Annotated in this window: 50 protein-coding genes, 6 tRNA genes and 1 other RNA gene; 29 read left to right on the forward strand and 28 right to left on the reverse strand. The window is 40.3% G+C overall.

The genetic code is table 11. The annotated features are described in order from the left end of the window. The 3 genes from FTU38_RS08385 to FTU38_RS08395 form a co-directional block, all read left to right on the forward strand. Positions 1-330, forward strand: a 330-nt coding sequence (locus FTU38_RS08385; RefSeq protein WP_180012241.1) for an integrase core domain-containing protein, incomplete at its 5' end; no start/stop codon positions are given. Between the two features lie 229 nt (positions 331-559). Then, positions 560-1,759 carry a YncE family protein gene (locus FTU38_RS08390; RefSeq protein WP_257225699.1) on the forward strand — a complete coding sequence of 400 codons (1,200 nt, stop codon included), beginning with the start codon at positions 560-562 and terminating at the stop codon, positions 1,757-1,759. Positions 1,760-1,844: 85 nt separating this feature from the next. Further along, positions 1,845-2,312: a hypothetical protein gene (locus FTU38_RS08395; protein ID WP_180110971.1), complete on the forward strand. Its 468-nt coding sequence runs from the start codon at positions 1,845-1,847 to the stop codon at positions 2,310-2,312. Positions 2,313-2,467: 155 nt separating this feature from the next. Here FTU38_RS08395 and ssrS read toward each other — a convergent pair. The 3 genes from ssrS to FTU38_RS08410 form a co-directional block, all read right to left on the reverse strand. Beyond that, a non-coding RNA gene (gene ssrS, locus FTU38_RS08400) (6S RNA) lies at positions 2,468-2,650 on the reverse strand. Positions 2,651-2,749: 99 nt separating this feature from the next. After that, on the reverse strand, positions 2,750-3,037 hold the full coding sequence (locus FTU38_RS08405; RefSeq protein ID WP_168378082.1) for a cell division protein ZapA: 288 nt from the start codon (positions 3,035-3,037) through the stop codon (positions 2,750-2,752). 2 nt (positions 3,038-3,039) lie between these two features. Further along, positions 3,040-3,591 carry a hypothetical protein gene (locus FTU38_RS08410; protein WP_180110972.1) on the reverse strand — a complete coding sequence of 184 codons (552 nt, stop codon included), beginning with the start codon at positions 3,589-3,591 and terminating at the stop codon, positions 3,040-3,042. 64 nt (positions 3,592-3,655) lie between these two features. On the opposite strand from FTU38_RS08410, the gene FTU38_RS08415 reads away from it, so the two are divergent. The 6 genes from FTU38_RS08415 (at position 3,656) to FTU38_RS08440 (ending at position 10,348) form a co-directional block, all read left to right on the forward strand. Then, positions 3,656-4,273, forward strand: coding sequence for a UPF0149 family protein (locus FTU38_RS08415; RefSeq protein ID WP_180012160.1), 618 nt, complete (start codon positions 3,656-3,658; stop codon positions 4,271-4,273). A gap of 102 nt (positions 4,274-4,375) precedes the next feature. Next, entirely contained in the window at positions 4,376-5,710 is a 1,335-nt protein-coding gene (gene pepP / locus FTU38_RS08420) for a Xaa-Pro aminopeptidase (RefSeq protein WP_180110973.1), read from the forward strand. A gap of 207 nt (positions 5,711-5,917) precedes the next feature. Continuing rightward, positions 5,918-7,093: a tetratricopeptide repeat protein gene (locus FTU38_RS08425; protein WP_180110974.1), complete on the forward strand. Its 1,176-nt coding sequence runs from the start codon at positions 5,918-5,920 to the stop codon at positions 7,091-7,093. 382 nt (positions 7,094-7,475) lie between these two features. Further along, a complete protein-coding gene (gene ubiH, locus FTU38_RS08430) occupies positions 7,476-8,684 on the forward strand; it encodes a 2-octaprenyl-6-methoxyphenyl hydroxylase (RefSeq protein WP_180040714.1) in 1,209 nt (402 codons plus the stop codon). After that, positions 8,681-9,925 (forward strand): FAD-dependent monooxygenase, encoded by a 1,245-nt coding sequence (locus tag FTU38_RS08435; protein ID WP_180110975.1) that lies wholly within the window; start codon positions 8,681-8,683, stop codon positions 9,923-9,925. The genes ubiH and FTU38_RS08435 overlap by 4 nt, the downstream gene beginning before the upstream one ends. A gap of 174 nt (positions 9,926-10,099) precedes the next feature. Continuing rightward, positions 10,100-10,348, forward strand: coding sequence for a hypothetical protein (locus FTU38_RS08440; protein WP_078189169.1), 249 nt, complete (start codon positions 10,100-10,102; stop codon positions 10,346-10,348). 134 nt (positions 10,349-10,482) lie between these two features. Here FTU38_RS08440 and FTU38_RS08445 read toward each other — a convergent pair whose 3' ends face one another. Then, positions 10,483-10,905, reverse strand: a complete 423-nt coding sequence (locus FTU38_RS08445) for a hypothetical protein (protein ID WP_180008940.1) — start codon at positions 10,903-10,905, stop codon at positions 10,483-10,485. A 104-nt stretch (positions 10,906-11,009) separates the two neighbouring features. Then, on the reverse strand, positions 11,010-11,852 hold the full coding sequence (rsmI, locus tag FTU38_RS08450) for a 16S rRNA (cytidine(1402)-2'-O)-methyltransferase (protein ID WP_078189168.1): 843 nt from the start codon (positions 11,850-11,852) through the stop codon (positions 11,010-11,012). Positions 11,853-11,862: 10 nt separating this feature from the next. On the opposite strand from rsmI, the gene FTU38_RS08455 reads away from it, so the two are divergent. The 4 genes from FTU38_RS08455 to FTU38_RS08470 are packed head-to-tail and all read left to right on the forward strand — an operon-like array spanning position 11,863 to position 14,918. Then, the gene (locus FTU38_RS08455) at positions 11,863-12,807 is read left to right on the forward strand and encodes a penicillin-binding protein activator (RefSeq protein WP_180110976.1); all 945 of its coding nucleotides are present in this window, start codon (positions 11,863-11,865) and stop codon (positions 12,805-12,807) included. A 46-nt stretch (positions 12,808-12,853) separates the two neighbouring features. Beyond that, positions 12,854-13,261 (forward strand): YraN family protein, encoded by a 408-nt coding sequence (locus FTU38_RS08460; RefSeq protein ID WP_180110996.1) that lies wholly within the window; start codon positions 12,854-12,856, stop codon positions 13,259-13,261. Positions 13,262-13,321: 60 nt separating this feature from the next. Continuing rightward, positions 13,322-14,020: a BON domain-containing protein gene (locus FTU38_RS08465; RefSeq protein ID WP_078192932.1), complete on the forward strand. Its 699-nt coding sequence runs from the start codon at positions 13,322-13,324 to the stop codon at positions 14,018-14,020. A 25-nt stretch (positions 14,021-14,045) separates the two neighbouring features. After that, the gene (locus FTU38_RS08470; RefSeq protein ID WP_180106271.1) at positions 14,046-14,918 is read left to right on the forward strand and encodes an alpha/beta hydrolase; all 873 of its coding nucleotides are present in this window, start codon (positions 14,046-14,048) and stop codon (positions 14,916-14,918) included. Between the two features lie 85 nt (positions 14,919-15,003). Here FTU38_RS08470 and nudC read toward each other — a convergent pair whose 3' ends face one another. The 3 genes from nudC to dnaQ form a co-directional block, all read right to left on the reverse strand. Further along, the gene (nudC, locus tag FTU38_RS08475) at positions 15,004-15,777 is read right to left on the reverse strand and encodes an NAD(+) diphosphatase (RefSeq protein ID WP_180085800.1); all 774 of its coding nucleotides are present in this window, start codon (positions 15,775-15,777) and stop codon (positions 15,004-15,006) included. Next, a complete protein-coding gene (locus FTU38_RS08480; RefSeq protein ID WP_168379368.1) occupies positions 15,777-17,423 on the reverse strand; it encodes a chemotaxis protein in 1,647 nt (548 codons plus the stop codon). The genes nudC and FTU38_RS08480 overlap by 1 nt, the downstream gene beginning before the upstream one ends. A gap of 128 nt (positions 17,424-17,551) precedes the next feature. Then, positions 17,552-19,051, reverse strand: a complete 1,500-nt coding sequence (gene dnaQ / locus FTU38_RS08485; RefSeq protein ID WP_180110977.1) for a DNA polymerase III subunit epsilon — start codon at positions 19,049-19,051, stop codon at positions 17,552-17,554. A gap of 206 nt (positions 19,052-19,257) precedes the next feature. Here dnaQ and FTU38_RS08490 point away from each other — a divergent pair, with 206 nt between their 5' ends. The 7 genes from FTU38_RS08490 to FTU38_RS08520 all read left to right on the forward strand — a co-directional run bounded on the left by FTU38_RS08490 (position 19,258) and on the right by FTU38_RS08520 (position 30,190). After that, on the forward strand, positions 19,258-22,584 hold the full coding sequence (locus FTU38_RS08490; RefSeq protein ID WP_180110978.1) for a LysM peptidoglycan-binding domain-containing protein: 3,327 nt from the start codon (positions 19,258-19,260) through the stop codon (positions 22,582-22,584). 26 nt (positions 22,585-22,610) lie between these two features. Beyond that, positions 22,611-24,455 (forward strand): extracellular solute-binding protein, encoded by a 1,845-nt coding sequence (locus FTU38_RS08495; RefSeq protein ID WP_180110979.1) that lies wholly within the window; start codon positions 22,611-22,613, stop codon positions 24,453-24,455. Between the two features lie 33 nt (positions 24,456-24,488). Beyond that, positions 24,489-25,556 carry a microcin C ABC transporter permease YejB gene (locus FTU38_RS08500; RefSeq protein ID WP_180004177.1) on the forward strand — a complete coding sequence of 356 codons (1,068 nt, stop codon included), beginning with the start codon at positions 24,489-24,491 and terminating at the stop codon, positions 25,554-25,556. Beyond that, entirely contained in the window at positions 25,556-26,569 is a 1,014-nt protein-coding gene (locus tag FTU38_RS08505) for an ABC transporter permease (protein ID WP_180110980.1), read from the forward strand. Before FTU38_RS08500 ends, FTU38_RS08505 begins: the two co-directional genes overlap by 1 nt. Then, complete coding sequence (locus tag FTU38_RS08510) at positions 26,544-28,145, forward strand: ABC transporter ATP-binding protein (RefSeq protein WP_180110997.1); 1,602 nt, start codon at positions 26,544-26,546, stop codon at positions 28,143-28,145. Before FTU38_RS08505 ends, FTU38_RS08510 begins: the two co-directional genes overlap by 26 nt. A gap of 112 nt (positions 28,146-28,257) precedes the next feature. After that, positions 28,258-29,502, forward strand: a complete 1,245-nt coding sequence (locus tag FTU38_RS08515) for an NADH:flavin oxidoreductase/NADH oxidase family protein (RefSeq protein ID WP_180102967.1) — start codon at positions 28,258-28,260, stop codon at positions 29,500-29,502. Positions 29,503-29,590: 88 nt separating this feature from the next. After that, entirely contained in the window at positions 29,591-30,190 is a 600-nt protein-coding gene (locus FTU38_RS08520; protein WP_180008285.1) for a YiiX family permuted papain-like enzyme, read from the forward strand. Positions 30,191-30,256: 66 nt separating this feature from the next. Here the strand turns inward: FTU38_RS08520 and FTU38_RS08525 are convergent. From FTU38_RS08525 to FTU38_RS08550, 6 genes are all read right to left on the reverse strand, one after another. Next, positions 30,257-30,332 (reverse strand) — tRNA-Glu (locus tag FTU38_RS08525). A gap of 58 nt (positions 30,333-30,390) precedes the next feature. After that, positions 30,391-30,466: transfer RNA gene (locus tag FTU38_RS08530), tRNA-Glu, on the reverse strand. A gap of 24 nt (positions 30,467-30,490) precedes the next feature. Next, positions 30,491-30,566: transfer RNA gene (locus FTU38_RS08535), tRNA-Glu, on the reverse strand. A 132-nt stretch (positions 30,567-30,698) separates the two neighbouring features. Then, entirely contained in the window at positions 30,699-31,604 is a 906-nt protein-coding gene (locus FTU38_RS08540; RefSeq protein WP_180074167.1) for an alpha/beta fold hydrolase, read from the reverse strand. Positions 31,605-31,713: 109 nt separating this feature from the next. After that, positions 31,714-33,132 carry an amino acid permease gene (locus FTU38_RS08545; RefSeq protein WP_078189154.1) on the reverse strand — a complete coding sequence of 473 codons (1,419 nt, stop codon included), beginning with the start codon at positions 33,130-33,132 and terminating at the stop codon, positions 31,714-31,716. 123 nt (positions 33,133-33,255) lie between these two features. Beyond that, positions 33,256-33,331: transfer RNA gene (locus tag FTU38_RS08550), tRNA-Glu, on the reverse strand. 107 nt (positions 33,332-33,438) lie between these two features. Between FTU38_RS08550 and FTU38_RS08555 the strand changes: the two genes are divergently transcribed. Beyond that, a complete protein-coding gene (locus FTU38_RS08555) occupies positions 33,439-34,131 on the forward strand; it encodes a hypothetical protein (RefSeq protein ID WP_180108778.1) in 693 nt (230 codons plus the stop codon). A gap of 156 nt (positions 34,132-34,287) precedes the next feature. Here FTU38_RS08555 and FTU38_RS08560 read toward each other — a convergent pair whose 3' ends face one another. The 9 genes from FTU38_RS08560 to pyrC all read right to left on the reverse strand — a co-directional run bounded on the left by FTU38_RS08560 (position 34,288) and on the right by pyrC (position 42,238). Next, entirely contained in the window at positions 34,288-35,715 is a 1,428-nt protein-coding gene (locus tag FTU38_RS08560) for an amino acid permease (RefSeq protein ID WP_078192919.1), read from the reverse strand. Between the two features lie 128 nt (positions 35,716-35,843). Further along, positions 35,844-35,996, reverse strand: a complete 153-nt coding sequence (locus FTU38_RS08565) for a hypothetical protein (RefSeq protein WP_180004134.1) — start codon at positions 35,994-35,996, stop codon at positions 35,844-35,846. A 65-nt stretch (positions 35,997-36,061) separates the two neighbouring features. Next, entirely contained in the window at positions 36,062-36,574 is a 513-nt protein-coding gene (locus FTU38_RS08570) for a hypothetical protein (protein ID WP_180110981.1), read from the reverse strand. Then, positions 36,523-36,828, reverse strand: a complete 306-nt coding sequence (locus FTU38_RS08575) for a hypothetical protein (RefSeq protein WP_180110982.1) — start codon at positions 36,826-36,828, stop codon at positions 36,523-36,525. The genes FTU38_RS08570 and FTU38_RS08575 overlap by 52 nt, the downstream gene beginning before the upstream one ends. Further along, positions 36,825-37,661 carry a hypothetical protein gene (locus tag FTU38_RS08580; RefSeq protein WP_180110983.1) on the reverse strand — a complete coding sequence of 279 codons (837 nt, stop codon included), beginning with the start codon at positions 37,659-37,661 and terminating at the stop codon, positions 36,825-36,827. Before FTU38_RS08580 ends, FTU38_RS08575 begins: the two co-directional genes overlap by 4 nt. 59 nt (positions 37,662-37,720) lie before the next feature. Next, on the reverse strand, positions 37,721-40,258 hold the full coding sequence (locus tag FTU38_RS08585) for a TonB-dependent receptor plug domain-containing protein (protein ID WP_180110984.1): 2,538 nt from the start codon (positions 40,256-40,258) through the stop codon (positions 37,721-37,723). A gap of 205 nt (positions 40,259-40,463) precedes the next feature. Next, a tRNA-Glu gene (locus tag FTU38_RS08590) sits at positions 40,464-40,539 on the reverse strand. A gap of 20 nt (positions 40,540-40,559) precedes the next feature. Continuing rightward, the gene (gene rnt, locus FTU38_RS08595) at positions 40,560-41,219 is read right to left on the reverse strand and encodes a ribonuclease T (RefSeq protein WP_078192915.1); all 660 of its coding nucleotides are present in this window, start codon (positions 41,217-41,219) and stop codon (positions 40,560-40,562) included. Continuing rightward, positions 41,204-42,238 (reverse strand): dihydroorotase, encoded by a 1,035-nt coding sequence (gene pyrC, locus FTU38_RS08600; protein ID WP_111885770.1) that lies wholly within the window; start codon positions 42,236-42,238, stop codon positions 41,204-41,206. Before pyrC ends, rnt begins: the two co-directional genes overlap by 16 nt. A 151-nt stretch (positions 42,239-42,389) precedes the next feature. Between pyrC and FTU38_RS08605 the strand changes: the two genes are divergently transcribed. Continuing rightward, on the forward strand, positions 42,390-43,646 hold the full coding sequence (locus FTU38_RS08605; protein ID WP_180110985.1) for a diguanylate cyclase: 1,257 nt from the start codon (positions 42,390-42,392) through the stop codon (positions 43,644-43,646). Positions 43,647-43,728: 82 nt separating this feature from the next. Here the strand turns inward: FTU38_RS08605 and argG are convergent, their stop codons facing one another. Further along, the gene (gene argG / locus FTU38_RS08610) at positions 43,729-45,072 is read right to left on the reverse strand and encodes an argininosuccinate synthase (RefSeq protein ID WP_180110986.1); all 1,344 of its coding nucleotides are present in this window, start codon (positions 45,070-45,072) and stop codon (positions 43,729-43,731) included. Between the two features lie 618 nt (positions 45,073-45,690). On the opposite strand from argG, the gene lldP reads away from it, so the two are divergent. The 7 genes from lldP (at position 45,691) to FTU38_RS08645 (ending at position 54,611) form a co-directional block, all read left to right on the forward strand. After that, complete coding sequence (gene lldP / locus FTU38_RS08615; RefSeq protein WP_180004194.1) at positions 45,691-47,358, forward strand: L-lactate permease; 1,668 nt, start codon at positions 45,691-45,693, stop codon at positions 47,356-47,358. Positions 47,359-47,390: 32 nt separating this feature from the next. Beyond that, positions 47,391-48,134 carry a transcriptional regulator LldR gene (gene lldR / locus FTU38_RS08620; RefSeq protein ID WP_180004196.1) on the forward strand — a complete coding sequence of 248 codons (744 nt, stop codon included), beginning with the start codon at positions 47,391-47,393 and terminating at the stop codon, positions 48,132-48,134. Positions 48,135-48,136: 2 nt separating this feature from the next. After that, positions 48,137-49,291 carry an FMN-dependent L-lactate dehydrogenase LldD gene (lldD, locus tag FTU38_RS08625; protein ID WP_078192909.1) on the forward strand — a complete coding sequence of 385 codons (1,155 nt, stop codon included), beginning with the start codon at positions 48,137-48,139 and terminating at the stop codon, positions 49,289-49,291. 318 nt (positions 49,292-49,609) lie between these two features. After that, entirely contained in the window at positions 49,610-51,301 is a 1,692-nt protein-coding gene (dld, locus tag FTU38_RS08630; RefSeq protein ID WP_180110998.1) for a D-lactate dehydrogenase, read from the forward strand. A gap of 182 nt (positions 51,302-51,483) precedes the next feature. Continuing rightward, positions 51,484-53,520, forward strand: a complete 2,037-nt coding sequence (locus FTU38_RS08635) for an NADPH-dependent 2,4-dienoyl-CoA reductase (protein WP_180110987.1) — start codon at positions 51,484-51,486, stop codon at positions 53,518-53,520. A gap of 87 nt (positions 53,521-53,607) precedes the next feature. Continuing rightward, a tRNA-Ser gene (locus FTU38_RS08640) sits at positions 53,608-53,697 on the forward strand. A gap of 701 nt (positions 53,698-54,398) precedes the next feature. Next, on the forward strand, positions 54,399-54,611 hold the full coding sequence (locus FTU38_RS08645; protein ID WP_111885766.1) for a hypothetical protein: 213 nt from the start codon (positions 54,399-54,401) through the stop codon (positions 54,609-54,611). A 57-nt stretch (positions 54,612-54,668) separates the two neighbouring features. On the opposite strand, the gene FTU38_RS08650 is transcribed toward FTU38_RS08645, so the two are convergent. From FTU38_RS08650 to FTU38_RS08665, 4 genes are all read right to left on the reverse strand, one after another. Continuing rightward, a complete protein-coding gene (locus FTU38_RS08650; RefSeq protein WP_111885765.1) occupies positions 54,669-54,962 on the reverse strand; it encodes a hypothetical protein in 294 nt (97 codons plus the stop codon). A 165-nt stretch (positions 54,963-55,127) separates the two neighbouring features. After that, positions 55,128-55,484, reverse strand: coding sequence for a hypothetical protein (locus FTU38_RS08655; protein ID WP_180110988.1), 357 nt, complete (start codon positions 55,482-55,484; stop codon positions 55,128-55,130). Between the two features lie 217 nt (positions 55,485-55,701). Next, positions 55,702-56,421, reverse strand: coding sequence for a hypothetical protein (locus tag FTU38_RS08660; protein WP_180110989.1), 720 nt, complete (start codon positions 56,419-56,421; stop codon positions 55,702-55,704). 88 nt (positions 56,422-56,509) lie between these two features. Then, a complete protein-coding gene (locus FTU38_RS08665) occupies positions 56,510-57,208 on the reverse strand; it encodes a 3'-5' exonuclease (RefSeq protein ID WP_180008265.1) in 699 nt (232 codons plus the stop codon). Positions 57,209-57,671 lie beyond the last annotated feature (463 nt).

Below are 57,671 nucleotides of genomic sequence, written 5' to 3' on the forward strand. Positions count from 1 at the left end.
GTGATTCATCATAGTGACAGAGGCGTGCAATATCTTTCCATTCGTTATACCAATCGTTTAGAAGCAGCAAATTTACGAGCATCAGTCGGTACGACCGGTGATTCATACGATAATGCTTTGGCTGAAATGGTGAATGGCTTATACAAAACAGAGGTGATTGAATATTTAAAAGCGGATTGGCAAGGTTTAGCGGATGTACAACTTGCGACACTAAACTGGGTAGATTGGTTCAATAAAGAGCGTGTACACAGTGCACTGGGTTATGTATCACCTTTTGAGTTTGAAGCAATGTACTATGATAAGATTAACCCGTTAGGTCAGGTGGCCTAACTTAAATAAAAAAGTCTCCGACAAACCCGGTACGGTTCAACTTGGTTTTAATCAACAACTCATCGGAATTAAAACAAATACGCTATATCTACACTTGTATATTGAATAAGCTTTCTTTGCGCTTAAAAAGCGACACTTATCTGATGACGTAGCTCAAAAGGTATGCATAAAAACAAATTAATGGACAATAAAAATGAAAAAGAATCTCTGGATCAGGACACTTCTTTGTATGACGGTTGCGGTGTCGCCACTTACTTTCGCAGCGACAACCACTGCACCCGTTCCACCCAATAGCCAGCAAGTCTTTTTTGTCGGCAATAACTGGGATGGTACGGTAACAGTGATCAATCCTGCAAAAAACTATCAGAAAGTTGGTGTCATCAATATGGTGCCCGACAAAAAGGAACGGCTCACTGAAATTTACCTCAACCCAGTAAAATTGATTGCCTATAGCTATATTCGTAATACGGCAGGAGAGGGAAATGATCAATTGGTCGATGACATGTATTCCACACCAGATGGTAAATCGGTAGTTGCATCACGCCCAAGCTATGCAGATGTAGTCTCGATTAGCATAGCAACAGGAAAAATCAATTGGCGCACACCCGTTGAGGGATTTCGAGCAGACCATATGGCAGTATCCCCTGATGGGCAACAGGTTGCAGTATCAGCGTCTTCAGGAAATGTCGTACATATACTCGATATCAACACAGGCAAGGAGCTCGGGCGCTTTGCCACAGGAGATAAGCCACATGAAAATATTTACTTTGATGGTGGCACAAAAATTCTTAACTCAGCCATAGGTAATGTGGAAACCTCAATGGATGCAGCGTGGCAGGATTTCACTAAAGGCAAACGCTATATCACCATTGCCGATGCTAATAATTTTAAAGTCTTGAAGAAAATTGATTTTCGTCCTGCATTGGATGCCTTTGGCCGTAAAGACCTATCGAACGCTGTGCGTCCAATTGTGTTTAGTAAAGACGAATCCAAAATCTATGCACAAGTCTCATTTTTTAATGGCTTGGTCGAATATGATCTCAATCAAGGCAAAGTCACACGCATTGCACAGCTTCCGGGAAGTACAACTATTCCCTCTGATCGCACGAAATGGGTAAATGACTCACGTCATCATGGGCTTTCGATCAGTGGAGATGGTGAAAAACTATGTGTCGCAGGAACGATGGATGATTATGCCACCATCGTCGATCGTAAAACTTTGACCGCGGCGAAATTGATTGCTGCAGGCAAACCGTATTGGGCAACGCAAAGTCCAGATGGTAAACGTTGTGTCATTTCTGAAAGTGCCACAGATGCAGTAACCGTGATTGATTTTGCAACAGGTGAAAAAGTCATCACAGTTCCAGTTGGCAATCACCCACAGCGTGTTCGTTTAGGTTATGCACCAGCAGGATGGGGCAGTCAGTAAAACAGTTTAAATCAAAAGAAAATGGAAAAATCAGAGTCAAATCGGCTCTGAATTTTTTAATTGAAGAATATTTAGAGATTGAATCATGTATAAGAAATGGATTGTTATCGGGTTAGTGGTTGGCTTGATTTTATTGTTTATGATTCAGTTTTTAAAACCACGGCAACAGCACATAAAGCAGGAGCAGACTCAACTAGATAAACAAAAAGTTCTTAACCCGCTTACAGTGCAAACCACTAATAATGCGTTAAATGATCAAAGTTCAAAACAAAAACAAGAAAGACAAGATAAGGAAATGCACACCCAGTTATTACAACAACGTGAGCAGGTATTTCAACAATTTCAGCAAATAAACACTCAGATGGGTCAGGGGCAGCAGCCGAATCAAAATCAAGTACTCGCTTTACTCGAGCAACAATATAGATTGGTTGAAAAAGGCGTCGTACAAGTAGATGAAGCCATTTCATCTATTCAATATTTACGCCAAATACTCCCTGAAATGGATCGATTTTTAGATGGGCAGCAAGCCAAACTGGAACAACTCAAAGATTGAATAAGACGAATTAAATAAGCATTTGAAAGCGAATAAAATTGAATGAAATATTTGAAGCGAAGAACAGAAGTCAAATAGAACAGAAATAGAATAATAATTTTTAGAATAACGCTTGGAATTGAATGCTGAAAATTTTAATAATGACTTGAAAAACAAACACTCCGAAGATGCCGCTGCAAATGTCGTGACCCTGAACCCGATGAGTTCAAGGTGGACGCGACGTACACTCGCTGGGTTTCCCACTCGAGGAGGGCATACGCTCAGAATATACAGAACACATCCATAAGTTTAAGTATCGGCAGGGGATTAGACCTAGCTGGCGAACACCTCAGAGATGTGCTTAGTATAACGAATTCAGCGTTATTGGCAAATCACCAAACGCGGACAAAGTGTTTAAAATGAAGCAATCGGGCAAAGTATAATCACTAAACCACCGATTAATCAGTCAATTCTTCCACTTGTTCCAAAATATTTTGCAACAAAAGTTCGCAGTTTGCATATTCTTGCAAACTCTTATTCATCGATAGGACTTCTTGCATTAACTCAAGTGCGACCATAATGATCAGCTTACTCGGTTCCATACGTGGCGCTTTACGACGAAATTCATCGTATTTGTCATTCAGCAGTTGCGCTGCGCGTTCTAAATCTGCTTGTTGGTCAGAGGTCGTCGCTAAACGGAAACTATGACCTAGAACTTTTAAATCAACTGCAATTTGTTCACTCATGATTAAACTTCCTCATTGCTTTCAGTCGGATGCGCCAATTGTTGAATTTCTTGTTCATGTTGATCTTGAGCAGTACCTAAAATGGCTAAACGTTGAATAATCGCTTCAACTTTGGCTTTGGCATGTTCATTTTTTTGAAGCAGACGTTCACGTTCTTGCTTTAAACCTTGAATTTCTTGCTGAGCATGACGTTGTTCATTTTGCATTTTTTCTTTGACGATACGTAACTCATTACGCTCTGCCAAAATTTCCTGAAAACGATTTTTTAGATCAGTACAGCTTTTTTCGAGGCGGCTGTATCGGTCAGCCAAAGCAGTTGCATCAGTATTGAGCTGTTGAAGTTGAGCACGTGAATCAGTTAATTGCTCATTCAGTGTTTCAATTTCTTCTTGTTTCGAGGTGATAATGCCGTTCTTATGTACAATTTGAGCATGATGCTGCTCATTAGATGAGTTTTTCTCATCTTGTAAGGCACCATTTTCGCTTTCAAATTGCGCCAGTCGCGTTTTTAAAACGCTAATATGCGCTTGGAGACGCTGTAATTCTTCTAACATAACGTAGTCGCACAGTCTTGCAAACAAAGGTAATATATACGAAGTATAGAGATTGGATAAGCGAATGCAAGACGATATTTCAGGTTGGTCAGATTGGTCCCAGAATTTTTCTAAAATTGAAGAAATTTCAAGCCCAAGTGAGTTACACGGTCTACTCACTGGTATAGTTTGTGTGTCACAACCCCCGAGTCGTGAAGAGTGGCAACAAATTTTAGCAACGCTTGATGTAGCTGAATTAGACGAAGATGCGGTGGCATTGTTGACTGAAGAAGCAGAAGATGTAGCTCATTCACTTTCAGATGATGAACTCGACTATCTTCCTTTATTACCAGATGATGATCACTTGCTAGGTGAGCGTGTGCAAGCCTTGGCAGATTGGTGTGCAGGTGTTGTTCTTGGTTTTGGTTTAGCGGCAGGTCATCTGCGCACCAATGAACAAGAATTGATTGAGCATTTACAGGATGTCGCTTCAGTAGAATTTGAAGATTCAGATGATGATGAAGAAGGTGAAGAAAGCTATCAGGAATTATACGAATTTGTTCGTTTAATCCCAGTGAGTCTGTCGATGGGACGTACCAAAGTTGATGTTTCAGAAACACCGTTGCTACAACTGAGCGCTAAAAATTCATTGGCTCAAGCGGGCAATGTGGTTGAAATGTTCACCCCACACCGTCCAAGTTAAGGCATTCTTTTTGCATTAATAATTAATAGATGATGGGCTCTATCTAAGGAGTTCATCATCCTATTAAATCAATCATAGTCCAAGCGTATAAGAAGCATATCAATGAAGAAATTAACTCAAGCAGATTTTCAGGAACGTCGTGACATCCTTGCAGGTGAAATGGGCTTACGCAGTATCGCAATTATTGCCACGAGCAAAGAAGCCATGCGAAACCGTGATGCCGACTATAAATTCCGTGCTGATAGTAGTTTCTTTTATTTAACAGGTTTTGCTGAACCTGAAGCGGTTGCAGTGATTGAAACCTTTGATAGCGAAGAAGAAGGTTATAGCTATAGTTTGTTCTGCCGTGAACGTGACCGTGAAATGGAAATTTGGAATGGCTACCGTGCGGGTGTAGATGGGGCAGTAGATGATTATGAAGCCGATGAAGCTTATGCAATTGATTTGCTTGATGAAGAAATTTTAGAAAAATTACAAAATAAAGATAAATTATTCTACCGTATTGGGCAGCAACCAGATTTTGATGCTCGTGTGGCGCAGTGGATTTCGGCAGCAAGTGGTGAATCACGTAAGGGTGCAAGTGCGCCTGCTCAAGTCATTCAACTAGATCGCATCATTGATGAAATGCGTTTGCATAAGTCTGATGATGAACTTGAATTGATGCAGATTGCTTCGGATATTTCAGCAGAAGCGCATACTCGTGCCATGCAAACGGTTAAACCGGGCATGATGGAATATGCACTAGAAGCAGAACTGAATTATGTCTTTGGTAAAAATGGCTGTGTGCCTTCCTATAACAGCATTGTCGGCGGCGGTGAAAATGGCTGTATTTTGCACTATGTGGAAAATAACAAAGAACTCAAAGATGGTGATTTGGTACTGATTGATGCAGCATGTGAATATCAGCTGTATGCCTCAGACATTACCCGTACTTTCCCAGTCAACGGTAAATTCAGCCCTGAACAAAAAGCACTTTATAATATCGTACTCGATGCACAAATTGCGGCGATTGATGCTGTGCGTATCGGCAACTCTTATAAAGAACCACATAATGTTGCTGTACGTATTTTAGTTCAAGGTTTATTGGATCTTGGCATTATGCAAGGAGATATTGACGAAATCATCGCAAAAGAAAGTTACCGCCAATTCTATATGCATGGTACGGGTCATTGGCTTGGTATGGATGTGCATGACGTCGGTTCATACAAGCAAGACGGTGAATGGCGTGCCTATGAGGAAGGTATGGTTGTGACTGTTGAGCCTGGTCTTTATATTGCGCCAGATGATGAAACGGTTGATGAAAAATGGCGTGGGATTGGCATCCGTATTGAAGACGATGTTGTAGCGACTCAAAATGGTCCACGTGTATTAACCGCTGCAGTGGTGAAATCTGTAGAAGAGATTGAAGCGCTGATGGCGAAAGCGAAAGCTGCTTAAGTTAATACACTGATGTTACGCAGTAACATCAGTAAAAAAGCCGGTCAGATGATCGGCTTTTTTTATCTATAAGCAGTCATATAAATACTAATCATACAGACAAGGGTAATTAACAATGTAGTTGATTTTCTGATGTTAAGTTTTTACAAAAATTAGATATAAGTCTTTTAAAATTAATCGTATAAATTTTTTATTTTAATCATAATTATGGGCGTTAGAAAAGCTGGGGTGGTTATTCCCTTTAATGGCAATCAACAGGATATAGAAAGACTGGTAAATGATTGGCTGGTTTATTTTGAAGAAAACTCAAAATCTGCATTAGATATAGAGTGGCTGACGGATCATGTTGTTTGTATCAATAGTGCTGGATTAGCGCATTTTGCTTTTACTGAACCTGAAAAATGGAGCAGCTTGCTGAGCAGTGGGTTACCGATTAAATGGATGATATTCTTTGATTTTGCAGACACAAATTCAAGCTATAGCTATGCGCTTTATAAAGAGGGTGCAGAAATTAGATGTGTCATTCAAGCGGAAGAAGATGAACTTTACATGGATGGGCAAATACAAGATTTTGAAAAAGAATGGTTAAACTTTTCAACAAGATATTTATACGAATATGTTGAAAATGGCAAAATTCAAAAAAAATGGATGACTGATTTAAACAGTTTAAAAGAAGAGATCAATGAAGATTTGGAAAGCTATTATCAATATTATTATTTTAGCGAAAAGGATCATTTAATTTATCATACTCAATTGGTTCGGCTGTTATTGATTGAACTCTTTAAAATCTATGTCGGTTTTGAAATCTTTGATAGTGATTATAATCCAGTAAAGAAAATAAAGTTTAAGTATAACAATCAGCGTACTTATGATGATTATTTAAGTTTAGCATCAAGAGGGGATATTGCAGCCCAAATTAAATTGGGTGAAATGTATGAAATGGGATGCGGCGTCGAAAAAAATGATTTAACAGCACAAGGATGGTATCAAAAAGCGGTTGATCAAGGGGATGATGCGGCGATGCTGAAGTTAGCAGCGCTGTTGTTCAAAAAACCATGTAAAACAGAGGTTCATATTGCTTTAGATCTACTGAATCAGTCAGTGGAAAAGGGAAATATAAACGCAAGAACGGCCCTTGCTGAAATATATGAAAAGGGCGAAATTCTTGATCAAGATTATAATCTAGCTATGAACTTGTACAAGCAATCGGCAAAACAAGGCTGTGCAATTGCCCCCTATAAAATTGGTTTAATGTATGAGCTGGGTAATGGTGTAAGTCTAGACTTAAAGATAGCAAAGCGCTGGTATCACCAAGCGGCGAATGCTTTTAATCAAGATGCAGAAATTCGATTACAGAAATTAATCCAGTATTTTAATGCTTAACTTCCTAAGCACCTTATTTAAATTACTGATGTTACTGCGTAACATCAGTTAGGCAGAATAACAAGGCACTTTTTATGAAGGGCGATGTGAATCATTTGAATGAGGAAGCTGATGCTTGAAATTAAAATGATCTGTGGTTGAGCCGGAAATTTAATCGGCTCAGTCATTTTTATTGTGATTTTAAGTGATTCGCTATTTTTTGAGATGAATATTTACGGCGAAAGATGATTTATTTTGTATTTATTCAGTGCAAATACCCGCAACAAATTTGTATTTCATTATAAAAAATCATGCCCTTGATGTAAGATAAAATCCATTACAGATTATATGTATTTCGAGTGAATTTCCTAAATTCGAATACTTGATAAAAAAGGAAACAAGCATGCAGCAAGAAGTCATCATTGTTGGTGGTGGTATGGTCGGTTTAAGTCTGGCACTCATGTTGGCCAAAGCCAAAATTGGCGTAAAACTTTTAGAAGCCATTAAATACCCAAATTATGATGATGCAAACCTTGAGCCTTATCACTCGAGTTTTGATGCACGAAACAGCGCCTTGTCACGCCGTACGGTGCAAATTTATCAAGAACTAGGCCTCTGGGATGCTTTGCAGGAACACGCCACACCTATTTTAGAAGTAAATATTACAGAGCAAGGTAGTTTTGGTAAGGCAAGACTCAAAGCAGAACAAGAAAAAGTCGAAAGCTTTGGACAAGTCATTGAAAATGCATGGTTAGGCCGTGTGCTGCTCACAGAAGTCAAAAAAGAACCGTTGATTGAATTAATTGATGGCGTACAAGTGACTTCACTGACGCAGGATGCAGACTTTGCATATTTAGAAGCACAGCGTGCTGAAGAACAGCTCAAACTACAATCTAAAATTGTGATTGCCGCAGATGGCCGTGACTCATTCTGCCGTAAAGCCCTAGGTGTCGGCGCATCAGAACATGATTATGATCAAGTGGCGATTGTAACGACGGTACAAACCTCTAAACCGCATGCTCATGTCGGCTTTGAGCGCTTTAGTCCACTTGGCCCGTTAGCGCTGTTGCCACTTCCGGGGGAATACCGCCGCTCAGTGGTTTGGCCTGTGCCGAAAGGAACTGAAGGCGAGTGGATGGGTGATGAAAATGATCAGCATTTCTTAGATGCCTTGCAAGAAACCTATGGCGACCGTGCAGGTAAATTCAAAAAAACAGGTAAACGTTTCAGCTTCCCATTGTCCCAAGTTCTTGCAGAAAAACAAGCTGTCGGCCGTGTGGTGCTGATGGGCAATGCTGCGCATACTATTCATCCTGTCGCGGGTCAGGGCTTTAACTTGTGTATGCGTGATGCCTATGTACTGCGCCGTTATTTAACAGAGCAAGTTGAAAAAAATGCCGATTTGGGTGATGCAGCTATGTTGCTGGATTATGAAAAATCGCGCCTGACCGATCAGCAGCGGGTGATTAAATTCTGTGATTCAGTTGTTCGTGGTTTTAGCAACCAAAACCCAATTTTAAAATTGATCCGCAATACTGGGTTAGTTGCCTTTGACACCATTCCGGGTATCAAGCCTTTGGTCGCGAATTATGCAATGGGGCTAAAAGCATGAGTTTAAATCAAACAGATGTATTGGATGCCGTAATTGTCGGCGGTGGTTTGGTTGGTGGTTTAACGGCATTGTTATTGGCGCAGGGAGGTGTGCAGGCTACGGTATTGGATGCGGCACCTATTTTGGATGCAGAAAAAACCAAAAGTATTGCGAATCCTCGGGTTTTGGCGCTTAGTCAGGCCACTATTCATTTACTCAAGACCGTGGGCGTTTGGGAAAAGCTTGCCCGTCAGCAGCCTTATACAGGCATGCAGGTGTGGAATAAAAATGGCTATGGCGAAATCAATTTTGGCCATGCTACAGAGCAAACGCCATCAGTTGAGCAAGCTTTAGGTTCAATGGTCGAACCAAGTGTTTTGAATTTAGCTATTCAAGAAAAAATGCTAGAACAACTCGAAGACTACCGAACCCAAGTTAAGGTCAGTCGAGTTGAGCGTGGCGTTGGTGTGTGGATCATTCACCTTGCAGATGGTACCCAGCTCAAAACAAAACTGGTGATTGGTGCAGATGGTGCAAACTCATTTGTCCGTGAGCAAGCTTTCATCGATCTAGATGTGCTGGACTATAAACAAGCCGGTGTGAGCTGTGCAATTAAAACCGCCCAACCGCATCAGCATGTAGCGCGTCAAATTTTCTTAGAAACTGGGCCTTTGGCATTTTTGCCGATGGCGAGTCTGAAAAAAGAAGAAAGCGGTTATTGGCAATCGATTGTGTGGACCTTGCCAGATGATTATGCCGATGAATATGTTGCTTTATCCGATGTGGAATTTACTGCGTTGCTCACTCGAGAAAGCCATCACATGCTCGGCGAGGTCTTAGAAGCAACACCGCGTGCTAAATTTCCATTGAAAGCGCGAGCAGCACAGCAATATGTGCATGATGGTCTGGCGTTGATTGGTGATGCGGCCCATGTGATTCATCCGCTTGCAGGACAAGGCGTGAATATTGGTTGTTTAGATGCAGCAGTGCTTTGCGATGTGCTTTTGACCGATAAAAAACGTGGTGTGTGGGCACATGAACAAAGTTTGAAGCGATATGAACACCGTCGTAAAGGGCAAAACGATGCCATGATGCATAGTATGTCCGCGATTGGTTGGTTAGAAACCACCACTTTTTCACCTGTGGTGTGGGCGCGAAACTTTGGTTTAAAACAAGTGGAAAATCAGACTGTTCTAAAAGATGCGTTTATGGCTCAAGCCAATGGTCTGAGTATTTTAAAAGATACAATCTACGCAGCTTAGGTCAAAGTCTGATATTTTTTAGACAGTCGTATAAACAAGGTTACGATTTTGATTAAAAAAGATACGATTTTTTGATTGTGGGTACTAGTCGAAATGCTCAGAGATTGCTAAATTTCTGTTAATTTAAAACCAGCCATTCGCTGGCAAACAGAAGTCATTCGCGGGGAGAACACAATGACTGATATGAACGATTATGATGATCCAGAAGATTCAGTAGTTGATGAAGATGAAGCACAAGCAGCTGAAAAAGGTGCAGGTGACGCAGCTGATTCTGCCTCTGATGGTGACACCTCTGAAGCTGAAACATTAACAGTGACTGCAAAACTAAAACAACGTCAGGCGCTTGAAGATGAAGTTGCTGCGTTCTTAGCGCGTGGTGGTCGTATTACCGAAGTCCCTCCAGACGAATCGGCAAAAGATTAAAAATGAAAAAACACCACGTCATGTGGTGTTTTTTTTTGCTTCATTCGCTTGTGCGAGGATGCATGTCATTCAGTTCTTAACTCTGTAGCATGTTTGCTCAAGAAGTTAAGTCGTTAATAAGATGTGAAGTCGCTTCAAGCCGTCTTTGGCTTCATATATTTACGACTGATCGCGTAAATAGGATAGAACACAAAATGCAGTAAAAGCAAAAACATACAATTAATAATAAATGCAGCAATATACGGCGGTGCATGCATGGCCGCCACAGCAGCGACAAAAGATTGAAAAAGTAATACCGCACTCAAAACGACATAAGCCCAATAGCGATGCCTATCCCAAAATTGGCTCAGTTTGAGTAAATTACCGACTACAAAATAGAGGGAACAATATCCACAGACCATCGCAATCGCGCTATGATCGGCCGTCATTTGCTCGCCACTAATATAGTGTGGATAGGGTTGAATGCCAGTAAAAATAATATGTACAAGGGCCGTGAGCCAAACCAGATTAAAGAGAATGAACACCAGCGGTTTTTTGACAGACAGATTTATGGACATGTTATAAGCAACTTTTTTCATTCTATTTAAATTATTGTATGGGATAGCTTATGGAACCCGTAGGTCCCATAAGCGGTTCAAATTAAAAATAAAAAAAATTAAGCTTAATCGTTCGCTTGGGTTAACTCTAAAGCACGTTGATAGGCCACTTTCTTTTTAATCCCAGTTAAATCTGCAGCCAACTGAGAGGCAGCTTTAACGGACAAATCTTGAAGTAAACGTGTCAGCAATTTGTCTAACTTTTCTTGCTCTAGGTCTTTTTCTTCGGTCGCACCACCAATCACCAAAACGATTTCGCCTTTTTGCTGATTATGATCAGATTCGACAAAATGAACCAATTCACCTAAAGACATTTTTTTAATGGTTTCAAATGTTTTGGTAATTTCACGTGCAAAGCCCACAGGACGATCTGCACCAAAGACATTCGACATATCTTTTAGGCAATCCACAATACGGTGCGGCGCTTCATAGATAATCATAGTTTGGGTTTCGTCTTTCAGTTTTTCCAGTGCTAGAAGACGTTGTGACTGTTTAGAAGGTAAAAAGCCTTCGAAACTAAAACGGTCACTGGGTAGGCCGACAGCACTGAGAGCTGCAATGGCAGCACATGCACCTGGCACAGGAATGACACGAATATTTTTTTCTTGTGCAGCTCGAACCAATTTAAAGCCAGGATCACTGATCAATGGCGTGCCTGCATCACTGATTAGCGCCATATTTTCACCCTTTTCGAGGCGTTCAATCAGCTGGTCTATTTTGTTACTTTCGTTATGGTCGTGGCAGGCGGTTAAAGGTGTATTGATACTAAAATGTTTAAGTAATTGTGCGGAAGTTCGTGTATCCTCGGCGGCAATAATTTTAACCGACTTCAATACCTCAATTGCACGATAACTAATATCATCTAAGTGCCCGATTGGAGTTGCAACAACAAATAACTGAGCACTCATAGGTTTCTCCATGTTGGATAATAAGAACAAAATTTTGGGTCTTTGCCTTTTAAGCAGTCTGTTTACTGCTGCACAGGCAGACGTCTTGGTCATTCTACCTGAATCTGGCCCTATGGCGCGAGCCGCATCCAGTATTAAGCAAGGTTTCAATAGCGCATATCAATCGTCAGACTACAAAGTGCCCATTAAGTTTGTAGATTCAAATCAAAAGCAAATTGCAGCGATATTGAAGCAACAGGTAAATAAAAAAACTCAATTGGTGATTGGCCCTTTAGCACGCCAAGATGTTGAAGCACTTGTAAAAGCAAAGCCTAAAGTCCGCGTGTTGGCTTTAAATGAAACGACAAGCCAAATTCCCAATGTCTGGCAGTACAGTTTATCGAAACGTGATGATGCCTTAGCACTCCAAAAAGTCTTCGAAAAAGACAAATTAGCGCAAGTGATAGTGTTACGTCAGCCCGCAACTGAGGCGGAACATGAATTACTGCTCATGTCCTTAATCAGCCAAAGTTCAGTGCCGATACAAGTGGTTGAACAACTCCCAACGAAGCTGGACAAAAATCAAGGGGTGCTGTTGCTAGGCAATAATGAATGGATAAACAGTCAAAAAAAACTGCCTAAAGCGAAACTATATAGCGTCGCCAATGCGATTGAAGCCACTAAGCCCATTCCTGTAGGGCTGAAATTTTGTGATGCACCTGCCTTGCATGACGCACGTTGGCCTGACCTGATCCGAGCTTATGAGGAAAATCCAGTAGATATGCCATATCAACGTCTTTTAGCTTTTGGTGGGGACACATGGCATATCGCAAAACAATATTTGCAAGAACCGAAATTAAAAAGCATTGAGTTTCAGGGGCGAACAGGGCTAATCAAAATTAGTCAAAACAATATTCAGCGTGTTCCTCACTGCTATGAGCGAAGTAAAAAAGGCATCGTGGCGATCTCACTTTAGGGATGAAACGATGCAGCTAAACTTAGAGCAGATGAATTTGGGACAGATGAATCTAGGGCAGTGGGCAGAACGGCAAGCGCTGCATTTGGTTGAGCAGCAAGGCTATGTACAGGTGCAACAAAATTATCATAGTCGTTATGGCGAAATTGATTTGATCGTTGTGCGTGGTCAAGAATTGGTGTTTATCGAAGTTAAAGCACGTTCGAATACCTGTTATGCTCAAGCCGTTGAAAGTATCTCCATTCACAAACAACGTAAGATGATGAAGACTGCGTTGCATTTTTTAAATGAACAGTCACATTTTCAAAATTATTATTGTCGCTTTGATGCAATTTGTTTTGATTTTTATCAACACTTTGCAAAAACACTACAGCAAGACTTTTCTAAATACCCGTATCATCAGCAATGGATTGAAAATGCTTTTACTTTTGATCAAGAGTTGATTAATCTTTGATAAAACAAACTGTGTAAACGCATAGAAAAATACGTGTGGAAATTTGAGGAGTCGTGCTGAGTGGTTAAGCGTATTGCAATAACGATGCTTTGTGTCGCAAGTTTATCTGGCTGTGCGAGTTTTATTTCGAATGGAACAGGATCAGCACCTGTAGGAACTGAAAGCGGCGCACGCTCATTGGGACAAGTTTTTATTGACTCTTCCATTGTTCGAACAGCAAAAATTAACTTATATAAATTAGATACTCGTTTTAAACAGTCACGTGTCAATATTGAAAGTTTTCATGGCAATGTCTTATTGACTGGGCAAGTGCCAGATAATCATTTAAAAGAATTGGCAGAAGAAAATGTCCGTTCAATGAGTGATGTCAAAACTGTACATAACTATATTACAGTGGGTAATCAGATCAGCTATAGCACCATCATGCAAGATACTGCGGTCACTGCGAATACCCGTGGTTTGATTATGAAAGCGCCTGTGGTATCTGACAGCAAAGTACACATTCATACTGAAGATGCTGTTCTTTATGTGATGGGCCGTTTAAACAGTGCGGAAATCACAGACTTAAATCAAATCTTGCAACAAGTGGGTAATGTAACGCGAATTGTCACTTTAATCGATAATATTGATCAGAACCCAAATCCACAGGCACGTTCAATTAACTCAAGTTACACCACACCTGCTGTAGGTAATGTGCAACCTGAAGTACAAACGCCTGTAGCGATAGATCCGGATGCTGTCGATCCAAATGCTCAATAAAATGTCGGAAATGATGCTGTAAAATATGAATCAATGGTCTCTGCGGCTTCAGCAAAAAATGGATTTGGCTAAATCTATATACCGAAATTTTCGGTTATATGATTTTGGCAGTTATGCATTAAATCGACTGACACCCAAACAAGGATATCATGTTCAAAACAATATCCCTTATGGTCTAAAAGCGCGCCATCGCCTAGATTTGTATCGCACGTCAGCACCTCGTCAGCAACGTCCACTCATCGTGTTTGTACATGGTGGAGCGTGGATGCATGGTGACAAAAAGGACTATGGATTCATTGGTGAAGCTTTTGCCAAAGAAGGCTTCGATGTTGCTGTCATTAATTACCATCTCGCACCTGAATATATTTTTCCGGCTTCAATTGATGATCTTAGCCTTGCATTAAACTATTTGACGCAGTCTCAGCATAAGTTGCAGATTGAAGTGGAAAATGTGGTGTTAATGGGACATTCGGCAGGGGCATTTAATGTCATGTCTGCACTGTATCATCCGACGCCTTATCAGCTACAAGTGAAAGAGAATATTCGTGCAATTGTGGGATTGGCAGGGCCATATCATTTTGATTATAAGGGTGATCCGATTTGTGCAGATGCCTTTGATCAAAATGTACCGTATCAACAAGTGATGCCGTATTATTTTGTTGAGCACAATCAAGTGAAGCATTATCTATTCACTGCGGATAAAGACAATATCGTTGGCCATAGCAATAGTGAAGATTTTGATCGTCGATTAAAAGCCTCAGGCAACCATAGTCAATTGATTCAAATCCCTCGTGTTGGGCACATCACGATGATTGGTTCAGTTTCGAGTCTATTTAGTCGCTTCTTTAAAACCAAAGCTGAAATCATGCGTGTACTCGATGAAATTAGTCCACCTTAATGTCTTTGGTTAAATGATTGAAAATAAAAAACCGCCAAGTATGGCGGTTTTTTTATTGCATGATTTATTTACTAAAAATAGCTACTTATAACCATGCTTCGGTGTCATCTGCAACAGCAGACCCATGGATGACATGCATAATCATCGAATGGGCGATACTTCCTTTGAACGGAATTTCAGGTAATGCATCAAATTTAAAGAAAGCCGCATCACTTATTTCTTCTTCTTGTAATTGAAGTTCACCTGAAGCATATTCTGCTTTAAATGCGATCATTAAATTACTTGGGAAGGGCCAAGGTTGGCTTGCCAGATATTGAATATTTTTGACCTTCAGCCCAACTTCTTCTTCAGTTTCACGACGAACCGCTTCTTCTAAAGTTTCACCGACTTCAACAAAACCTGCGATCAGCCCATACATTGCCCGGACATTTTTCGCATTTTTAGCCAATAAGATTTCATCTTCACCACGGGTAATGACGGTAATGACACAGGGGTTTACACGAGGGTATTGGTGATAACCGCAAGCAGGGCAAACCATGGCATATTCTGTGGCGTGGACTTGAGTTGCTGTACCACAGTGGCTACAAAATTTATGATTACGGCGCCATTCTAAGAGTTGAATAGCACGGCTGGCTTGTTCAAATTGCTGTACATTCCAAAGTTGTAGAAGCTGGCGAATAGGAATGAGTTGTAAGCCATCAGGAATTGGCTCATTTTCAAGTAGATCACGGGCAATCACTTGATCACCCGTGCCAATATTTAAATCACTTGCGAGTTGCTCAACTTCGGGAAGTTGAAAGTTTTCATCGACCAGCAATTGCTGTTGTTTGAAGATATACGCAAGTGACAATTTAGACATTAGGCTGCTGCTGATTTCAGTTTTTCGCTACTGTCCAATGCTACCTTAAACATGCCCTGTAAAACAGGTTGTTTGTTCTTTAAATTGTCAATCAACATATCTGCGCTTGCCAATGAATCTAATGCTTGATTCACTTCATTTGCTTCAATGGCTGTTGACGATTCAACTCGTTTCAAAATGAATTGAGCTGTTGAGTTCAGTGCATTTTGAGCCGCATCTGCATTGAGGAACAACATTGCACCACCAATTTCGCGGAATTGAGTTGCAGTCGCTTCAAGTTGTGTCAAATCTTGGTTTTGTAAATACTGAACCAAAGATTGGCTAGCAGCATCAATTAAAACCTTGGTCTCATTTAACAGAGCAGCGTGTGCTTCATCTAAACGGTCGAGTGAAATATTCATATTATTCACACGAAGTTGTAAGCGGCTAGAAGTGTGATGACGCTCAAGCACACCAATCGAGTTCATGGCAGACAAGATATTGTTCATCAACTGCTGGGCAAAGCTTTCATCTTGTAAAATCTCAGCATTACCTAATGACGCAGCTTGACGCGACAGGTCGTTATACGCTTCATTTAAGTTCAAGACTTTGAAAATATTTGCCAATTCGTTCAATTTCGCTTGAAGTTCTTGGGTTTTTTCAGGCGTCATATTTTGATAGTTAAATTCAATATCATTACGAATTTGCGTCATTTCAGTCGTAACCAATTCACCAATGGTATGCATGGTTTCGAAGTCAGGACCATATAAATGACGACTGAAAACTTGCAATTGGGTGTCGGTAAGAAGGTCTTCACCGATATTTAACTTGCCACGAATATGATGAGAAATGTCATCTTCTTGGCTAATACTTAGACTTAAGACATTGGCTAAATCAGAAATGGATGCTTTAAAGCGCTCAGTTCCTGCAAAATATTGAGCCATATTGCGTTCAATGCTTACCAAGGTACGTAAACGAGCATCGGTAATTAAGATTTGATCAATTTGATTAAACGCAACAAAAACCAAGTTCCAGTATTGTTTGCTTGGATGTTTGTCTGAAAGACCTGCTAAATACGTACCGACCAATTTAATCGCTTGCAAATCCAGCTCAGTTTCTTCTTGTTTAATCAATTTATTCAACGCCAACTTATACAGACGGTGAACGTATTTTGATTTTTCAAGTGCAGGAGCTTGAGGTAAGTCAAAGTCAGGAGTAATACAATCGAGTAGGGACTCAATGTGTTGGCCTTCCGACGTTAGAGGTTTACCCAAAGACAGTTCTAGACGATTAAGACTGTCCAGCAGGAACTGTGGAATTTTAACTTCACGCAAGCAGATAAATTCGATATAGCGTTTCAGCATGGTCGTGCCTTCGCTCAGTGCGATGACATCTTGAGTGTTAATTTGCGCAGGATTCCCCATGATCTTGCGCATTAACTCTGCTGAATATTGAGCGATTTTTGCCAAACTTGGCATATCAACTAAAGCTAGTACTTGAGCACATTGTTCAAATTGAATCAGTGCATCATCAATCCCGAAAGGTAAAGTTTGATCTTCAACTAAGGTGCTGACTGCTGATTCGACTAACTTGATTGAGTTATCAACCTCATTTTTTATTATCAGCAAAGCCGTTGGATCAAAATGGATAGAGGTTTGGTAAGACATGTATCTGCACCTTTCCTAGATGTTTTATCTTGTTTATTAACCGCCCCTTAAGGCGGTCCATGTTTATGGTTTTACTATAGCGTATGTAAGAATTGTTTATATACAAAAAGTAACACGAAATTTAGATTTTATTTCGCAAAAAGGCAAGGTGTACCATGTTTTTCTTCAAATTGTTTGACCCATGTCTCATGGGCTTCAAGTTCATCTGCGGAAGGTAAAATCACGGGTAATTCTATTTCAACAGCGGCGCGGGTTTGCGAACCATCTTCATTTTGCGAGTGGGTCAGGGCATCGATATCAAAGGAAACCTGACCGCCCGTCATTGCTAGGTATACGTCAGACAGAATTTCCGCATCGAGTAACGCACCATGGAAGGTACGGTCACGTTGTGGAATTTCGTAACGACGCACCAACGCATCGAGTGAATTTTTCTGACCCGGATGCTTGGCTTTGGCCATAGCCAAGGTATCGGTAACTTCGCAAACTTCCGATAAGGCCACAAAACCTGCACGTTTGAACTCCATATCAAGGAAGTTCATATCGAAGGTTGCGTTATGCGCAATGATTTCTGCGCCTTTTAGATAGTCAAATAAGACATCAGCAATTTCAGCATACAGTGGTTTGTCTTTTAAAAAGTCATCACTGATTCCGTGAATATTTTCAGATTCACCGACAGGTTTTTGCGGGTTGATATAAATATGGATTGAGCTGCCGGTTAGTTTGCGGTTAATCATTTCCACCGCACCGACTTCAATAATACGGTCGCCATCTTGGAAATAGAAACCTGTGGTTTCCGTATCCAAAATTAATTGTCGTGGGCCAGATACATCGACGGTTGCTGGTGTAATGACAATCATTGGATGGATTTCACCAGCTTGCTTAGACTGGATAGGGGCAGCTTCATTCAACGTTGAAGCAGTGTCAGTTGCTTGTTGTTCTATCGTAATGTCATCAATCTGCTCTGCATTGATCGCTGTGTCAGTAGTCATTTCACGTGACGGAGCAATTTCTAGCGGCTGAGCAATTGAAGACTCCTGAATTGAAGCATCAATAATGCTTTCATTTGCAATCATTGCTTCTTCAGAGATTTCTTCTTCATCGTCGCTATCAGCAAATTCGAGTCCAAAAGGATCGTTTAACAGCCAGTCAGGTTCAGCTTTTTTTTTAGGTGCTTCAGCTGTAGTTGCTGCTGCTTGTTTGATCTGTTCGAGGGTTTTTTCTGCGCCTAGATTGGCCAATTGATCGGCCATTTCATTTCCCGGATGGCCTGCATGCCCTTTAATCCAGTTCCATTCAATTTCCCGACCCTGACAAGTTGCATCCAGTAATTTCCACAGATCTGGATTTTTAACATCTTTCCAGTTTTTCTTTTTCCAACCATGAATCCACTCGGTAATGCCTTGTTTGACATAGTTAGAGTCTGTCCAAATGATCAGTTTTGCATCGGACGGACAGTGTTGAATACCTTCAATTGCCGCAGTCAATTCCATACGGTTATTGGTGGTTTCAGCTTCGCCGCCGCAGAGTTTTTCTTCTCCAGTTTCACGGATGATATACGCCCCCCAACCCCCTAAGCCAGGGTTGCCTTTACATGCACCATCAACATAAAGCGTGATTGTTTGAGACATAAATCAAATCCGGAGAAAAACGAGCATTCAGAACCGTATATTGTATAACGCAAATGACGGAGAGAAATCCATTTCTGGCGATTTTTTTAATTTCTTGTAACATTTATACTGAAATAGCGTTAAATTAACGCCTTGTGTCTGTGTCCTGCTTCACTACAATGGCATATCTAAAAAATAAATTTTATATGAGTTGTCTGGATTTTTTTATGTACAAATCAACTGCGACTGTCTGGCAGCCTACGTTACCACAAATTTTTAAATTTACAGTCTTGGGTTCTGCACTCGCAGCTCTTGGTCTGACGGGCTGTTCTTCATCGCAAACGACTAAGCAGAACTCAGCAAGTAAACAAGTCGGCTCCAACTTTCTCGATGCCAATAGTTTAGATTCACTCGAAGATTTACTTTCTGCAACAGACATGCGTGCCGTAGAAGGCGATCGCCTTTTAGTACTGAAGCACGGTGATGTTTGGAAGCGAATGACTGTTGGTTTCAAAATGGATTTGAACCACTGGGATACGCGAATCGAAGCCCAGCGTGGTTGGTTTATTTCACGTCAACCATATATTGACCGTTTAAGTGCGCGTGCATCCCGTTATTTATATCACACGGTTAAAGAAGCCGAACGTCGTGGTTTGCCGACCGAATTAGCATTATTGCCAGTGATTGAAAGTTCTTATGACCCAGCAGCAACCTCAAGTGCAGCCGCAGCAGGCTTATGGCAGTTTATCCCGAGTACCGGACGTATTTACGGCTTAAAACAAACCTCAATGTATGACGGTCGTCGTGACGTAGTTGAATCTACGCGTGCAGCTTATGAGTTTTTAGGTGCGCTACATAACCAGTTTGGTTCGTGGGAATTGGCATTGGCTTCATATAATGCAGGGCCGGGGCGTATTCAACAGGCGATTAACCGTAACCGTGCAGCAGGTTTGCCAACCGATTATTGGTCGCTAAAACTGCCACAAGAAACTATGAACTATGTTCCACGTTTCTTGGCTGTTGCTCAAATTATTAAAAATCCAAGTGCCTATGGCGTAAGTTTGCCGCCAATTGCCAACCGTCCACACTTTCGTGAAGTGGCTGTAGGGCCTGCAAATTTAAATGAAATTGCATCTATTACTGGTTTAAGTCGTGCAGAACTCTATGCACTAAATCCTGGTCATCGTGGCGATGTGATTGATAGCAGCAGCCCAATGCGGATTTTAATTCCTGCGGATGTGAGTCCATCAGTCGATGCACGTTTGAAAAAATTACAATCAGGTGGTTCATCAGGTTATTGGGCAAGTAATTCAACTTATAACTTACCAAAAAATAATGTTGAAATAACACCGTCACGTGTTACTCCGCCGGAATTAAATAGTAAAACTATTCAGCCCGCTAAAGTGACGCCACCTACGCTTAAAACACAGCCGACAGTGACAGCTTCTGCCAAACCACCTGTAGTCGCTACAACGGTAACGCCAAGTATTCTGTCAGGTACGAAAGGCAAAACGCCAATAGGATCATCTGCTTTGGCTGCATTTGCATCGAATAGTGATATTCCAAGTGCGCCGCGTATTCCAGTCGCTGTAACACCTTCGACTCCTGTGAAAGCCGTGTCTGTCGAGCCACCACTCAGCGCAAATGAGCGTGAGCAAATCATGGCGGCTATTAAAGCTGAAGGTGAGACCAAAACAGTCGATGAGGTATTAAAACCAGTAGCGACTAAAGCAGAACAAGAAGAAGTCGTTCAGGAAATTAAAGCTATTGCGCCGAAGGGCACTGAAATTGTCGATCCTTACGATGGTAAGATTAAGTTAACTGCGATTCAGACCAGTCAGTCGATTGCAGATCAACAAGGTAAAGAACTGACGAAAGGGTTCTCTTACCCGAAAAGCGTGGCTGAAAATACAGGTGCAGATTCCGAAGAAGCCAAACGCAACCAAGGTAAAAATGTCATTCGTACAGATTCTGAAATTGTAGTTGTACCACCTAAAGGTAAACGCAGTACTTATACAGTTTTGGCGGGCGACACATTAGCGTTGATCGCGATGAAAAATGGCGTGAATTGGCGTGATATTGCAGCTTGGAACCAAATTTCGCCAGATTCGACCTTGTATGTCGGTACGACCATCTATTTATATGATGCGAAACCGATTGTGCAAAATAATGAAGAATCGAAAGCTAAGCCTATCGCAGATAGCTATGTGGTGAAAGCAAATGACAGTCTTACAGCTGTTGCGAGCCAATTTGGTTTAAGTACGAAGCAACTCGCCGACTACAATGGTTTAACCACCACGAGTGGTTTATATGTTGGACAGAAATTATCCCTAAAAGAAACGCCTGCATCGAAAGCAAAATTGGAAGCTGACAAGAAATCCGCTCAAGTTGTTGAAAAACCTGCAAAAGTTCAAACCAAATCCTACACGGTAAAACGTGGTGAATATCTAAAACTTATTGCAGATCGTTATGCGCTGTCAAATCAAGAGTTGGCAGATTTAACAACTGGCTTAACGGCTGGCAGTAGCTTGATGGTGGGGCAAAAAATTAATGTGCCATTACAAGCTGTAGCAGAAGTTGAGAAGCTCGAAAGCAAAGTCGTGAATCGCATTGAAAATGTCAAAGTTGATCCTGCGTATAAAGTTGAAAGCTATAAAGTGCAGCGTGGTGATACGCTTTACAGCATTGCGACGCAGTCAAAAATCAGTTTGTCAGAATTGGCGAGTCTAAATGATATGTCGGTAAATAGTGGGCTGATGGCTGGGCAAAGCATTAAAGTTCCTGCAAGTTCAACTGTTCCGGATACATATGTGGTGCAGTCTGGCGATACACTGACAGGCATTGCTAGTCGCTATGATTTAGGCATGGACTATGTCGCAAATTTAAATGGTATAGAGCGTAGTTCTGGTCTACGCATTGGGCAGAAATTAAAATTAACAGGTGATGTCGCACCGGTTAAAGTAGAAACCAAAACTGAGGCGACCAAAATTGAAAGCAAAACCAATACACGAACGAATTCCGTTGATGCGACCGATATTCATGTGGTGAAATCAGGTGAAACATTGGGTGTGATTGCGAAGAAATATCATCTTCAATTACGTTATTTAGCTGAATTAAATGGCCTAAATACCAATAGTGCGATTCGTGTAGGGCAGCGTTTAAAAGTAGATGGTGAACTACCTGCTGATGTAGCTAGTAAAGCAACTGAAACCAAAAAAACGGAAGCTAAATCCTCTACGAGCAATGTGAAACCAACAAATACTGAAAGCTATACTGTGAAATCAGGCGAGTCTTTAAATTCGATTGCTAGTCGGACAGGTTTAACTGTGGCAGCATTGGCTGAATTAAATAACTTGAACCCCCGTGCAGGGCTGCGTGTCGGTCAAAATTTACAAGTCCCTAAAACTATCAGTGAATACCGTATTAAACGCGGCGATACATTGATTGGTTTAGCAAGCCGTTATGGACTTGATACATCAAAACTTGCTGAAATGAATGATATACAACCGTCTGCTCAGTTACGTATTGGTGACGTGATTAAAGTACCGAATTAAGCAACGACTACAGGGAGTTGTCAGTGATGTTGGTGTCGTTCAAATCAGCACATCAAGCTATTGGGATTTGTGTGCTTACTCTGTTCGGTCAAAGTGTGTGGTCTGCGATACAGACCACGCCTTATATTGCGATTCATAGCACACCCAAATATGACTCTGTCAAAGTCATGCCTTATGCCAATGCTTCTGCACCCAAAGGTGGATATTTAAGTACTTCATCAAATGGGACATTTGACAATTTAAACAGTATGAATGGTAAGGGCAGTGCGGCTGAGGGGGTAAATTATTTATTTGACTCCCTTATGGATAGCTCTTTAGATGAACCTGGCGTGATGTATCCATTATTAGCTGAGAAGGTAACGTTCGACCCCGATCATACTAATTTTGTCATTTATCACTTAAATCCAAAAGCACGATTTAGTGATGGTTCTGAACTCACAGCTGAAGATGTTAAATTTAGTTTTGATACTTTTCAGACCAAGTCAAATCCAGGTTTACAAATGTATTTGGCAGATTTAGATAAAACCCAAGTGTTATCTAAATATGAAGTCAAAATGACCTTTAAGTCGGGTAATAACGCTGAAATGCCATTAATATTGGCGCAAATGCCGATTTATTCCAAAAAAGATTGGGCAAAAAAAGACTTTACTAAAATTACTATGCAGCCGATTTTAGGTTCTGGCCCGTATTTACTTGATCGAATTGATTCTGGCCGTAGTATTAGTTTTAAGCGCAATCCTAATTATTGGGGACGTGATTTAGTGATTAATCGCGGACGATATAATTTTGATCATTTGAAATATGTCTATTACCGAAATTTAGATGTTGCTTTTGAAGGCTTTAAGTCTGGCCAATATACTTTGCATGAGGAATTTACAGCACGAAAATGGGTGACGGAATATAAGTTTCCGTCCATCACTGCAGGAATGGTGGTGAAGTATCGTGATAAGCATGAAAATCCAATTGCAACTCAAAGTTTTGTATTTAATACGCGTCGATCGCCGTTTAATGATATTCGTTTTCGACAAGCTTTAACCTATGCTTATGATTTTGAATGGCAAAATAAAGCTCTGTTTTATGGTCAATACCAGCGCCTACAAAGCTATTTTTCAAATAGTGAGTTAGAAGCTAAAGGGGTACCCTCAGATGCTGAAATGCAAATTTTAAAACCATTGTTAACGAAATTAACCCCTTTAGAGCGTAAAGGGGTGTTATCCAACTGGAAATATCCAGTTTCAGATGCTAGTGGATTTAATCGAAATAATTTATTGACTGCTCGTCAGCTATTAATAAATGCTGGTTATCGATTTAGAAATGGTCAATTATTAGACCGACATGGTCAAGCCATTCGTATTGAGTTTCTCATTCACCAAGATGGCTTACAGCGAACATTAATGCCTTTTGTGCGCAATATGAAACGCTTAGGTGTGACTGTAAATATTCGTCAAGTGGACGTGCCTCAATATATAGAACGGATGCGTTCGAAAGACTTTGATATGACAACAAATGTTATGCCACAGTCGCTCAATCCGGGTAATGAGCAAGCGCAATTTTGGGGAAGTGCATCGGCGGATCAGCCTGGTAATTACAACTATGCTGGCATTAAAAGTCCAATCATTGATGAGGTCATACAACAGGTGATTCGGGCACCAAATCGTGAACAATTGGTGGTGCGTACCAAAGTATTGGATCGATTATTAAGAGCTGGGTATTATCAAATTCCAACCTATGGTAAAGGTGAAAAATGGTTTGCGTATTGGAATATGTATCAACAGCCAAAAGTAAAACCAAAATTATCAACAGGTATTGATTATTGGTGGAGTAATGAAGCGCAATCGAAAAAAGTTGCAAACTATTTGCGCCAACAATAAATACTAATGAATGACAGGGAATGTTAAAGCAACATGGGCACATATATTTTAAAAAGATTGCTCCTGATTATTCCAACATTGTTTTTCATTTTACTGATTAACTTTGTCGTGATTCAGATTGCACCGGGAGGACCTGTTGAGCAAGCTATACAGCAAGCAGAATCCTTTCAAGGTATGGGAAACACAGGTGGTGGTGAAACTGCGACGACAGGCAGTAAATACCAAGGTGCTAAAGGCCTCAGTGAAGAAATGGTGGCAAAAATCGAAGCGCAATATGGTTTCGATAAACCATTATTCGAACGTTTTTGGCTCATGTTAAAGGGCTATGTGACGCTAGATTTTGGTACCAGTTTCTTTAAAGATAAGCCTGTGACCCAGCTACTTTGGGAAAAGCTGCCTGTATCCTTATCCCTTGGCTTATGGAGTACCTTGCTGATCTATATGGTGTCTATTCCATTAGGCATTAAAAAAGCCCGTCAACATGGTCTGTTATTTGATAAAAGTACGTCTATTTTATTGGCTATCGGCTACGCCATTCCTGCTTTTGCCTTTGCCATTTTACTCATTGTATTTTTTGCAGGTGGTTCATATTTTCAGTGGTTTCCTCTACAAGGTTTAGTTTCAGAGAATTTTGCTGAGTTAAGTGTATTTGGCAAAATTTCAGATTATTTTTGGCATATGGTGTTGCCTTTGTTTGCTATGGTAATTGGTGGTTTCGCTGGCTTAACTTATCTGACCAAATACTCTTTTATGGAAGAATTAAATAAGCAATATGTTCTTGCTGCTCGTTCTAAAGGTTTGACCGAATCACGTGTGCTGTATGGTCATGTATTTCGTAATGCAATGCTCATTGTTATTGCTGGTCTACCAGAAGCATTAATTGGCATCTTCTTTGTGGGAAATCTATTTATTGAAATTATTTTCAATCTAGATGGTCTGGGGTTATTAGGATTTGAAGCCATTGTACAGCGTGATTATCCAGTGATTTTTGGCACCTTGTTTATTTTTACCTTGATGGGGCTGATATTAAGATTAATCAGTGATGTCATGTATCAAATGATTGATCCACGAATTAATTTTGATTCGCAGGGGGCAAAATAATGTCTCCGATCATGCAAGCACGTTTTCAACGTTTTAAAGAAAATAAATTAGGCTTTACATGCTTTATCAGCTTTGCCTTGATTTTTATGTTGTCACTAGCTGTCGAATTCATTGCCAATGATAAGCCGCTCTTGGTCAAATACGATGATTCTTTATATGTACCCGTACTAAAAAGCTATCCAGAAACAGCTTTCGGTGGTGTATTTGAAACTGAGGCAGATTATAAAGATCCTGTAGTGCAGCAACTGATTGAAGAGAAAGGCTGGGCTGTGTGGCCACTGATTAAATTTTCCTATCAAACACCGAATTTAGAGCTGGCTGTGCCTGTGCCATCTGCACCGACTACACAAAATTGGCTTGGTACAGATGACCAAGGGCGTGATGTGCTCGCGCGTATTTTATATGGATTACGTGTGTCGCTCCTGTTTGGCTTTGCATTAACTTTTGCTTCAGCCGTATTGGGTATTATGGTTGGGGCGATTCAGGGCTATTATGGTGGCTGGATAGACCTCATTGGTCAACGTATTTTGGAAGTCTGGGGCGGACTACCGATGCTATTCATGGTGATGATTTTGGTTAGCATGTTTACGCCGAGTGTGTATTGGCTCTTTGTCATTATGCTGTTGTTTGGTTGGCCCACTTTAGTCGGCTTGGTTCGTGCAGAGTTTTTACGTGCTCGTAATTTTGATTATGTACGTGCAGCACGAAGCCTTGGCGTCACAGATGGCACCATTATGTTTCGGCATATCTTACCAAATGCGATGAGTTCCAGTTTGTCACAGCTACCTTTTATGCTTACGGCAAATATTACGGCACTAACAGCCTTAGATTTCTTGGGATATGGCTTACCGCCTGATGCCGCGTCATTAGGTGAGTTATTGCTTCAAGGGAAAAACAATCTGAATGCACCATGGCTTGCCTTATCGGGATTTTTTACCTTAGCGATCGTGCTGTCTTTATTGATTTACATTGGGGAGGCGACACGTGATGCATTCGATCCTAGACGTCAATAATCATCAAGTTAATGTACCTCCCATCGTGTTAGAAGTGGAACATTTACATATTTCCCATGCAGCACAGGTCTTGGTTGAAGACCTGAATTTTAAATTGCATACAGGTGAAACGATAGCCATTGTTGGAGAAAGCGGTTCTGGTAAATCGATTAGCAGCCTAGCTATACTCGGTTTGTTGCCAAGTGATCTGCAGGTCACAGGCAGCGTCAGCCTGAGTGGACAGAATATTCTTGGACTGAGTCCTGAGCAGCACCGAAACATTCGTGGACAGAAAATTGCCATGATTTTTCAAGAGCCGATGACAGCTTTAAATCCCTTACATCGGGTTGAAAAGATTGTTGGTGAGTCACTGTTGTTACAGGGATGGTCGAAGGCAAAAACTCGGCAGCGGGTTATAGAATTATTAAATGATGTTGGTATTCCTGATGCTGAAGATAAGTTAAGACGATACCCACATGAGTTATCTGGGGGGCAGCGACAACGTGTCATGATTGCCATGGCATTGGCCTTAGATCCTGATATTTTAATCGCTGATGAGCCAACCACGGCTTTAGATGTCACTTTGCAAGCGCAAATCTTAAATTTATTAAAGTCGCTACAACAGCAGCGCAATATGGCGATGATATTAATTAGCCATGACCTGAATTTGGTCAAGCGCTATGCCGAACATGTGATTGTGATGAATCGTGGGCAAGTGGTGGAGCAAGGTGGTGTTCAGGAAATTTTTGAGCAGCCGAAGCAGGCGTATACCAAAAATTTATTAGACCATGATTTTGGTTCAGCAATACAGGTTTCGCAAACGCAGACACTTTTAGAATTACGCCAGTTAGGAGTGAAGTTCCCAGTCAAACAAGGCTTATTGAACCGCATTAAAAATTATGTCGTTGCGGTAGAAGCTTTGGATTTAACAGTGGCTGAAGGTGAGTCGATTGGTATTGTTGGAGAGAGTGGTTCAGGCAAAAGCTCTTTAGCACTGGCTATTGCTCGGCTCATAGAAAGTGATGGTGAAATTATGTTAAATCAACACGCCATCAATCAACTTTCAGAAAAACAGCTCAGACCTTTACGTCGTGAATTTCAAATTGTCTTTCAAGATCCATTCAGTAGTTTAAATCCACGGCTAAATGTAGAGCAAACCATTGGCGAAGGTCTGGCCTTACAGCATTTATCTGCAAATGAAATTGCACAGCGTATAGATGAAGCATTGCAGAAAGTCGAATTAGCCAGCTCATTTAAGCAGCGTTATCCACATGAGTTATCGGGTGGGCAACGACAGCGAGTTGTCTTGGCACGTGCGCTGGTTTTACGTCCTAAACTGCTGATTCTCGATGAACCCACATCGGCGCTTGATCGGACGACACAAAAAGCCATCGTGAAGCTGCTACGGCGTTTGCAGCAAGAATTTAATATGAGTTATTTATTTATCAGTCACGATTTACACGTGGTCAAAGCCCTCTGTCAAAAAGTGTTGGTACTGCGCCATGCCAAAGTCATGGAATTTCAAGACACCGCAGATCTATTTGCACGACCACAAACGGACTATACCCGTAAATTAATTGAAGCCAGCCAATACTAAAATTAAACTTATGGATATTTTGACAAGTGTCATTGTCAAAATATCCTTGACCTTTAGAAAATAATAATTAGAGTAAATACTCAGGACTTGTTATTTCATTTTGGACATTGCCATGAGCCATTTAGCTGAAAGCTTTAAAATTCGTAATACCACATTTAAAAATCGCATCATCAAAGGTGCAATGAGTGAAGCATTGGCCAATACCGCAGGCCAACCCAATCACTTACATTTTGGATTATATGAAGCTTGGGCGAAGGGTGGTTTAGGCTGTGCCATTACGGGTAATGTCATGGTGGATTTCCGTGCTAAAAATGAGCCGGGGGTTGTTGTCGCTGAAACTGAGCGTGATTTAGCACAGTTAACACAGTGGGCTGAGCTAGGCAAGAAGCACGGCATGGTGCAATTGGTTCAACTTTCACATCCTGGCCGCCAATGTCCTAAAGGTTTAAATAAAGAAACGGTTGCACCATCTGCTGTGCCATTTAGTCCGATGTTAGCCACAACGTTTGGAACACCACGCGAACTTCGTGAGGATGAAATTTTAGATATCATTCAGCGTTTTGCACGTGCCGCACACATTTGTGAAAAGGCAGGCTTCGAAGGCGTGCAATTGCATGGTGCGCATGGTTATTTAATTAGTCAGTTCTTGTCGCCACTGACCAATAAACGTCAAGATCAGTGGGGCGGTTCAAATGAAAACCGCATGCGCTTTTTGCTTGAAATCTATAAGGCAGTTCGTGCAGCGACGACAGATGATTTTATTATTTCGGTCAAACTCAACTCTGCTGATTTCCAACGTGGCGGAATTAGCGAAACAGATGTGATTGAGGTCTTTAAGGCAATCGATTCCGCAGGGATTGATATGATTGAAATCTCGGGCGGTTCCTATGAAGCGCCAGCGATGGCGGGTGCTAAAGAAGAAAAACGTAAAGCCAGTACCATTGCTCGTGAAGCTTATTTCCTCGATTTTGCGGACAATATCCGTAAAGAAGTGAAATGCGCGTTAATGGTTACCGGCGGGTTTAGAACCGTCCAAGGCATGAATGCTGCACTAGACAGTGGAGCTTGTGATTTTATTGGTATTGCACGTCCTTTCGCTGTTGAAGTCGATTTGGCTGATCGTTTATTGGCGGGTCAGGATGTTCGTTATGGTGTGGACAAAATTAAAACTGGCATACCGATGATTGATAAAATGGCGATTATGGAAATTATTTGGTATGCCGCTCAGTTTAAATCGATTGGTGAAGGAAAACAGCCAAATCCTAAACTTTCACCGTTAAAAGTGTTTTTTAAATATCTCAAAGGCAATTTAACCGCGGTCATTAAAGGGCAAGTCAATTCACGTAAGTCGGCTTAGTCAATCATTGAATTATTAGAATAAGGGCAATCGGCATACATCCATGTTATGGTTGCCTTCATTCATATCAATATTACTTACAATAAAAATGTCTAAAATTTTAATATTAATAGTCATTCTTTCGGGGCTCAGTTCTGCTCTCTATGCCCAGTCTACATTTCAGACGGGGGATATCATTTTTCATATCTCAAAGTCACAACAAAGTTTAAGCATTCAAAAGGCGACACATTCGCCTTATAGTCACATGGGCATGATCGTAAATAAAAATAACCAAACTTGGGTGCTTGAAGCTATTCAACCTGTGCAATATACCGCTTTAAATCAATGGATCGCGCGTGGGGAGAATGCTCACTATGTGGTGAAAAGGCTCAAACAACCCTTAAATGTGCCGCAGAAAACGAAGCTAGTACAAAATGCAGAAAAGTACTTGGGCAAACCCTATGATATTTATTTTGAATGGGATGACCGTGCAATTTACTGTTCTGAAATTGTTTGGAAAGCTTATCAGCATGCTTTAGGAATCGAACTTTCGCCGTTACAACAACTTAAACAATTTGATTTAAAACAATATGAAGTGCAGCGTCTAATGCGGCAGCGCTATGGTCAAAATATTCCGCTAAATGAGCAGGTGATTGCCCCTAAGGCCATTTATGATTCAAAACTTTTAAAAGAAATATTTAGAAATTAAGGCAATAAAAAAGCCCAAGTCGCAATGCTTGAGCTTTTTAATGAGTGGTTAAAACCAACTCGAATATGGCGTCCCTACGGGGATTCGAACCCCGGTTACCGCCGTGAAAGGGCGATGTCCTAGGCCTCTAGACGATAGGGACAGTACAGAAAGCAAATTTTAAAACCGTTTATTTCAGTCTAAGTTTTTAGACTAAATAATGGCGTCCCTACGGGGATTCGAACCCCGGTTACCGCCGTGAAAGGGCGATGTCCTAGGCCTCTAGACGATAGGGACTTAATAAAATGTACTTCTGAAAATTGGCGTCCCTACGGGGATTCGAACCCCGGTTACCGCCGTGAAAGGGCGATGTCCTAGGCCTCTAGACGATAGGGACGTTTCAGAGGTGGGCGTATATTAGGGTGAAAATCGGGGGGTGTCAAACGCTTTTCTATAAATAAATTCAGTTTTTGTTGTTGAGTGCATAAAATTAAAACAATTTGCTAAAAATGTTTGAAAAATACATTATTTATGTCGGTTTTTTCAACACTTGTAAGATTGTAGCAATAACTTCTGGATGCGTTAAATATCCAGCAATATCGTGTGGGTGTTCAATCGATGTCTGAATTTGCTGGTTGATAATGGCGGGTTGAAAATCAAATGGTGCCTGACTCAGTGGAAAAGCGCTGAGAAAATCATCATGTGAATAAAAGTTTAACCAATCACCTGAAATTGCATCAGGTCGCTGTAAAGGCTGAGGTAAGTGGGCTTGGATGACACGAAAAGCCAAAGGTGAGCCCAAGGTAATAAAGCGCTGTATGTTGAGTTCAGGATGTAACAGTAAAAAATGATACGCAATCACGCTACCTAGCGAATGTGCAATCAACAGGGTGGGTTTCGTTTGATGTAATTGCTCATGCAGACGAGTATGAACTGCCTGAATAAAGTGTGGATTGGATAAATAGAGATAAGTTTCGACCAAAAATTTATGCAAAAGTGTGGCATGTAATTTTGGGAAATAATTCATTAAAACTGCAAAATCGCGTAGGGCAAGATCTTTGCCAAGTGCAGTGATCGATTTGAATGATTGACTAAATCCAATAGCATCATTGAGGGTGATGTCAGGTAGATTGTTTTGTACGGCATGATGCTCAAGTACTTTTGGTGATTTTTCTAGGAGTTCAGTGCGATGGATAAACGGAAAATGTGGCCACGTTTGAGGCGTCAAGGTGCTGGCTTGAAGCATATTCTGCAAATGATAACGCGTGAGTAAATCTCCATAAAAAGGCATGCGCATATGGTGCTGTATATATGATAAAAAAGTCTCTTGATGGCTTTGCTTTAAGCCTTGAGACAACAGTGCAAGCCAATGCTGTTCGAGCGAACGTGCAGTTTGTTGCTGTTGATTCATGCCATGGATAAAGATGATCTGCATATTGCACCTCATCGACGGATCAGTTTTTATTCTACTTTTATTAAAATATAGCCATAAAAAAAGAGCAACCGAAGTTACTCTTTTATCGTGTTTGGTATGACAACGCAGATCAATCTTTGTTGTGATACAAGGTGTAGTAGCTGATATAACACGCCACAATGAAGATCATACAGCAGATAAAGCCAGTTAACATTTCTGGGTCAAATACCATACTAATACAGGTAATCAGACAGAATACAAAACCGAGTATCGGCACGATTGGGAAGAGTGGTGCAGCAAAAGCTAAATCTTTTGCAGTTTTGCCTTCTTTATACCACTGACGGCGGAAGTTGAATTGGCTTAAACAAATACTCATCCATACCACCACCATGGTAAATGCCGCGACACCTAACAAGTTTTTGAAGATGGTTTCTGGTGCAAATTGCTCAGAAAGTAAGCCCGGCATACCACCGATCATGGTCACAATCACGGCAACATAAGGAATACCACGTGAGTTCACTTTAGAGAACACCGCAGGTAATTGCTTACTATAGGACAATGACCACATCATTCGAGATGCAGCAAATAAACCTGAGTTTGCAGCAGAAAGTAGGGCTGTGATAATGACAAAGCGGATGATGTCTTCTGCATAAGGAATACCAATGTGCTGGAATACTGTTACGAAAGGTGAACTACTTACACCTTCGGCAGATAAGCCAGCTTCTTGGTGTGGCAATAATGCAGTAATAACAACAATGGTACCTACAAAGAAAATCAACAAGCGGAAAATCGCCGTGTTAATGGCTTTAGGCACATTTTTCGCTGGATCTTTGGTTTCACCCGCAGCAACACCAATCAGTTCAGTACCTGAGAATGCAAAGTTAACAATCAACATTGTAGCGAAGATTGGGAACAAACCTTCAGGGAACCAGCCTTGTGCAGTGAGGTTGCTAAACAGCGGTGCAGCTTCATAGCCTCGATAGCCTAAAACACCAAAAATGGCCAATAGACCTAAAATAATAAAGGCTACAACGGTAATCACTTTGACTAAAGCTAGCCAAAATTCAGATTCAGCAAACCATTTGGTTGAAATCATATTCAAGCAGAATACAAAAGCACCAAAGATTAAGGTCCACATCCACATAGAGCTGTCTGGGAACCATTCCTGCATTAAAAGTGCAGCAGCGGTAAATTCAGTTCCTAGCGTTACTGACCATGTCAGCCAATAGAGCCAAGTGATGGTATAACCCGTACCAGGTCCGATATAGCGTTTAGCATAAGCGCCAAATGAACCAGATTCTGGCATATGTACAGCGAGCTCGCCTAAGCAAAGCATCACCATATAGGCGATAATACCGCCTAAAAAATACGAAATAATGGCACCTACAGGCCCCGTTTGTGCAATGACTTCACCCGAACCAAGAAATAAACCAGTACCGATTGCGCCGCCAAGCGAAATCATCACCAGATGTCGAGTACTCATAGCGCGTTTTAACGGCGCAGAATTGCCCTGATGCGAAGCATCATTCGGAGAATGTGATGACTGCATAGAGAAAAAGGAGAATCAAATAATGAAGCGAGTAATTGTAGAGAAGAATGCAATGATGATGCAATCAATTAATATAAATTATAGATAAATAAACTTTAAGTTTGTCAGAACTGACAGAAGAATTGGCGTCCCTACGGGGATTCGAACCCCGGTTACCGCCGTGAAAGGGCGATGTCCTAGGCCTCTAGACGATAGGGACGTTTTGAGGTGGGTGTATAGTACATAGCCCATCTATATTTGTCAAAATAGAGTTTCATTGTTATATTCTAAATGTATATAAATGAAACAAAAAACAGAATTTTTTTAATGAAAAATAATTTTAATGAGTTTATTTCTGGAATTTTATTTGAAATCAATCAATTTAATGTGGGCAAAGTCCATGAAAGATTCTATATAGTTTTATTGAATTATTTGCATTGGTTTGAAGTTTATCCAAATAATTTTTCTTCGTATATCAGTAAATCAGGGTTTGAAAGAATTATTGATGAACTTTTATTTAGGGATTTAGATGGGGAAAGTAGAATTACGTATAATCACCTCAAATCTTTAGATGATTCTCATTATTTTTTAGATATCCAGAGCTTTTTTAAATTATATTTAATCTTAAAGGTTCGAAGATATCAGTTGTCTAGTGATGATGTAGAACTTGAAAAATTAGAAAAAAAATTGGATGTAAGTTTTGAGCCAATGTTGTGGAGTAAAGACAAACAAGATTTATTGGTTATTAATCGTGATTTTCCTGAATTTAAAAAACAGATGAATTCAAGTCGGGTGCTTTTGCCACTTTCATTAATAGTTTTTAACTTTACTTTTGTTGAATTAATATCTAATACAAGTTTGAGAGTATCTATCCAAATATTTCTAGCAATAGTAGCTGTGTGTCTTTTAGCTAATGTTTCTAAAGGGGCAAAATCCGAAAAGGACTCATTAGAGTTGAAAGTATGGGATTATATCTTGGTGTTGAGCGAGGATAAAAACTCATTGACGAAAAGCAGTTGAACTATTTCTTTAAATTATAATTTGTACAGTGGTTTTTGTGGATTAAACTGCTCCCACAAATCATTTTTGAATTTATATGGAAACCCTAATTTTTCTCTCATAGGGAAGAGAAATAGTTTCATAAAAAAAGGTGGCTAATGAGCCACCTTAACTATTTTATTTATCGTGATATAACCAATAATAACCTGCATAACACGCCGCCATAAAGATCAGACAGCCAATAAAGCCTGAAAGCATTTCAGGATCTGCAGCCATACTTAAACCTGTTGCGGTACAGCAGACAAAGCCAAGAATTGGAACCAGCGGGAACCATGGTGTACGGAATTTAAGTTCTGACACGCTATGACCTTGTTTCAGCCATTGGCGACGGAAGTTAAATTGACTCCAGCAAATACTCATCCACACGATCACCATGGTGAAGGCAGCAACCCCCATCAAGTTCTTGAAGATGACATCTGCGCCAAATTGTTCTGACAATAGACCTGGTAAACCACCGATCATAGTGACCAATACAGCAATATAAGGCACACCAGTTTTGCTTAATTTGCCGAAAGCACGTGGTAATTGTTTTTGTGCGGACAGCGCCCACATCATACGTGATGCAGCATATAAACCAGAGTTAGCTGTAGACAGTAAAGCCGTAATAATGACGAAACGAATTAAGTCTTCTGCATAGGGAATGCCCATCAGGTTAAATACGGAAACGAATGGGCTACTACTTAAGCCGCCATGTCCACCAACATTTAAACCTGCATCGGTATAGGTCAACAGTGAACTGATGACGATAATAGTGCCGACAAAGAAAATGATTAAGCGCCATACCGCAGCATGAATGGCTTTAGGCACATTCTTTTCAGGGTTTTCAGTTTCACCTGCAGCGATACCAATCATCTCCGTACCATTAAAGGCAAAGTTCACGATCAATAGCGTGGCAAACAGAGGGAACAAACCATTTGGCAGCCAACCATGTTCTGTCAAATTGTGGAACATTGGAGCTGATTCATAGCCTTGGAAAGGTACGAAACCAAAGATGCAGGCAAAACCAAGGATGATGAAAATCAACACTGTTGCAACTTTCACCATTGATAACCAAAATTCTGACTCTGCAAACGCACGTGTAGAACTTAGATTAGAGATCAGTACGCCAGCTGCAAAGATCAGTGTCCATAACCAAATAGAGGTTTGTGGAAACCATTCCTGCATCAAAATAGCCGCCGCAGTAAATTCTGTACCTAAGGTGGCAGACCAGCCCAACCAGTACATCCAAGACACCATATAACCGGTACCCGGGCCAATATAATTAGTCGCAAAAGCACCAAAAGAGCCAGAAACAGGTAAATGTACGGCAAGTTCACCCAAACAGAGCATGACCATGTAGGCAATCAAACCGCCAATAATATAGGCAAGAACAGCGCCTAAAGGCCCAGCTTGTGAAATAACTTCACCTGAACCCATAAACAAACCAGTACCAATTGCACCACCAAGTGAGAGCATCACAAGGTGTCGAGTCGTCATCGCACGTTTAAGCGATGGACTTTTACCTTCAGCAGACGAGTGTTGCGAAGGTTCAGAGGGAGATTGCATAGTGAAATGAAAATTGAATGAAAGGTATATTTTATGATTGAATGCAGTGAAATGATTGATAAATCGAATTTTTCTTATAATGTGATAATACTGATCTAAAATTTAAATCTTTAGCACTGACCATTAGATTAATGGTCAGGAGTTTGATATTCGGCTTCGGAGGTTGCAGGTACTTGAGTTTGTTCGGTTACAGGGGCTTTGTTGTCATCGCGGCTCACAATATACAGATAGAGTGCAGATGGAAATAAGATGGCTAAAACCAAGAGCAACTTTTTAAACATAGGGTATTCTTACATCAAAATAGATCAAGCTGAAGTATAAACAAAACCAGTCAGGCTGTAATTAATTAAAGTTTACGGTTTTTCTGTTCTAGATTGGATAGGATGACTTGGTAAATGTCGGGGTAGTGTTGTTTAAAGTTCCGTTGTTGCATGATTGTGATGGTTGAAGCATTTGGCTCGATACCCAGTTTTAAAATTTTTTGGGTTAAAGCGAGTTGAGGGGAGCGACCATCAAAATGTGTATTTAGTAAGTTACCATCGGTATATTTTACTGTGAGTCCGATATTCAGGAGATAATCAAAAACATCAGGCAAACCAAAACCGGCAGCTTTGTAGAGTAAATTATATGTTTCTGCACGATAGCCACGGCCGTATGTTTGATGTGTTTTTAATAATCCTAATGCATTATAAAATTCTAATTTAGCAATAATTTCTTGTTCATTAATAGAACCATCGCCATTTTTTAAAGTCCTATTGATGGTATTAAAAGTGACATCGTTTGAGCTGGGTTTGCAATTAGCAGCAATCAGTCGCTTGATATCTTGAAGTGGAAGTATAAGATGCGCTGTGTCACACATTTTTTAACTTCTTTATTTTTCATTTTACTGTTTTGAATATTTTTATTTTCAAATTCCTGCACTATGGCTGACCAACCATATATGTTTATAAATTTATAATAACGAGATGCATCATTTGTCATCCCTTTGATCTTTTTAAAGTCGTGAATGTTTTTCACTGATGGTGCATTGGTAGCGTGATTTTGTGGCACTGGAGCATTTGCAAAGCAATGCATACTCATTAGCAGGCAGCTGGTAATAACGATGTTTTTCATGGTTTGTGTGCTTTTAATAAATTGTAAACGTCAGGATATTTGGTTGAAAAGTCATTCTGTTCCATTTGTTTATAAACGTTACTATTGGGCTCGATTCCTGCATTCAGTAGTTTTTGAACGAAACTCACAGAAGGGTTACGGCCTTTGATATTGTCTAAAATTAAATTACCATCCACGCCCGTGTAATCGACTCCAATACTCAGCAAATAATCAAAAACGTCTTCAAGCCCCCAACCAATTGTTTTAGATTGCAAAGAGCTTTTTTCTTCATACGGGCCAAATTTATACGTAACGTGTGTTTGTAAAACATTTTCCGACTTGTAGAGTTTTAATTTTTCAATGATTTCGTTTTGATCTATTTTGCCTTCTGCATTGGTTAATGCGCCATTAATAATCATAGAGGATGAACGGCCATTGAGTGGTTTGCAATTTGCTTTAAATAAGCGTTTGGTTTTATCGGCAGTGCTTTGACTCAGTGCAATTTCGCAAAGTTTTTCTATTTCCCCTTTAGGCATTTTACTTTTTAGGATGGTTCCATTTTCAAAATCACGAACGATTGACTCCCAACCGTATTTACTTGCTGTTCGGTAATACTGTATTGCTTCTTCGCTCAATTTTTTGGTTTTTTTCGCTTGTATTTGAGTGTCATGATCGTTGGTTTCGGGAATAGAAGATTCTTGGTCATCATTCAATGCTGTTTGATTTGTCTGATTGGCATCGTGCTCAACAGTATTTGAAAGATTTGTCGGTAGGCTGGCTTCGGGTCTAAAAATGTAGATGAAGATACCGAGACATACTATGCACAGGCCAAAGAGTAAGATTATTTTTTTCATGTTTTAGTCTATTTTAAAATGAATCAAGAGCGTTTTTAAGGCGCTCTTGATAGGGAAGATTAAAATTTAAATGTGACATCAGCAATGAACTGTCGCCCAATTTCAGATCTAAGTCTGTTGGTCGACTCACTAATACCTGGGGTGGTATAGATATTATGTCGATTGGTAATATTGTTAATGGTTAAACCGAATATTGCTTTGTAGTCTTTAGAGAAATTCAAATCATAAGTGGTACGCATATCCCAACTAAATCGAGGTCTAATTGTATCTGTGGCATAGGCTTCCAACAGGACACCATCATGCTCAACTTTGTTTTTTAGTTTATACGTATCTTTATATTCAGATTTGTAGCTTAAGAAGTTATTAATCTTTAATGGTAAATTTGAAAACTCAATGTCCCAACCAAAACGAGCCGTCCAAGGCTGATTGAAATTTTCAACAGGACGTTCATTAAATTGGATGAGGCTGCCGTTAAAGATAATATCGCGATCTTCAGCAGCGGTATTACTGTTAACGTTATATGACTCGGAATAGTCTAAATAATTTTTTTCCGATTCAGTGTAATCAAAGCCAAAGTTAAACCCGTGCAGAGAGTTTTTATAAACGACTGGCAGCGTATTTCTGAGTGTGAGTGTGTAAATGTCAGCTTTTGCTTTACCACTATTACTATATTCAAAATGATCGATGGTGTTGCTGGTTGTTGGATCAATAAAACGATTTTTTGTGATTTCATCTTTGCTATCGCGATTCACCCATTTCAGACCAAGGTTCCAGTTTTTAACTTGGCTATTAATGGCAAACACAATTTCGTCAGCATAAGGGGTCTTTAAATTGGCACGTTGAATATTGGAATTAGCTAATATTAAATCTGATAACCCAGTTTGAGTCCAATAGTCTTCAGTTTGATTTTTTGTGCGTTTTAAATTGTATTCCAAAAATGCAAGTTGATCTTGCAGTTCAGTGGCTAAGGTATAGTTTGCATAATATCGATTCCATCCCGTAGTGAAGGACAGAAGGTCATTTTTTAGCGGTTTATAGTTAAAGGCAGTACGAGATGCAATATTTAAATTTTTCGACAAGCTATCATAATCTGCACGTAAACCTAAACGCGCTGAAAAATTATCCCAAGTCGATGTGTTTTCAATGAAGGTATGCACACGTTGTTGGTCAATATTAACTTTACCTTTTTGATAATACTTGCCATTTGTTTGGTATTGGCCTTGATAGTTATTTTCATCCGTTGCTTCATCACAAAGCATATCACCTGCCGTACAGCTAATGCCTGAACTAGCTGTAAAAGTCTTAGGCTGATTATACATATAGGCATCGTTAGGACGTTCCCATGCGACTTTAGAATAGTCATAGCCCACACCAAAGCTTAATTGTTGCATGCTGTTACCGATCTGAACGGTATCAAACGCATTTTTTAGACTATACGAAAATGTATCTTGGCGTAATTCCAGATCACTACTTGCTGAACCTTCACCAGGATTGGAACTCCAATTTTTAGTTGGTGTTTGCTTCCAAATAATACCGGTAGTTGAATCATTTTCACGCGCTTGGCTTAGCGTTTGATAGCTAATATTTTGCTTTAATGTCGAGTTATTGAGTTTGTTTTCTAATTCACCAAAGAATGTCAGTGTTTCAGTATTGCTAATGCTTTTTGAATTTATTCGCTTATCAACGAAATTTAGACTGTCCAAATCCCCTAAATCAAATCCAAACTTCGCTTTGGATGTGTCCGAAGGTGTGTAAAAAAGGGTAGTCCCTAAGTTGATATTATTACGCTCACTTTTGACTTTACTGCGATCTTCTAAACCACTCATTACTGGTACGATAGATTCACGTTTAGAGGCATAACTATTGATGCCCCATTGTTCAGAGAGTTTGCTGTATAGGTTCAGGCTTAGGCCGTGTTTTTTATATTCTTTATTATTTGATGATGTTGGATCTTCAAACTCTGCAGCTTCTTCTTCATCGGTAAAATGATAACGTGACCAATCACTTTCCGTGTAGTCGTAAGTGACGGAGCCGTGGATTTTGCCAATTTCAGTATTTGGGGCACAAGTTTCAGCATTTACTACACCACCTGTAAATTCGCCGTATGCTGCAGAAACATTACTATCGATCAATTCTAATTTACAAATTAAATCGGTGTTTAGAGCCATCCCTTGTGAACCACCATCAAGCTTGCCTGAATAGGAGTCTCCGCTTGCCAGAGGGTCAAGGTTATTGGTGGTATTGACGCCGTTAATTACAAATTTATTTCGGTAAGTTTGCGCGCCATTAATAGATATCTCGGATGGTCGTAGCTCAGCCTGAGAATCTGCAGAACGTTGTTCACGGCTAAACTGCACATTTGGATTAACTTTTAAAAAGTCTGTGATATTTTTCGAACTATTCGGCGTTTTTTCTAAATCTTCTTTGGTGTAGACGGTTTTACCTACTTCTTGTTTGGCTTTGACTTCAACTTCAATCGGCGTCATTTTGAGGTTATTGCTTTGAATAACTTGAGTTGAATCAATTTCATTGGCATAAGCTTGAGATGCTAAAGCAGTCAAAATTGCGATATTAAGAGGAGAATAGGCAAAGCGCATGGCTGTCAATAATTATGCAGATAAAAACGATAGCGATTATCATTAACTTTACAAAAATAATCAATAGAAATGAGAATTATTTGCAATAGGTGTTTTTTTAATACACAGCGATTTCAGTGAATGAAAATTTTAACTAATCAGTAGAGGTGGTGATGTGTATTCAATAGACTTGAATATTCAGCTTGGAGAAAGTCTGAATAAAAATTGGCGTCCCTACGGGGATTCGAACCCCGGTTACCGCCGTGAAAGGGCGATGTCCTAGGCCTCTAGACGATAGGGACGTTTAGAAGATGGCGGTATCTTATTGATCCGCCATCATAGTGTCAAGTAGGTGAGGGCCGAGTTTGTTCAAAATATAACAGAACAGTTCAGCGGTCTTCTGAGTATCGTAAAGTGCAGAATGTGCTTCTTTGCCATCAAACTCAATACCAGCTTGAATACATGATTTTGCCAGCACAGTTTGTCCAAACATTACAGCGCTCAAAGTCACTGTATCGAATACGGAAAAACTATGGAAAGGATTTTGATTTTTTGTTCCTGTACGTGCAATCGCTGCCTGTACAAAACCTAAGTCAAAATGGGCATTATGACCAACTAAAACCGCGTGTGTGCAGTTTTGTTGACGACGTACTTCATTCACTGACTTAAAAATACGTTTTAATGCTGATTTCTCATCTTCAGCCATGGCCATACGCATCGGATTAAATGGATCTACACCAATAAAATCCAGTGAGCGACGGTCAAGGTTGGCACCTTCAAACGGATTGATATGTGCATGGTGGGCTTCACCCGGTACAAAATTACCTTCTGCATCATACACAATAGGAATCGCTGCAATTTCCAGTAAGGCATCGGTCTGTGAATTAAAACCTGCTGTTTCGACATCGACAACAACAGGTAGGAATCCACGGAAACGTTGACCAATGACTGGTCGAGTTTCATCTGTCACACTTTTCTCCATTGGATGGTCTTACCCGCATACAACGGAATAATTTTTTCGCCATCCAAATAGTCTAAACTTTCAGGGATCACTTGATCTTCTTTTACCAAAGTAATGGTATTGGTATTTCGAGGGAGTCCGTAGAAGTCTGCACCAAAGTGGCTTGCAAAACCTTCTAAACGGTCGATTTTACCGACTTGATCAAATGCTTGAGCGTATAGCTCAATTGCTGTTGGTGCACTATAACATCCTGCACAGCCACATGCATTTTCTTTAGCATTTTTTGAGTGCGGCGCACTGTCTGTACCTAAGAAAAATTTAGGGTTTGCACTGGTCGCAACTTCGAGCAAAGTTTGCTGATGGGTTTGGCGTTTTAAAATCGGTAAGCAATAGAAATGCGGTTTAATACCACCCACCAACATATCATTACGGTTAAACAATAAATGTTGCGGTGTGATTGTCGCAGCGACATTACGGTCTTGTTCTAATACAAAATGCGCAGCTTCACTTGTGGTGATGTGTTCTAGCACCAATTTTAATTTAGGGAACTGTTTTAACAGTGGAGAAAGTACTTCATCAAGGAAACGTTTTTCACGGTCAAAAATATCGACATGGTTATGCGTCACTTCACCATGTAAGAGTAATGGCACTTGGTGTTCTTCGAGTTGCTCAATCACACCATATACTTTACTAATGTCACTGACACCACTGTCCGAGTTCGTGGTTGCACCTGCTGGATAGAGCTTAATGGCATTAACATGCTCAGATTCTTTAATTTTTTTAACTTCACTTGCAGGTGTGTTGTCTGTGAAATAGAGCACCATGCGCGGGTCAAAGTGAACGCCTTCAGGAACATGTGCCATGATACGTTCACGGTATGCATTTGCTTCTTCAACGGTTTTTACCGGTGGTACGGTGTTTGGCATACAAATCGCGCGAGAGAATTGTTGTGCTAAATCAGGAACTGTACGCTTTAGGGCTAGACCGTCACGTAAATGTGCATGCCAATCATCTGGCTGAAGAAGAGTAATCGTATTCACAGCGATTCCAAGCTTGGAAATAAAACAAATGATAATGCAAATAATGTGAAAATGGTAACGAGATTTCTGTACAAATGACTGAACAGATATAAATAAAGAATAAAACTGTGGTATTTTTAAATGACTAAAAGAATTAGATAAATGCTTGGAAATGGAATACAAGTATAACCTTGCAAAGTTGCAATACGATAAAGAAAAAATAGAGGAACTGATTACACGGCAAACTCGTCGTGTAGGGGAAATGTTTCCTAAAAAACTGGAAACTCAATTTTGGACTTTAAGTCTCGATCGTGCGCAAACCAACATACGTCATTTTTTTTGGATGGGAGTGTTGATCTACTTTGTGCTCACGATGCTGATCATTCCCGGAGATTACTGGATAATTAATCAACAGCATTTTGTGCATGATTTTATTCGTTGTTTGCTTGGTCAGCTCAATGGTGCGCTGTGTCTTTTGGCTTTATATACCTTTGCCCGTTACGACCGTCTGAAGCCTTATTTTTCACATGCCAGTATGTTTGTAGTGTTTTGGGCTGTTATTTCAATGTCTTGGCTCACCATGACCGTGTATACCGAAGCACTTAAACATCAGGCCATGATGATCCTTTGTATGATTTACATCTTGAGCTATATTTTGACGGGGGTTAAACCAGTCCAAATGTTGATGTCTGGATTGTTGGCTGCTGTGGTCACCATGTTGATGCTTTTTTCATTAGAAGTGAAATTTGATGTGATGGTGTTGGGGCGTGTACTGATTGGAAGCTGTGTATTGGGTTTTGCAATCAGTAAGATGCTCTGTGCGCGTGAACGGATGATATTTTTGAATATGCTGCGCGCGGATATTAGTGAAAAAATCCATCGTATTCATACCACAGAGCTTTTACATTTAAGTCAGCATGATGAATTAACCAAGATTTCAAACCGACGTACTTTTGATGAAATGCTTGATACCTTTTATGAGCAATCTCGACGTAATAACACCTCGCTTGCTGTGCTATTTATCGATGTTGATCATTTTAAAAACTATAACGATTTCTACGGTCATCAAAAAGGCGATGATGTAATTTCAACCATTGCCAAAACCATTAAAAATGCCATTCGACATATGGATTTTGTAGCGCGATATGGTGGTGAAGAATTTGTGGTTTTATTGCCTGAAACCGATGCGCATGGTGCTTATGCGGTAGCGTCAAATATTTATAAAGCAATCGATCGTTTAGAAATTCCACATGCCAAATCACAGGTTTCAAATCACGTCACTATTAGTTTGGGTATTACGGTATATCGTGCTGAAAATATGACGAAGGATGAACTGTTAAATATTGCCGATCAGGCTTTGTATCGTGCAAAACAACTCGGGCGGAATCAAATTTACTATCAATCGATTCGTTCAGTACATGTGGCCTAATGTTTAATAAAATTGAGAAATTCTTAGAAATCGGCAAAAAAAAACCGCGCAAAATGCGCGGTTTTTTATGACTCAACAAATCTTATTTGTTTTTGTCTTTTAATTGAGGCACTGCAGAACCTGTACCTACTGCAAGTAAGCCAGAGTTTGTGTAGATACCTAATTTAGCGCGAGTATCTGTGATATCCAAGTTACGCATAGTCAATTGACCGATACGGTCAGCAGGGCTAAACATAGAGTCACCTTTCTCCATAGTTAAACGCTCAGCTTCATAAGTGAGGTTAGGAGATTCAGTGTTTAGAATAGTGTAGTCATTACCACGACGAAGTTCTAAAGTCACAGTACCAGTGATTGCTTTAGCAACCCAACGCTGAGCAGTTTCACGAAGCATTAATGATTGAGAATCGAACCAACGACCTTGGTAAAGAAGACGACCTAAACGCAGACCGTTAATACGGTATTGTTCGATGGTGTCTTCGTTGTGGATACCAGTCACTAAACGCTCATAAGCAATATGAAGAAGTGCCATACCCGGAGCTTCATAGATACCACGAGATTTTGCTTCGATGATACGGTTTTCGATTTGGTCAGACATACCTAAACCATGACGACCACCGATACGGTTAGCTTCAAGAATGAACTCAACAGGGTTTTCGATGCGTTTGCCATTTAATGCAACAGGGAAGCCTTCTTCAAAAGTGATCGACACTTCTTCAGCTTTTACTTCTACGTCATCTTTCCAGAACGCAACGCCCATGATTGGGTCTACGATTTTGATACCCGCATTAAGGTATTCAAGATCTTTTGCTTCGTGAGTCGCACCTAACATGTTTGAGTCAGTTGAGTACGCTTTCTCTTTTGACATTTTGTAGTCAAAACCATTGTCGATCAGGAACTGTGACATTTCTGCACGGCCGCCTAGCTCGTCAATGAAAGTTTGGTCTAACCAAGGTTTGTAAATTTTTAGCGATGGGTTAGTCAACAGACCATAACGATAGAAACGTTCAATGTCGTTACCTTTATAAGTCGAACCGTCACCCCAGATGTTTACGTCATCTTCTTTCATTGCGGTTACAAGCATCGTACCTGTAACTGCACGACCAAGAGGAGTCGTGTTGAAATAAGGCATACCACCAGTTGAAATGTGGAAAGCGCCACATTGAATAGCCGCAATACCTTCTAAAGCAAGTTGTAAACGACAATCAACTAAGCGAGCTTTAACTGCGCCATACGCTTCCGCTTTTTTTGGAATCGCATCGTAGTCGTCTTCATCAGGTTGACCTAAGTTTGCTGTGTAAGCATAAGGTTCCGCACCTTTTTGTTTCATCCACAAAAGCGCAGCTGAAGTATCTAGACCACCAGAGAAGGCAATACCAACTTTTTTGCCAACTGGGACATTCTGCAAGATAGTTGCATTATCAGTCATTGTTAATCCTAACGATATAAATATAGGCACCGAGAATGGGTGGCCTGAAAGAATACATATATGTGCATGATTGTAGCACTTTTCTGCGGGGTTTTTCTAAAAAATCATGAGATACAAGCGATGAGGTGGAAAAAATGATCGTTGAAATCTATTGGTGAATACTTCATCCAGTTTTTGCGGGCGGAAAATGCGTTTTCTGAATGGAATAGGATGTAAATATAAAGAAATCTATTTGATTTAAATTAATGGTCATACCATTATTGGGTTAATTTGGTTTTTATGCTTTTCATTGAAATGAGACTGAGGTCAAACAAAGCGTGGTTATTAGACTAAAGTATATTTTATAAAGTTTAGTTGTAAATAATAAATACAAAACAGATATTTAAAAGTTGATATGGAGGTTTTTAAACGGAAAAATAATGTTTTTGTATTTTATATTGGTCATACCAAAAACAAGAAAAGCTTGAATGATTGAGTTGAAATAATTAAAAATTGCGGAGTATTTCAGCAATAGTATGAGTTTTTATGTGTTTAATATTTATATTGGTCATACCAATGATAAAAAGACCACATGCTGATATTGCTCAATAATTAAATCTTAGTAAGCATTTCAAGGAGATGACAATGCTTCAATGGCAGCAAATATATGACCCAATGGGGAATATATGGATATCAAGTTTAATTGCGCTCATTCCGATTATCTTTTTTTTCTTGGCGCTTGCTGTATTTCGTTTAAAAGGCAGTGTGGCAGGTACGATCACCGTTGTACTGGCACTGTTGGTGTCTTTATTTGCCTATGACATGCCTGCGCTTATGGCATTGGCTTCGATGGTCTACGGTTTTTTCTATGGTTTATGGCCGATCGCATGGATCATTATTGGTGCGGTGTTCCTGTATAAAATCTCAGTCAAAACAGGGCAGTTTGACATCATCCGTTCTTCGATACTTTCCATTACTGAAGATCAACGTTTACAGATGCTATTAGTCGGCTTTGCTTTCGGTACTTTCCTAGAAGGTGCTGCGGGCTTTGGTGCTCCTGTGGCGATTACCGCAGCACTATTGGTAGGTTTAGGCTTTAAACCTTTATATGCGGCAGGTCTTTGTCTGATCGTAAATACAGCGCCAGTGGCTTTTGGTGCGATGGGTATTCCAATTATCGTTGCTGGACAAGTGTCTGGTGTAGATACGATGGAAATCAGTCAGATGGTTGGTCGACAGTTGCCATTTATGGTGCCGATTGTACTGTTTTGGATTATGGCGATTATGGATGGCTGGCGCGGTGTGAAGGAAACTTGGCCTGCGGTTGTGGTTGGGGCGAGTAGCTTTGCGATTGCACAGTACCTAACCTCGAACTTTGTCGGTCCTGAATTACCCGATATTACTGCGGCGATTGCCTCTTTAGTGTCATTAACGATTTTATTTAAATATTGGCAGCCTAAACATATTTTCCGCTTTGCAGATCAAGATGCGACGATGAGTGAAGATGTGGCTGCACAAAAACAGCAAAAATATAGCTTGGGTCAAATTGCAAAAGCGTGGTCGCCATTTGCGATCTTAACGGTGATGGTCACGATCTGGAGTATTAAACCGTTTAAGGATTTATTTACCAAAGACGGTGCTTTACATGATTTGGTTATTTCGATCAAAGTGCCATTCTTACACCAATTGGTTCAAAAGATGCCGCCAGTCGTACCTGAAATGAAGGACTACGATGCCATCTATAAATTTGATTGGTTTTCGGCAACAGGTACGGCAATTGTCATTGCTGCGATCATTACCATTATTTTCTTAAAAATGAAGCCGAAAGACGCGATTGTGACCTTTGGTGAAACCATTAATGAATTAAAAATTCCAATTTATTCGATTGGGATGGTGTTGTCTTTTGCTTTTATCGCCAACTATTCAGGTATGTCTTCGACCTTGGCTTTGGCCCTTGCACATACAGGTCAAGCCTTTACCTTCTTCTCGCCATTTTTAGGATGGCTTGGTGTATTCCTCACGGGTTCAGATACGTCAGCCAATGCGCTATTTGCAGCATTGCAGGCGACTACTGCACAACAAATCGGTGTGCCAGAAGTATTACTCGTTGCTGCTAATACCAGTGGCGGTGTGACAGGGAAAATGATTTCACCACAGTCAATTGCAATTGCATGTGCGGCAGTCGGGTTGGTAGGTAAAGAGTCGGATTTATTCCGTTTTACCGTAAAACACAGTATAACGTTCACAATCATGATGGGGATTTTAATCACCCTACAAGCTTATGTGTTCCCTTGGATGATTCCATAACACGAATTGTGTAACAACGTTAAGGAAAGCAGATGAAAGTCTCTGATAAAACTGTTCAAAGTCTTCGTGTATTGATTGAACAAAGCAATATGCAAGTTGGAGATCGTCTGCCTGCTGAACGGAAATTGTGTGAACAACTTGGCGTCTCACGCACCTCTTTACGCGAGGCGATTTCTCAATTGACTAGCATGGGCGTGTTGGTCAGTAAAGTGGGTGCGGGGACTTTTTTAAAGCAATTACCAGCGACTTGGTCGAGTTATCAAATTGTGCAGCCCATCAGCAGTTTGATTAGTGAAGACCCTGCCTACCGTTTTGATGTGCAAGAGGCGCGCATTATTTTAGAAGGTGGTACTGCATGGTATGCGGCACAACGTGCTACAGCAGAGGACTTGGCACATATCCGACATTATTATGATCAGATCAATCATTTTCAGGCTTTAGGGAATGACGATGAAGCAGCGCGTGCAGATGCCAAATTTCATTTAGCAATTGCTGAAGCATCACATAATTTAGTGTTGATTCAGATGATGCGTGGTCTATTTGATCTGTTGCAATTTAATGTCGTTTTAGGTCGTCGAAAAGTTTATAGCGAAGCACACCGATTTGATCAATTGCATGATCAGCACTTCCAAGTCATGAATGCAATTGAACGTCGTGATCCTGAAGCTGCACGTAAAGCAGTCTGTGGACACATTGAGTTTGTAGTACAACAGGTGCGCATGATTGATGAAGAAGAAGCTCGTCGTCAGCGTGCCAGTCGATTAAACAGGATATAAGCATGATTATTTCTTCTGCCAATGACTATCGTGAAGCGGCACGTCGTCGTTTACCGCCATTTTTATTTCATTACATCGATGGCGGGGCGTATGCCGAATATACCTTAAAGCGTAATGTAGAAGATTTATCAAAAATAGCGTTGCGTCAACGTGTGCTGAATGACATGTCACAGCTGAGTCTAGAAACCCAACTGTTTAATGAAACCTTATCGATGCCTGTGGCTTTATCACCTGTGGGTTTAACAGGGATGTATGCACGCCGCGGCGAAGTTCAAGCAGCCGTTGCTGCAGATAAAAAGGGCATTCCATTTACGCTGTCTACCGTTTCAGTATGTCCTATTGAAGAGGTGGCGCCAGCGATTCAGCGTCCCATGTGGTTTCAGTTATATGTGCTACGTGACCGTGGCTTTATGAAAAATGCCTTAGAACGTGCCAAAGCTGCAGGCTGTTCAACTTTAGTGTTTACCGTGGATATGCCTGTTCCGGGTGCGCGTTACCGTGATGCGCACTCAGGGATGAGCGGCCCAAATGCTGCCATGCGCCGTTATATGCAATCGTGTTTCCACCCACACTGGGCGTGGAATGTGGGTTTATTAGGTCGTCCGCATGACTTAGGGAATATTTCTAAATACTTGGGCAAACCAACAGGTTTGGAAGATTATATCGGCTGGTTGGGCAATAACTTTGACCCATCAATTTCATGGAAAGACCTTGAGTGGATTCGTGAATTTTGGGATGGCCCGATGGTCATTAAAGGCATACTTGACCCTGAAGATGCCAAAGATGCAGTGCGTTTTGGTGCAGATGGCATTGTGGTGTCAAACCATGGTGGCCGTCAGCTCGATGGGGTTTTATCATCAGCGCGTGCATTACCGCCAATTGCAGATGCAGTAAAAGGCGATATTAAAATTCTTGCTGACTCAGGTATTCGAAATGGTTTAGATGTGGTGCGTATGCTGGCTTTGGGTGCAGATACCTGTATGCTCGGTCGCGCATTTGTTTATGCACTCGGTGCAGCAGGTGGTGAGGGTGTTTCCAATCTTCTAGAATTGATTGATAAAGAAATGCGTGTTGCGATGACCTTAACAGGTGCAAAAACCATTGCGGATATTACATCTGATTGTTTGGTGAAGTTAGAGAAAGAGTTGGCTGGGTGATTTTTTGAATAGATCTCTTGGGAAAGTTATTCGTCATCAAAAAAATTAACAATGAAAGTTCCCTCTCCTTGTAGGAGAGGGTTAGGGAGAGGTATTTATTGATTAATTCTCCTAACCCTCTTGTGTAGCATTGCTACTCATCCCAAAGGGAGAAGGGATATTCATTATAGATTTTAATAACAATGACTAAAAACTTTTGATATGTGCAAATAAACCTACGTTGTTTAAATTATTTAAATCAATATTTTTTCATTGCATAACAATGCAATTCCTCTTTAGCGAGGAGAGAAAATAATGAAAATGGAAAATTCTACGAGCATGCAAACTCAATCATTACAAACCATTCAAAACCTCATCAACATCGTCGGTAAGCAACACGTTTTAACTGAAGATAAAGACACACGTTTATACCGCCAAGGTCGCCGTTACGGTGCAGGAAAAGTATTGGCTGTGGTTACACCGGGCTCTTTGCTTGAGCAATGGCAAGTGCTGCAAGCGGCTGTGGATGCAAATTGTATTGTGATTATGCAAGCCGCCAATACAGGTCTGACAGGTGGTTCAACGCCGTTTGGTGATGACTATGACCGTCCTGTGGTGCTGATAAGTACACGTCGTTTGGTTGGCATCCAAGTGATTAATGAAGGCAAGCAAGTGATTTGTCTACCGGGTGCGACATTAGACAAACTTGAAAAAGATTTGCTGCCATTTAATCGTGAACCTCATTCGGTGATTGGTTCTTCGTGTATTGGGGCATCGGTTTTGGGCGGCGTATGCAATAACTCAGGGGGTGCTTTGGTACGCCGCGGTCCTGCCTATACAGAGCTTGCACTGTATGCACAAGTGAATGAGTCAGGTGAGTTAGAGTTGGTCAATCATCTAGGTGTCAATCTTGGCAATACGCCTGAAGAAATCCTCACAGCGCTGGAAAATAAAAATTATCAAATCAATGACATTGTGAATAATTCAAGTTGCTGTGCATCAGATCAACGCTATTCACATGACGTAAAGCAAGTCGATGAAAATACACCTGCACGTTTTAATGCAGATCCGAGTCGACTATTTGAAGCATCAGGTTCAGCGGGTAAAGTTTGTGTCTTTGCAGTACGTTTAGATACCTTTGAAAAAATTCCTAGTCAGGTGTTTTATGTGGGAACCAATTCGCAAGATGATTTAACAGAAATTCGTCGTTTTCTATTAAAAGATCTTGCACGCCTCCCGATTGCAGGTGAGTACATTCATCGCAAGGCATACGATATTGGGGCTGAATATGGCAAAGATTCTTTTGTATTTATTGAAAAATTTGGCACTGCAAAAGTTCCTGCTGCTTTTGCCATGAAAGATAAAGTCGATGGCTATTTAGAAAAACTGGGCTTGCGAGGTTTGACGGATAAAGTCTTGCAGCTGGTGACTAAATTTTTGCCGAATCATCTGCCAAAACGTATGAATGAATTTCGTGATTTATATGAGCATCATTTGATGATTCGTATTGAAAATCAGGATGTTGATCAAGTTGATGCGTATTTGAAAAGGTATTTTTTAGATAAAACGTCAGGCAATTATTTTAAATGTACGGATGAAGAAGGTCGCAAGGCATTTTTACATCGTTTTGCTGTGGCAGGTGCTGCCATTCGATATCGTGATACGCATCGTTCAGAAGTGGAAGACATTGTTGCACTGGATATTGCATTACGTCGCAATGATCGAGAATGGGTGGAAACTTTGCCGAACGCCATGGATGAGCAAATTATCCATAAACTCTATTATGGACATTTTCTTTGTCATGTTTTTCATCAAGATTATATTGTGAAAAAAGGTGTAGACCCTTTGGCAATGGAACATGCAATGTGGCATTTACTCGATGATCGTGGCGCTGAATATCCTGCAGAACACAATGTTGGACATTTATATGTCGCGAAGCCTGCATTAAAAAATCATTATCAAAAGCTGGATCCGACTAATAGCTTTAATGTGGGGATTGGACAAACCAGCAAGCTGAAACATTGGAAATAATGCTTTAAAAACAACATGCCGTGATGTGAAACTTCACGGCTTTTTTTTATGGTTCGAGGATTTATATATTAGGAGGTATTGACTATAAATACGAAGAATATTTTCTAAATTGTCATCCCAAAATATAAAAAAACCGCTAAAGTGTTATGCAACAAGTTGCAAAGCCAAAATAAGGATTCAGCATGACAACGACTAGCTATGCAAATATTTTAAAGCCTTTACATTTGGGTTTTACCACGATTAAAAACCGTGTCGTGATGGGGTCCATGCATAGTGGGCTGGAAGATCGTTTTTATAATTATCCTAAGCTTGCGGCTTATTTTGGTGAGCGTGCGAAAGGTGGTGTCGGCCTGATTATTACAGGCGGTATTTCGCCAAACCGTCAAGGTTGGCTGTTACCTGCTGGCGGTACCATGAATACGTTAGGTGATATTGCTCCACATCGCTTGGTGACCCATGCCGTACATAAACATGGTGCCAAAATTTTAATGCAAATCTTGCATGCTGGGCGTTATGGCTATCAGCCTTTTGCAGTGTCAGCAAGTCCGATTAAATCTCCGATTTCACCTTTTAAACCACGTCAATTAACGGACAAACAAATTCTTTCAACCATTGATGATTATGTCAAAACGGCAAGCCTTGCACATAAGGCCGGCTATGATGGTGTTGAAATCATGGGTTCAGAAGGCTACTTGCTGAATCAGTTTTTAAGCCGTCATGTCAACCAACGGACAGACCGTTGGGGCGGTGAAATTGAAAATCGTATGCGCCTTGCGGTTGATATTGTGAAATCAATACGTGCTGAAGTGGGTGAGAAATTTATTATCTGCTTCCGTTTGTCATTGCTTGATTTGGTTCATGATGGGAACACCATGGCAGAAGTCATTACTGTTGCTAAAGCATTGGAAGCTGCAGGTGTGACGTTATTGAACACGGGGATTGGTTGGCATGAAGCACGTATTCCGACAATTGTAACCTCAGTGCCTCGCGCAGCGTTTGTGGACTATACCGCTGAAGTCAAAAAACATGTTGCGATCCCTGTCATTGCGTCCAACCGTATCAATATGCCAGATACAGCTGAAGAAATTTTAGCTTCAGGCAAGGCAGATATGGTGCAAATGGCACGTCCATTCTTGGCAGATCCGTTTTGGGTAAATAAAACGGCGACCAACCGTGTCGATGAAATTAATACCTGTATTGCCTGTAACCAAGCCTGTTTAGATCATACTTTTAAAAATCAGCGTGCGACGTGTTTGGTCAACCCACGAGCGGCATATGAAACTGAATTGGTTTATTTAAAGACCAAAAAACCGAAGCGCATTGCAGTCGTCGGTGGTGGTGTGGCAGGCATGTCTGCTGCAACGGTTGCAGCAAGCCGAGGCCATGCGGTGACATTATTTGAAGCTGGTGCAGAGGTGGGTGGTCAATTTAATTTGGCAAAAGTCATTCCCGGCAAAGAAGAATTTCATGAAACGATTCGCTACTTTAAAGTTCAAATCGAAAAAACAGGGGTAGATTTGCGTTTAAATACGCGTGTAAACCGTGAACAGCTTGAACGTGAAGGGTTTGAGGAAGTGGTTATTGCAACAGGTGTAGTTCCTCGCAGCTTAAAAATTGAAGGTAGTGATGCACCGAATGTTTTGTCTTATGCAGAAGTGCTGAAAGGGGCAGCTGTGGGGGGTAAAGTTGCTGTGATTGGTGCAGGCGGTATTGGCTTTGATGTATCTGAATTTTTACTCAAACCACCACATCAGCCACAACCAATGCCTTTAGCGGATTGGCAGCGGGAGTGGGGTGTTGATCCAAATCCAAACTACGTAACTGAAGGTGGTATGCTGGCTGCTGAGCTCGAACCTCCTGTTCGTGAAATCTACTTATTACAACGTAAAACAACTGCACTTGGTGCTGGGTTAGGTAAAACATCAGGCTGGGTACATCGTGCACAATTAAAGAAAAATGCGGTTCGTATGCTGCGTGGTGTTCAATACAAAGCCATTACTGATGAAGGGCTTTGGGTTGAATATGAAGGGTATGATCAATTATTACGTGTAGATACGATTGTTGTCTGTGCTGGTCAGGAATCGGTGAAGCATTTGATGCCAGAACAGGGTGAGAAAACCCTTGCCAATTACCATCTTATTGGTGGTGCAAAACTAGCAGCAGAGTTAGATGCGAAACGCGCAATACGTGAAGGTGCGGAGCTCGCGGCTAAACTTTAAGGATTTGGCGAAACAATATTCATTTGAAAGGTTTAGTTGTAATTTTTACTTGTCAGATGAATAAAACCTCCGTATTATGGCGCACATGGAAGCGTGGCAGAGCGGTTTAATGCACCGGTCTTGAAAACCGACGAGGGCGCGAGTCCTCCGTGAGTTCGAATCTCACCGCTTCCGCCATATTCAAAAAAGCCTCTGTAGTGATACAGAGGCTTTTTTTTGTTTTAGATTTTAATTTGAGACGGCAACCTTACTTACTAGTATTTTTAAGCAATGCTAAAAATGGATATAAGACTTAAAATTCAAGTCAGAAATTAATACAAGGGTTGTCAAAGGTAGAATTAAAAGTAAGAGAAAAGAATGTTTATAGATTGATAGTGTAGAATTTATTTTTAATGGCCTATTTATTTAAATCTTTCACAAGCATTGGGCAGAGCTATGATCGCTTATTTTGAAAAAATGTCAATTGTATTTTATTTGATCAATTGTTTTGAAGTGTTAGCAAGGTTTGGCAAGAGAATTGAAAGTGCTATATTTAAATCACGGTAGGTCATAAAACGACGCTACCAATAAGTTGGACGGATCAATGACAGCTCGTTGAGTTTCGTAATATTTTAGTCTTAAGATATTGCAGACAATAAATCAGCACTAGCCTTCCAACATAGAGCCCGCAGCGACGCGGGCTTTTTAATACCATTTTAGATTTGAAAATATAGTGCTTTTGTCAAACAATAATTAAATAGTCAACCTATGTTATTGATATATAGTTACTAAAGTAAAATAAGTTTACATTGCCATGAAATCTAACATTTACAAAGCAAGTTGTTGTGTAAAGATGTGATATAAAAAATGCAATTATTAAAACAAGTAGAGACATTACCATGACACAGATGATTGACATAAAGGTAAAGGACCAATTTAGTCAGGTTTATGAAGCACAAGCTTTGGTGCGTAATCCTTCAGAAGAAGATTCAAGAGGGCTGTTTCATCGCATTGAACATATCATTATTGCAGGTGAAATCATCCTACCCAGTATCGAATTACTTTTTGAAAGTCAAAAATCGGACAGTATTTACAAGCTTTTAGAAGCTTAAATTGAATGAATAAAAAACTCACCTTAATGGTGAGTTTTTTATTTTAGAGATTGAAATTTAAGCTGTTTGATCTGCTTTAAATTGATTCAAAATATAAGACAGTAACTGATAGCGCGTCATCGGATTGCTAGAAGACAGTTCAACGTCTTGTTTACGCACTTGGATTTCTTGAGTTAAAACACCAGCTTGAAAGCGTTGCACGATCATATGATCTTTTGATACATCATGGTCGGTCAGCACCAGTTTTGGTCCAAGGTGCAAATGTCCAATCGCATCTAGACATTGTTCTAGGCTGCTATATAGGTTGAAAAGGATGAGTGCCTGATCATTAGAATAATTGGCTAAGTTCATTTTTATTATCCATGGTCAAAAATATTGAGCAGGAATAGTGTATACGAATTGAGCAATAATAATCTGTATGGATTATTTTTCATTTAATGTCTGTCTAGGTGACTTTGGTTAAATCATTGAGACAGCTTAAATCTTTATGAAAAATAAGTTGGAATTCGCTTTAAATTAAAGCGGCTTGAATACCAATGGGACATCATAACGGCCAAATTCTTCAATGATACTGTTTAAAACCAATTGAGCTTGAGGTTCCGCTGCTGTAAAGGTGAGTTCTTGGTTCGTTTGACTGTTGAAGCATTCAACTTGTTCTATACGCCAAATTGTTTCAATGGCTGTATTTTGAATGACCACACGTCTAGGCTGTAATTCATCACTAATTTTTCGTGGCATGACATAGGTAATGGCCAATTGAACATTAGGCAATTCGTCTTGTGAGGTTAAGAAGGTAAATACCCAATTGCCAATTTTGCTGAGTTGCATAGGATTATCGAAAGAATCAAATTCTAAACAAAACTGTTGTGACATTGACATGCTCAAACGCTAGGAGGTCGGTTTTATTCTTGCGATTTTTTACTGTTGATTGACATTAGGGGAAGGTCGTATAAAACAGCAGTTAAAACCATAAAAGAAAAAAGTGAATCGATAAAGTTAATAAAATTCAATTCTTTATGTTGATATGTGTGAAGAATAACTCACCTCATTAAGTTGTTTTTTGAATGAGAAGTGAGGAAAAGTCTCTAAGTCAAACCAGTTGTTGCAGATTTTTTATACTGTAATTAATTTGCTGTAATGCATGTTGTAAGAGTTTAGGTTGAATATTGGATTCATTTAGACAGGTGATCCATTGCATCTGACAGGCTTTTAATTCTGCAATGTCCGTGGCCTGTTGAATATTAAGCATTAATTTTTTTGCCATCAGCCCACAATAACGCTGTAAGTAACTGCACATAAAATTCTGTAACTCATCAAAATCATGTTCGATGAAATCAATGATTTGTTCTGCTAATACAGGGGTGTTTGATGTTATGTTTTCAGGTATGGCTTGATTAAATTGATGGGGTATAAAGCCAATTGCATCCATTGGCAGGGAGTCAGTTATTTCGTGCTGTGAATGAGTATGAGGAACTTCCATCGTTGGCATTGAAATTTTATCAAGTGTGACATTTTCTTGCGCTATGCGATCGGATGTCTTTGTTGACGCTATTTTAGGTGTATTAAAAGCAGAAAAATCGGATTTTTGAAGGCGTTGATGATCATGTGCTGTAATTGGCTGAATCAGCCCAAGTTCCATCAGTTGCTCGAGCAAGGGCACTTCAGCAATCCGCTGCTGATAATGCACTGGCATTTGGTTAAAGTCATCACTACCAATTAAGAGTAGCAGACGACGTTGTCTTGCATTTAATGCGAGCTGTCGGTCTTTTAAAGTTTGAAAACCCAGCTCAGTTTTTTGATAGTTGAACATGCCTTAATTCCATAGCTCAAAAGAATTAAGGCAATCCTATGCAGTGATAATGACAGTAATATTAAGAAAATATTAAACAATCAATGATTTATAGAGTAATGACAGCAGAGTTTTCTAAAGCTTTACGCAAATAAGGGTCTAAGTCATCTTGACGTAATAGCCATTGCACATAGTCCGCAGGTAATTCTGCAATTGCGGTACCACGGTGTTTACCAAAATTAATACTGCGTGGAATGCGAGCATCTTCCGAAGCTTCGTATAATTCTTCGATGCTGTTGATTTTTAAGTGATGCACAATATGCATCAAAATATTGGCAGTTAAAATAATATCCATATCTGCGCGGTGAGCTTTACGGATCATTTCACGGGCTTTTCCACTGCCTTTGGTGATCATATATATCAAGGCAGAAATATTATGCGCTTCTGCATCAGGCCAAACACGACGAGCTAGCGCAAGGGTACAAATGGCTTTGATTTTTGAACTATCTACACCGCATTTTTCGAGCGCTCGAATATCGTAGTCGATATTATGCCCAATGATATATGTCGTCTCTGATGGGAGTTCAAAACTGCTGTAGTGGGGCTGACCTTCAAGATCTGATTCTAAAATATGATGTACAGCCATTGCTGCAAAAGAAATTGCTTCATCACAACGATAAAGTTGATCAAAAATTTTAGATTTATCTAGGGTAATTTTGGCATCTGCCACCTGAATTGGAGCATAGGCAATCTCGATGGGTTGTCCATTTAGTGTATGGGTTTCTGTGTCGAGAATGATGGCTTGCATGTCCAGTTCCAGCATGTTGAATAATGTTTATGAATGTACATGATCACATCCATACTGACAAACCCATGCTGTGATTATTTGTAGGAATATTATGAAGATGGCTGCGCAGTGTTTAAATAATCTGCTTTTATCGCATCTGCCGAAATAAAACCTTTACAGCGGGACAAAGCTAAACCATCTTCTAAATCGACTTATTTTAAAGGCTTTTGTCCATCGTGATATCCAAAAATGTCGCTAAGTGGATTAAGCACTAGAGTATGTTCACGATCAATGGCATGGTGGTTTTTCGGCTTTACTTTTGTGCATATGTTTGTGTAGTTGGCAGGGGGGGGGACAGCATTTTTGTTGATTTTACATTTTGCTTTAACCTCCGAAAAAAATAGCCCAATCTGTATCCAATGATCAGAAATATAAGTTCAGCCATTTTTCTGAGATCGGGGTGGCTGATTTATTTGAATGCTGT

The sequence above is a fragment of the Acinetobacter sp. YH12098 genome (assembly GCF_013419235.1).
In the GTDB taxonomy this organism is placed as follows: domain Bacteria; phylum Pseudomonadota; class Gammaproteobacteria; order Pseudomonadales; family Moraxellaceae; genus Acinetobacter; species Acinetobacter amyesii.

What these genes read in the sequence shown, in the direction of transcription:
- FTU38_RS08390 (WP_257225699.1), top strand. Translation starts at nt 560, where the DNA reads ATGACGGTTGCGGTGTCGCCACTTACTTTCGCAGCGACAACCACTGCA.
- FTU38_RS08395 (WP_180110971.1), top strand. Translation starts at nt 1,845, where the DNA reads ATGTATAAGAAATGGATTGTTATCGGGTTAGTGGTTGGCTTGATTTTA.
- FTU38_RS08405 (WP_168378082.1), bottom strand. Translation starts at nt 3,037, where the DNA reads ATGAGTGAACAAATTGCAGTTGATTTAAAAGTTCTAGGTCATAGTTTC.
- FTU38_RS08410 (WP_180110972.1), bottom strand. Translation starts at nt 3,591, where the DNA reads ATGTTAGAAGAATTACAGCGTCTCCAAGCGCATATTAGCGTTTTAAAA.
- FTU38_RS08415 (WP_180012160.1), top strand. Translation starts at nt 3,656, where the DNA reads ATGCAAGACGATATTTCAGGTTGGTCAGATTGGTCCCAGAATTTTTCT.
- pepP (WP_180110973.1), top strand. Translation starts at nt 4,376, where the DNA reads ATGAAGAAATTAACTCAAGCAGATTTTCAGGAACGTCGTGACATCCTT.
- FTU38_RS08425 (WP_180110974.1), top strand. Translation starts at nt 5,918, where the DNA reads ATGGGCGTTAGAAAAGCTGGGGTGGTTATTCCCTTTAATGGCAATCAA.
- ubiH (WP_180040714.1), top strand. Translation starts at nt 7,476, where the DNA reads ATGCAGCAAGAAGTCATCATTGTTGGTGGTGGTATGGTCGGTTTAAGT.
- FTU38_RS08435 (WP_180110975.1), top strand. Translation starts at nt 8,681, where the DNA reads ATGAGTTTAAATCAAACAGATGTATTGGATGCCGTAATTGTCGGCGGT.
- FTU38_RS08440 (WP_078189169.1), top strand. Translation starts at nt 10,100, where the DNA reads ATGACTGATATGAACGATTATGATGATCCAGAAGATTCAGTAGTTGAT.
- FTU38_RS08445 (WP_180008940.1), bottom strand. Translation starts at nt 10,905, where the DNA reads ATGTCCATAAATCTGTCTGTCAAAAAACCGCTGGTGTTCATTCTCTTT.
- rsmI (WP_078189168.1), bottom strand. Translation starts at nt 11,852, where the DNA reads ATGAGTGCTCAGTTATTTGTTGTTGCAACTCCAATCGGGCACTTAGAT.
- FTU38_RS08455 (WP_180110976.1), top strand. Translation starts at nt 11,863, where the DNA reads ATGTTGGATAATAAGAACAAAATTTTGGGTCTTTGCCTTTTAAGCAGT.
- FTU38_RS08460 (WP_180110996.1), top strand. Translation starts at nt 12,854, where the DNA reads ATGAATCTAGGGCAGTGGGCAGAACGGCAAGCGCTGCATTTGGTTGAG.
- FTU38_RS08470 (WP_180106271.1), top strand. Translation starts at nt 14,046, where the DNA reads ATGAATCAATGGTCTCTGCGGCTTCAGCAAAAAATGGATTTGGCTAAA.
- nudC (WP_180085800.1), bottom strand. Translation starts at nt 15,777, where the DNA reads ATGTCTAAATTGTCACTTGCGTATATCTTCAAACAACAGCAATTGCTG.
- FTU38_RS08480 (WP_168379368.1), bottom strand. Translation starts at nt 17,423, where the DNA reads ATGTCTTACCAAACCTCTATCCATTTTGATCCAACGGCTTTGCTGATA.
- dnaQ (WP_180110977.1), bottom strand. Translation starts at nt 19,051, where the DNA reads ATGTCTCAAACAATCACGCTTTATGTTGATGGTGCATGTAAAGGCAAC.
- FTU38_RS08490 (WP_180110978.1), top strand. Translation starts at nt 19,258, where the DNA reads ATGTACAAATCAACTGCGACTGTCTGGCAGCCTACGTTACCACAAATT.
- FTU38_RS08495 (WP_180110979.1), top strand. Translation starts at nt 22,611, where the DNA reads ATGTTGGTGTCGTTCAAATCAGCACATCAAGCTATTGGGATTTGTGTG.
- FTU38_RS08500 (WP_180004177.1), top strand. Translation starts at nt 24,489, where the DNA reads ATGGGCACATATATTTTAAAAAGATTGCTCCTGATTATTCCAACATTG.
- FTU38_RS08505 (WP_180110980.1), top strand. Translation starts at nt 25,556, where the DNA reads ATGTCTCCGATCATGCAAGCACGTTTTCAACGTTTTAAAGAAAATAAA.
- FTU38_RS08510 (WP_180110997.1), top strand. Translation starts at nt 26,544, where the DNA reads ATGCATTCGATCCTAGACGTCAATAATCATCAAGTTAATGTACCTCCC.
- FTU38_RS08515 (WP_180102967.1), top strand. Translation starts at nt 28,258, where the DNA reads ATGAGCCATTTAGCTGAAAGCTTTAAAATTCGTAATACCACATTTAAA.
- FTU38_RS08520 (WP_180008285.1), top strand. Translation starts at nt 29,591, where the DNA reads ATGTCTAAAATTTTAATATTAATAGTCATTCTTTCGGGGCTCAGTTCT.
- FTU38_RS08540 (WP_180074167.1), bottom strand. Translation starts at nt 31,604, where the DNA reads ATGCAGATCATCTTTATCCATGGCATGAATCAACAGCAACAAACTGCA.
- FTU38_RS08545 (WP_078189154.1), bottom strand. Translation starts at nt 33,132, where the DNA reads ATGCAGTCATCACATTCTCCGAATGATGCTTCGCATCAGGGCAATTCT.
- FTU38_RS08555 (WP_180108778.1), top strand. Translation starts at nt 33,439, where the DNA reads ATGAAAAATAATTTTAATGAGTTTATTTCTGGAATTTTATTTGAAATC.
- FTU38_RS08560 (WP_078192919.1), bottom strand. Translation starts at nt 35,715, where the DNA reads ATGCAATCTCCCTCTGAACCTTCGCAACACTCGTCTGCTGAAGGTAAA.
- FTU38_RS08565 (WP_180004134.1), bottom strand. Translation starts at nt 35,996, where the DNA reads ATGTTTAAAAAGTTGCTCTTGGTTTTAGCCATCTTATTTCCATCTGCA.
- FTU38_RS08570 (WP_180110981.1), bottom strand. Translation starts at nt 36,574, where the DNA reads ATGTGTGACACAGCGCATCTTATACTTCCACTTCAAGATATCAAGCGA.
- FTU38_RS08575 (WP_180110982.1), bottom strand. Translation starts at nt 36,828, where the DNA reads ATGAAAAACATCGTTATTACCAGCTGCCTGCTAATGAGTATGCATTGC.
- FTU38_RS08580 (WP_180110983.1), bottom strand. Translation starts at nt 37,661, where the DNA reads ATGAAAAAAATAATCTTACTCTTTGGCCTGTGCATAGTATGTCTCGGT.
- FTU38_RS08585 (WP_180110984.1), bottom strand. Translation starts at nt 40,258, where the DNA reads ATGCGCTTTGCCTATTCTCCTCTTAATATCGCAATTTTGACTGCTTTA.
- rnt (WP_078192915.1), bottom strand. Translation starts at nt 41,219, where the DNA reads ATGGAGAAAAGTGTGACAGATGAAACTCGACCAGTCATTGGTCAACGT.
- FTU38_RS08605 (WP_180110985.1), top strand. Translation starts at nt 42,390, where the DNA reads ATGGAATACAAGTATAACCTTGCAAAGTTGCAATACGATAAAGAAAAA.
- argG (WP_180110986.1), bottom strand. Translation starts at nt 45,072, where the DNA reads ATGACTGATAATGCAACTATCTTGCAGAATGTCCCAGTTGGCAAAAAA.
- lldP (WP_180004194.1), top strand. Translation starts at nt 45,691, where the DNA reads ATGACAATGCTTCAATGGCAGCAAATATATGACCCAATGGGGAATATA.
- lldR (WP_180004196.1), top strand. Translation starts at nt 47,391, where the DNA reads ATGAAAGTCTCTGATAAAACTGTTCAAAGTCTTCGTGTATTGATTGAA.
- lldD (WP_078192909.1), top strand. Translation starts at nt 48,137, where the DNA reads ATGATTATTTCTTCTGCCAATGACTATCGTGAAGCGGCACGTCGTCGT.
- dld (WP_180110998.1), top strand. Translation starts at nt 49,610, where the DNA reads ATGCAAACTCAATCATTACAAACCATTCAAAACCTCATCAACATCGTC.
- FTU38_RS08635 (WP_180110987.1), top strand. Translation starts at nt 51,484, where the DNA reads ATGACAACGACTAGCTATGCAAATATTTTAAAGCCTTTACATTTGGGT.
- FTU38_RS08645 (WP_111885766.1), top strand. Translation starts at nt 54,399, where the DNA reads ATGACACAGATGATTGACATAAAGGTAAAGGACCAATTTAGTCAGGTT.
- FTU38_RS08650 (WP_111885765.1), bottom strand. Translation starts at nt 54,962, where the DNA reads ATGAACTTAGCCAATTATTCTAATGATCAGGCACTCATCCTTTTCAAC.
- FTU38_RS08655 (WP_180110988.1), bottom strand. Translation starts at nt 55,484, where the DNA reads ATGTCACAACAGTTTTGTTTAGAATTTGATTCTTTCGATAATCCTATG.
- FTU38_RS08660 (WP_180110989.1), bottom strand. Translation starts at nt 56,421, where the DNA reads ATGTTCAACTATCAAAAAACTGAGCTGGGTTTTCAAACTTTAAAAGAC.
- FTU38_RS08665 (WP_180008265.1), bottom strand. Translation starts at nt 57,208, where the DNA reads ATGCAAGCCATCATTCTCGACACAGAAACCCATACACTAAATGGACAA.